Origin of the sequence: Streptomyces sp. NPDC056169 (assembly GCF_042268445.1) — a bacterium.
Taxonomy (GTDB): domain Bacteria; phylum Actinomycetota; class Actinomycetes; order Streptomycetales; family Streptomycetaceae; genus Streptomyces.
Map to the genome: position 1 here is coordinate 54,494 of NZ_JBHJUO010000025.1, position 54,073 is coordinate 108,566.

At 71.6% G+C, this 54,073-nt stretch carries 54 protein-coding genes, 2 tRNA genes and 3 pseudogenes (2 of these 59 cut by a window edge); 31 read left to right on the forward strand and 28 right to left on the reverse strand.

The window, feature by feature from the left end:
* On the forward strand, nt 1-514 hold the 3' end of the coding sequence (locus tag ACFC0G_RS33995) for a HelD family protein (protein WP_376411067.1). It extends 1,520 nt beyond the left edge of the window; only the last 514 of its 2,034 coding nucleotides appear in the window; its start codon lies beyond the left edge, outside the window; its stop codon occupies nt 512-514.
* A gap of 62 nt (nt 515-576) precedes the next feature.
* Here the strand turns inward: ACFC0G_RS33995 and ACFC0G_RS34000 are convergent.
* From ACFC0G_RS34000 to ACFC0G_RS34010, 3 genes and pseudogenes are all read right to left on the reverse strand, one after another.
* Nucleotides 577-687: pseudogene (locus tag ACFC0G_RS34000) on the reverse strand (WYL domain-containing protein); the annotation flags it as partial.
* Nucleotides 688-697: 10 nt separating this feature from the next.
* On the reverse strand, nt 698-2,158 hold the full coding sequence (locus ACFC0G_RS34005) for an MFS transporter (protein ID WP_376411070.1): 1,461 nt from the start codon (nt 2,156-2,158) through the stop codon (nt 698-700).
* Nucleotides 2,159-2,248: 90 nt separating this feature from the next.
* Entirely contained in the window at nt 2,249-2,734 is a 486-nt protein-coding gene (locus tag ACFC0G_RS34010; protein ID WP_376411073.1) for a MarR family winged helix-turn-helix transcriptional regulator, read from the reverse strand.
* Between the two features lie 119 nt (nt 2,735-2,853).
* On the opposite strand from ACFC0G_RS34010, the gene ACFC0G_RS34015 reads away from it, so the two are divergent.
* A complete protein-coding gene (locus ACFC0G_RS34015) occupies nt 2,854-3,336 on the forward strand; it encodes a hypothetical protein (RefSeq protein ID WP_376411076.1) in 483 nt (160 codons plus the stop codon).
* A gap of 27 nt (nt 3,337-3,363) precedes the next feature.
* Here the strand turns inward: ACFC0G_RS34015 and ACFC0G_RS34020 are convergent, their stop codons facing one another.
* From ACFC0G_RS34020 to ACFC0G_RS34030, 3 genes are all read right to left on the reverse strand, one after another.
* A complete protein-coding gene (locus ACFC0G_RS34020) occupies nt 3,364-3,951 on the reverse strand; it encodes a DinB family protein (protein WP_376411079.1) in 588 nt (195 codons plus the stop codon).
* Nucleotides 3,952-4,009: 58 nt separating this feature from the next.
* Nucleotides 4,010-4,426: a VOC family protein gene (locus ACFC0G_RS34025; RefSeq protein WP_376411082.1), complete on the reverse strand. Its 417-nt coding sequence runs from the start codon at nt 4,424-4,426 to the stop codon at nt 4,010-4,012.
* 78 nt (nt 4,427-4,504) lie between these two features.
* On the reverse strand, nt 4,505-4,900 hold the full coding sequence (locus ACFC0G_RS34030) for a helix-turn-helix domain-containing protein (RefSeq protein ID WP_376411084.1): 396 nt from the start codon (nt 4,898-4,900) through the stop codon (nt 4,505-4,507).
* Between the two features lie 81 nt (nt 4,901-4,981).
* Here ACFC0G_RS34030 and ACFC0G_RS34035 point away from each other — a divergent pair, with 81 nt between their 5' ends.
* The 3 genes from ACFC0G_RS34035 to ACFC0G_RS34045 all read left to right on the forward strand — a co-directional run bounded on the left by ACFC0G_RS34035 (nt 4,982) and on the right by ACFC0G_RS34045 (nt 6,553).
* Nucleotides 4,982-5,446 carry a helix-turn-helix domain-containing protein gene (locus ACFC0G_RS34035; RefSeq protein WP_376411087.1) on the forward strand — a complete coding sequence of 155 codons (465 nt, stop codon included), beginning with the start codon at nt 4,982-4,984 and terminating at the stop codon, nt 5,444-5,446.
* A gap of 28 nt (nt 5,447-5,474) precedes the next feature.
* Entirely contained in the window at nt 5,475-6,062 is a 588-nt protein-coding gene (locus ACFC0G_RS34040; RefSeq protein ID WP_376411090.1) for a hypothetical protein, read from the forward strand.
* Nucleotides 6,063-6,208: 146 nt separating this feature from the next.
* Nucleotides 6,209-6,553: a DUF2516 family protein gene (locus ACFC0G_RS34045; RefSeq protein WP_376411093.1), complete on the forward strand. Its 345-nt coding sequence runs from the start codon at nt 6,209-6,211 to the stop codon at nt 6,551-6,553.
* A 93-nt stretch (nt 6,554-6,646) separates the two neighbouring features.
* Here ACFC0G_RS34045 and ACFC0G_RS34050 read toward each other — a convergent pair whose 3' ends face one another.
* The 3 genes from ACFC0G_RS34050 to ACFC0G_RS34060 form a co-directional block, all read right to left on the reverse strand.
* Nucleotides 6,647-7,888 carry a PP2C family protein-serine/threonine phosphatase gene (locus ACFC0G_RS34050; protein WP_376411096.1) on the reverse strand — a complete coding sequence of 414 codons (1,242 nt, stop codon included), beginning with the start codon at nt 7,886-7,888 and terminating at the stop codon, nt 6,647-6,649.
* 494 nt (nt 7,889-8,382) lie between these two features.
* Nucleotides 8,383-9,432 carry an NlpC/P60 family protein gene (locus ACFC0G_RS34055; RefSeq protein WP_376411099.1) on the reverse strand — a complete coding sequence of 350 codons (1,050 nt, stop codon included), beginning with the start codon at nt 9,430-9,432 and terminating at the stop codon, nt 8,383-8,385.
* A 269-nt stretch (nt 9,433-9,701) separates the two neighbouring features.
* Complete coding sequence (locus ACFC0G_RS34060) at nt 9,702-10,496, reverse strand: class I SAM-dependent methyltransferase (RefSeq protein ID WP_376411102.1); 795 nt, start codon at nt 10,494-10,496, stop codon at nt 9,702-9,704.
* Between the two features lie 319 nt (nt 10,497-10,815).
* Between ACFC0G_RS34060 and mshA the strand changes: the two genes are divergently transcribed.
* From mshA to ACFC0G_RS34075, 3 genes are all read left to right on the forward strand, one after another.
* The gene (mshA, locus tag ACFC0G_RS34065) at nt 10,816-12,183 is read left to right on the forward strand and encodes a D-inositol-3-phosphate glycosyltransferase (RefSeq protein WP_376411105.1); all 1,368 of its coding nucleotides are present in this window, start codon (nt 10,816-10,818) and stop codon (nt 12,181-12,183) included.
* Nucleotides 12,176-12,709, forward strand: a complete 534-nt coding sequence (locus ACFC0G_RS34070) for a YbjN domain-containing protein (protein WP_376411107.1) — start codon at nt 12,176-12,178, stop codon at nt 12,707-12,709. Before mshA ends, ACFC0G_RS34070 begins: the two co-directional genes overlap by 8 nt.
* A gap of 85 nt (nt 12,710-12,794) precedes the next feature.
* On the forward strand, nt 12,795-14,510 hold the full coding sequence (locus ACFC0G_RS34075; protein WP_376411109.1) for a glycosyl hydrolase family 28-related protein: 1,716 nt from the start codon (nt 12,795-12,797) through the stop codon (nt 14,508-14,510).
* Here the strand turns inward: ACFC0G_RS34075 and ACFC0G_RS34080 are convergent.
* Complete coding sequence (locus tag ACFC0G_RS34080) at nt 14,497-15,516, reverse strand: AraC family transcriptional regulator (protein WP_376411111.1); 1,020 nt, start codon at nt 15,514-15,516, stop codon at nt 14,497-14,499. The genes ACFC0G_RS34075 and ACFC0G_RS34080 overlap by 14 nt on opposite strands.
* Nucleotides 15,517-15,631: 115 nt before the next feature.
* Between ACFC0G_RS34080 and ACFC0G_RS34085 the strand changes: the two genes are divergently transcribed.
* Nucleotides 15,632-16,546, forward strand: coding sequence for an MBL fold metallo-hydrolase (locus ACFC0G_RS34085; protein WP_376411114.1), 915 nt, complete (start codon nt 15,632-15,634; stop codon nt 16,544-16,546).
* Nucleotides 16,547-16,573: 27 nt separating this feature from the next.
* On the opposite strand, the gene ACFC0G_RS34090 is transcribed toward ACFC0G_RS34085, so the two are convergent.
* A complete protein-coding gene (locus ACFC0G_RS34090) occupies nt 16,574-17,836 on the reverse strand; it encodes an MDR family MFS transporter (protein ID WP_376411117.1) in 1,263 nt (420 codons plus the stop codon).
* Between the two features lie 210 nt (nt 17,837-18,046).
* On the opposite strand from ACFC0G_RS34090, the gene ACFC0G_RS34095 reads away from it, so the two are divergent.
* A complete protein-coding gene (locus tag ACFC0G_RS34095) occupies nt 18,047-18,805 on the forward strand; it encodes a phosphoglyceromutase (protein ID WP_376411120.1) in 759 nt (252 codons plus the stop codon).
* Nucleotides 18,806-18,900: 95 nt separating this feature from the next.
* Here ACFC0G_RS34095 and ACFC0G_RS34100 read toward each other — a convergent pair whose 3' ends face one another.
* Both ACFC0G_RS34100 and ACFC0G_RS34105 read right to left on the reverse strand, forming a co-directional pair.
* On the reverse strand, nt 18,901-19,569 hold the full coding sequence (locus ACFC0G_RS34100) for a response regulator (protein WP_376411123.1): 669 nt from the start codon (nt 19,567-19,569) through the stop codon (nt 18,901-18,903).
* A complete protein-coding gene (locus ACFC0G_RS34105; RefSeq protein ID WP_376411126.1) occupies nt 19,560-20,729 on the reverse strand; it encodes a sensor histidine kinase in 1,170 nt (389 codons plus the stop codon). Before ACFC0G_RS34105 ends, ACFC0G_RS34100 begins: the two co-directional genes overlap by 10 nt.
* Before the next feature lie 162 nt (nt 20,730-20,891).
* Here ACFC0G_RS34105 and ACFC0G_RS34110 point away from each other — a divergent pair, with 162 nt between their 5' ends.
* The 3 genes from ACFC0G_RS34110 (at nt 20,892) to ACFC0G_RS34120 (ending at nt 23,258) form a co-directional block, all read left to right on the forward strand.
* A complete protein-coding gene (locus ACFC0G_RS34110) occupies nt 20,892-22,163 on the forward strand; it encodes a serine hydrolase domain-containing protein (protein WP_376411129.1) in 1,272 nt (423 codons plus the stop codon).
* Nucleotides 22,164-22,291: 128 nt separating this feature from the next.
* Complete coding sequence (locus tag ACFC0G_RS34115) at nt 22,292-22,645, forward strand: hypothetical protein (RefSeq protein WP_376411132.1); 354 nt, start codon at nt 22,292-22,294, stop codon at nt 22,643-22,645.
* Nucleotides 22,646-22,775: 130 nt separating this feature from the next.
* The gene (locus ACFC0G_RS34120) at nt 22,776-23,258 is read left to right on the forward strand and encodes a GNAT family N-acetyltransferase (RefSeq protein WP_376411135.1); all 483 of its coding nucleotides are present in this window, start codon (nt 22,776-22,778) and stop codon (nt 23,256-23,258) included.
* A gap of 67 nt (nt 23,259-23,325) precedes the next feature.
* Here ACFC0G_RS34120 and ACFC0G_RS34125 read toward each other — a convergent pair whose 3' ends face one another.
* Together ACFC0G_RS34125 and phoU are read right to left on the reverse strand one after the other, a co-directional pair.
* Nucleotides 23,326-23,478 (reverse strand): hypothetical protein, encoded by a 153-nt coding sequence (locus tag ACFC0G_RS34125; RefSeq protein WP_185909602.1) that lies wholly within the window; start codon nt 23,476-23,478, stop codon nt 23,326-23,328.
* A 128-nt stretch (nt 23,479-23,606) separates the two neighbouring features.
* Nucleotides 23,607-24,287, reverse strand: coding sequence for a phosphate signaling complex protein PhoU (phoU, locus tag ACFC0G_RS34130; protein ID WP_024756335.1), 681 nt, complete (start codon nt 24,285-24,287; stop codon nt 23,607-23,609).
* 265 nt (nt 24,288-24,552) lie between these two features.
* On the opposite strand from phoU, the gene ACFC0G_RS34135 reads away from it, so the two are divergent.
* Nucleotides 24,553-25,782, forward strand: a complete 1,230-nt coding sequence (locus ACFC0G_RS34135) for a cell wall metabolism sensor histidine kinase WalK (protein ID WP_024756336.1) — start codon at nt 24,553-24,555, stop codon at nt 25,780-25,782.
* The gene (locus ACFC0G_RS34140) at nt 25,779-26,459 is read left to right on the forward strand and encodes a response regulator transcription factor (RefSeq protein WP_017242433.1); all 681 of its coding nucleotides are present in this window, start codon (nt 25,779-25,781) and stop codon (nt 26,457-26,459) included. The genes ACFC0G_RS34135 and ACFC0G_RS34140 overlap by 4 nt, the downstream gene beginning before the upstream one ends.
* Nucleotides 26,460-26,533: 74 nt before the next feature.
* On the opposite strand, the gene ACFC0G_RS34145 is transcribed toward ACFC0G_RS34140, so the two are convergent.
* Nucleotides 26,534-27,169 (reverse strand): DUF461 domain-containing protein, encoded by a 636-nt coding sequence (locus ACFC0G_RS34145; protein ID WP_376411140.1) that lies wholly within the window; start codon nt 27,167-27,169, stop codon nt 26,534-26,536.
* Between the two features lie 666 nt (nt 27,170-27,835).
* On the opposite strand from ACFC0G_RS34145, the gene ACFC0G_RS34150 reads away from it, so the two are divergent.
* The 6 genes from ACFC0G_RS34150 (at nt 27,836) to ACFC0G_RS34175 (ending at nt 34,375) form a co-directional block, all read left to right on the forward strand.
* Entirely contained in the window at nt 27,836-28,318 is a 483-nt protein-coding gene (locus ACFC0G_RS34150) for a CarD family transcriptional regulator (protein WP_003953493.1), read from the forward strand.
* A 427-nt stretch (nt 28,319-28,745) separates the two neighbouring features.
* Nucleotides 28,746-29,495, forward strand: a complete 750-nt coding sequence (gene ispD, locus ACFC0G_RS34155) for a 2-C-methyl-D-erythritol 4-phosphate cytidylyltransferase (protein ID WP_376411143.1) — start codon at nt 28,746-28,748, stop codon at nt 29,493-29,495.
* On the forward strand, nt 29,485-30,012 hold the full coding sequence (gene ispF, locus ACFC0G_RS34160) for a 2-C-methyl-D-erythritol 2,4-cyclodiphosphate synthase (RefSeq protein ID WP_376411145.1): 528 nt from the start codon (nt 29,485-29,487) through the stop codon (nt 30,010-30,012). Before ispD ends, ispF begins: the two co-directional genes overlap by 11 nt.
* Before the next feature lie 74 nt (nt 30,013-30,086).
* Complete coding sequence (cysS, locus tag ACFC0G_RS34165) at nt 30,087-31,487, forward strand: cysteine--tRNA ligase (protein WP_376411147.1); 1,401 nt, start codon at nt 30,087-30,089, stop codon at nt 31,485-31,487.
* Between the two features lie 80 nt (nt 31,488-31,567).
* Nucleotides 31,568-32,524, forward strand: coding sequence for a 23S rRNA (guanosine(2251)-2'-O)-methyltransferase RlmB (rlmB, locus tag ACFC0G_RS34170; RefSeq protein ID WP_376411150.1), 957 nt, complete (start codon nt 31,568-31,570; stop codon nt 32,522-32,524).
* Between the two features lie 117 nt (nt 32,525-32,641).
* Nucleotides 32,642-34,375 carry a DoxX family membrane protein gene (locus ACFC0G_RS34175; RefSeq protein ID WP_376411153.1) on the forward strand — a complete coding sequence of 578 codons (1,734 nt, stop codon included), beginning with the start codon at nt 32,642-32,644 and terminating at the stop codon, nt 34,373-34,375.
* Between the two features lie 121 nt (nt 34,376-34,496).
* Here ACFC0G_RS34175 and ACFC0G_RS34180 read toward each other — a convergent pair whose 3' ends face one another.
* From ACFC0G_RS34180 to ACFC0G_RS34190, 3 genes are all read right to left on the reverse strand, one after another.
* Nucleotides 34,497-35,213, reverse strand: a complete 717-nt coding sequence (locus ACFC0G_RS34180) for an NDP-sugar synthase (protein WP_376411156.1) — start codon at nt 35,211-35,213, stop codon at nt 34,497-34,499.
* Between the two features lie 178 nt (nt 35,214-35,391).
* Nucleotides 35,392-35,802: a hypothetical protein gene (locus tag ACFC0G_RS34185; RefSeq protein WP_376411159.1), complete on the reverse strand. Its 411-nt coding sequence runs from the start codon at nt 35,800-35,802 to the stop codon at nt 35,392-35,394.
* Between the two features lie 228 nt (nt 35,803-36,030).
* Nucleotides 36,031-37,128, reverse strand: a complete 1,098-nt coding sequence (locus ACFC0G_RS34190; protein WP_376411162.1) for an ABC transporter ATP-binding protein — start codon at nt 37,126-37,128, stop codon at nt 36,031-36,033.
* A gap of 182 nt (nt 37,129-37,310) precedes the next feature.
* Here ACFC0G_RS34190 and ACFC0G_RS34195 point away from each other — a divergent pair.
* Nucleotides 37,311-37,384, forward strand: a tRNA-Thr gene (locus tag ACFC0G_RS34195).
* A 311-nt stretch (nt 37,385-37,695) separates the two neighbouring features.
* Nucleotides 37,696-38,325: pseudogene (locus ACFC0G_RS34200) on the forward strand (YdcF family protein).
* Here ACFC0G_RS34200 and ACFC0G_RS34205 read toward each other — a convergent pair.
* Both ACFC0G_RS34205 and ACFC0G_RS34210 read right to left on the reverse strand, forming a co-directional pair.
* Nucleotides 38,298-38,825, reverse strand: coding sequence for a nuclease-related domain-containing protein (locus ACFC0G_RS34205; RefSeq protein ID WP_376411165.1), 528 nt, complete (start codon nt 38,823-38,825; stop codon nt 38,298-38,300). The pseudogene ACFC0G_RS34200 and the gene ACFC0G_RS34205 sit on opposite strands and share 28 nt — an antisense overlap.
* A 1,617-nt stretch (nt 38,826-40,442) precedes the next feature.
* Nucleotides 40,443-41,042: a hypothetical protein gene (locus ACFC0G_RS34210; protein WP_376411167.1), complete on the reverse strand. Its 600-nt coding sequence runs from the start codon at nt 41,040-41,042 to the stop codon at nt 40,443-40,445.
* Between the two features lie 322 nt (nt 41,043-41,364).
* On the opposite strand from ACFC0G_RS34210, the gene ACFC0G_RS34215 reads away from it, so the two are divergent.
* Nucleotides 41,365-41,456, forward strand: a tRNA-Thr gene (locus ACFC0G_RS34215).
* A gap of 76 nt (nt 41,457-41,532) precedes the next feature.
* On the opposite strand, the pseudogene ACFC0G_RS34220 reads toward ACFC0G_RS34215, so the two are convergent.
* Nucleotides 41,533-41,922, reverse strand: a pseudogene (locus ACFC0G_RS34220) (tyrosine-type recombinase/integrase); the annotation flags it as partial.
* Nucleotides 41,923-42,100: 178 nt separating this feature from the next.
* On the opposite strand from ACFC0G_RS34220, the gene ACFC0G_RS34225 reads away from it, so the two are divergent.
* From ACFC0G_RS34225 to ACFC0G_RS34235, 3 genes are all read left to right on the forward strand, one after another.
* Nucleotides 42,101-42,565 (forward strand): hypothetical protein, encoded by a 465-nt coding sequence (locus tag ACFC0G_RS34225; protein ID WP_376411170.1) that lies wholly within the window; start codon nt 42,101-42,103, stop codon nt 42,563-42,565.
* A gap of 319 nt (nt 42,566-42,884) precedes the next feature.
* The gene (locus ACFC0G_RS34230) at nt 42,885-43,436 is read left to right on the forward strand and encodes a GNAT family N-acetyltransferase (RefSeq protein WP_376411173.1); all 552 of its coding nucleotides are present in this window, start codon (nt 42,885-42,887) and stop codon (nt 43,434-43,436) included.
* A gap of 193 nt (nt 43,437-43,629) precedes the next feature.
* Complete coding sequence (locus ACFC0G_RS34235; protein WP_376411176.1) at nt 43,630-45,723, forward strand: restriction endonuclease; 2,094 nt, start codon at nt 43,630-43,632, stop codon at nt 45,721-45,723.
* 101 nt (nt 45,724-45,824) lie between these two features.
* Here ACFC0G_RS34235 and ACFC0G_RS34240 read toward each other — a convergent pair whose 3' ends face one another.
* Nucleotides 45,825-47,216, reverse strand: coding sequence for an NAD(P)/FAD-dependent oxidoreductase (locus ACFC0G_RS34240; RefSeq protein WP_376411179.1), 1,392 nt, complete (start codon nt 47,214-47,216; stop codon nt 45,825-45,827).
* Between the two features lie 173 nt (nt 47,217-47,389).
* On the opposite strand from ACFC0G_RS34240, the gene ACFC0G_RS34245 reads away from it, so the two are divergent.
* Genes ACFC0G_RS34245 through ACFC0G_RS34260 form a run of 4 tightly spaced genes read left to right on the forward strand, consistent with a single transcriptional unit; the run spans nt 47,390 to nt 49,580 of the window.
* Entirely contained in the window at nt 47,390-47,836 is a 447-nt protein-coding gene (locus ACFC0G_RS34245; RefSeq protein WP_376411182.1) for a thioredoxin domain-containing protein, read from the forward strand.
* A 9-nt stretch (nt 47,837-47,845) separates the two neighbouring features.
* Nucleotides 47,846-48,739 carry an aminoglycoside phosphotransferase family protein gene (locus ACFC0G_RS34250; RefSeq protein ID WP_376411185.1) on the forward strand — a complete coding sequence of 298 codons (894 nt, stop codon included), beginning with the start codon at nt 47,846-47,848 and terminating at the stop codon, nt 48,737-48,739.
* Between the two features lie 19 nt (nt 48,740-48,758).
* Nucleotides 48,759-49,241 carry a GNAT family N-acetyltransferase gene (locus ACFC0G_RS34255; protein WP_376411188.1) on the forward strand — a complete coding sequence of 161 codons (483 nt, stop codon included), beginning with the start codon at nt 48,759-48,761 and terminating at the stop codon, nt 49,239-49,241.
* Between the two features lie 9 nt (nt 49,242-49,250).
* On the forward strand, nt 49,251-49,580 hold the full coding sequence (locus tag ACFC0G_RS34260; RefSeq protein WP_376411191.1) for a hypothetical protein: 330 nt from the start codon (nt 49,251-49,253) through the stop codon (nt 49,578-49,580).
* Between the two features lie 64 nt (nt 49,581-49,644).
* On the opposite strand, the gene ACFC0G_RS34265 is transcribed toward ACFC0G_RS34260, so the two are convergent.
* From ACFC0G_RS34265 to ACFC0G_RS34285, 5 genes are all read right to left on the reverse strand, one after another.
* The gene (locus tag ACFC0G_RS34265) at nt 49,645-50,643 is read right to left on the reverse strand and encodes a zinc-binding dehydrogenase (RefSeq protein WP_376411193.1); all 999 of its coding nucleotides are present in this window, start codon (nt 50,641-50,643) and stop codon (nt 49,645-49,647) included.
* Between the two features lie 132 nt (nt 50,644-50,775).
* Nucleotides 50,776-51,939: an NAD(P)-binding protein gene (locus ACFC0G_RS34270; protein ID WP_376411196.1), complete on the reverse strand. Its 1,164-nt coding sequence runs from the start codon at nt 51,937-51,939 to the stop codon at nt 50,776-50,778.
* A 176-nt stretch (nt 51,940-52,115) separates the two neighbouring features.
* Nucleotides 52,116-52,616 (reverse strand): hypothetical protein, encoded by a 501-nt coding sequence (locus ACFC0G_RS34275; protein ID WP_376411199.1) that lies wholly within the window; start codon nt 52,614-52,616, stop codon nt 52,116-52,118.
* Nucleotides 52,617-52,629: 13 nt separating this feature from the next.
* On the reverse strand, nt 52,630-53,292 hold the full coding sequence (locus ACFC0G_RS34280; RefSeq protein ID WP_376411202.1) for a response regulator: 663 nt from the start codon (nt 53,290-53,292) through the stop codon (nt 52,630-52,632).
* Between the two features lie 50 nt (nt 53,293-53,342).
* On the reverse strand, nt 53,343-54,073 hold the 3' portion of the coding sequence (locus ACFC0G_RS34285; RefSeq protein ID WP_376411205.1) for a sensor histidine kinase. The gene runs 472 nt beyond the window's last position; the window shows 731 of its 1,203 coding nt (coding positions 473-1,203); the start codon falls outside the window, past its right edge — the gene reads right to left on this strand; its stop codon occupies nt 53,343-53,345.

Consider the following 54,073-nt stretch of genomic DNA (forward strand, 5'->3'; position numbering starts at 1 on the left):
CGAGGCGCCGGTGGTGCCGTTGACCCTCGGCTACCGCGTGCCGGCGGCGATCGTGGACCTCGCGAACCGGCTCCTGCCGCACCTGGGCACGGACGTGCCGGCGGGCCGGTCGGTCCGCACGGACGGCGAGGTGACGGTCCACCGGGCCATGGGGACCACGGGGACGACGGGGGCCATGGGGGTTGATCGGGCCGCTGACCTGCCGGTCGTGATCCGTGAGGCCGTGCGCGCCGGGCTCGCGGCGGAAGGCTCGGTGGGGGTGATCACCGCCGACGCCCTCGTCGGCCGGGTGGAGGAGGCGGTGCGCGGCTGCGGGGCGGGGGAGCGGGTGACCGTGCTGCCCGCGACGGCCGTCAAGGGCCTGGAGTTCGACCATGTCGTCGTGGTCGAACCGGCCGCGATCGTGGCGGCCGAGGCCCGCGGGGCGAACCGGCTGTACGTGGTGCTCACCCGTGCCGTGTCGCGGCTGGCACTGGTGCACGCGGAGGACCTTCCGGAGTGCCTGGCGCCGTAGCCGTAGCCGGTGCCCGCCTGGGAACGGAGCGGGACCCCGGCGCTCGCGAGCGCTTCGGGGTCCCGGCGGGCGGTCCGTTCGGACACGTCCGGTTCTGCGGCGAGTTCGGCGGCGGCGACGCGCGGCCTGGTCCGGAGGAAGAGCAGGGCGGCGACGAGGCGGTCGGCTCTCATGGCGCCGATGTCACCGTGCGGTGAGCACGGGCTCGGGCTTCTTCGGGGCTTCCGGCTGCTTCCGTGCGGGGCGCAGGACGGTGAAGGCGACGGCCAGGGCGGCGAGGACGAGCGCGGTGCCGACGGCGAAGGCCAGGTGGTAACCGCCGGTCAGGGCCTCGGTGGTGGGCCGGCCGGCCGCCGTGAGGGACTCGGTGCGGGAGGCGGCGAGGGTGGAGAGGACCGCGACGCCGAGGGCCATGCCGATCTGCTGGGTGGTGTTGAAGAGGCCGGAGGCCAGACCGGCGTCCTTCTCCTCGGCGCCCGACATGGCGAGCGAGGTGAGGGCGGGGAGCGCGAGGCCGAAGCCGGCGGCGAGCAGCATCACGGGCAGCAGGTCGGTGACGTAGTTCGCCTGGGCGGGGTCGCCGGGGAGGCGGGTCAGCAGGCCGAGGACGCCGACGAGCAGGAGGAGGCCGGTGAGCAGGATGGTCCGCTCGCCGAACCGGGCGATGAGGCGGGCCGAGACACCGAGGGAGACGGCGCCGATGACGGCGGCGGCGGGCAGCATCGCGAGGCCGGTCTCGGCGGCTCCGTAACCGAGGACCTTCTGCAGGTAGAGGGCGACGAGGATCTGGAAGGAGAAGAGCGCGGCGACCATCAGCATCTGGACCAGGTTGGCGCCGGAGACGCTGCGCGAGCGGAGGATCCGCAGGGGCATGAGCGGGTTGGCGGCCTTCGCCTGGCGGACGAGGAAGCCGGCCAGGAGGACGACGGCGAGGGCGCCGAAGCCGAGGGTGTGCGCCGAACCGGCGCCGTACTCCTCGATGGTGACGACGGCGTAGATCCCGGTCATCAGGCCGGAGGTGACGAGCAGCGCGCCGAGGACGTCCGCGCCGGCCTTCAGGCCGAGGCCCCGGTCGGCGGGGAGGGCCGGGAGGGCGAGGAGGAGGGCGGCGATGCCGATGGGGAGGTTGATGAAGAAGATCCAGTTCCAGGCGAGGGCGTCGGTGAGGACTCCGCCCAGGACCTGGCCGAGGGAGGCGCCGGCGGCGCCGGTGAAGCTGAACACGGCGATGGCCTTGGCGCGTTCGCGGGGTTCGGAGAAGAGGGTGACGAGGATGCCGAGGCTCACGGCGGCGGACATCGCGCTGCCGACGCCCTGGAGGAAGCGGGCGGCGATCAGGACCTCGGGGGAGGAGGCGGCGCCGGCGAGGAGGGAGGCGGCGGTGAAGAGGCCCGTACCGAGGAGGAACATCCGCTTGCGACCGATGAGGTCGCCGAGGCGGCCGGCGAGGAGGAGGAGCGAGCCGAACGCGATGAGGTAGGCGTTGACGACCCAGCTGAGGCCGACGGGGGTGAAGCCGAGGTCGCTCTGGATGGCGGGCATCGCGACGGTGACGATGCTGCCGTCGAGGACGGTCATCAGCATGCTCGTGGCGAGGACGCCGAGCGCGAGCTGGGGCGAGGGGGTGCGGGCGGGCGTGGGCATGGGGGTCACTCCTGTTCGGTGGAGGCAACAGGAGAGACATTAGCAGAAGGTTTTGTTGCAGACTATTTTTTACGGAACGACCTTTGGTTCTTATCCGCGCTGCCGTGCCCGACGGGCGGCCCTCGGGCCCTCGACGGGCGTCTCCAGGTGGCCGGTGACCAGGCGGTTCAGGGCGCGCAGCAGGATGGTGCGCTCGTCCTCGGGGAGGGAGGCGAGGGCCTTCTCGTGGACCCCGTCGACGATCTTCTGGCTCTCCTGGGCGACCTTCGCCCCCTCCTCGGTGACGGCGATGATCCGCGCGCGCCGGTCGGTGCTCGACGGCTGCCGCACGGCGAGGCTGGCCTTCTCCAGGGCGTCGACGGTCACCACCATCGTGGTCTTGTCCATGTCCCCGATCTCCGCGAGCTGCGCCTGTGTGCGCTCCTCCTCCAGGGCGTGGACGAGGACGCAGTGCATGCGAGGGGTGAGCCCGATCTCGCCGAGCTCGGCGCTCATGCGGGTGCGCAGGACGTGACTGGTGTGGTCGAGGAGGTAGGAGAGGTCGGGCTCGGTGCGGGTGGGCGCCATGGCTGTCATGCCTGCCAGGGTAACGAAAGTCGATCCGTCGCGGATTGTCTGGAAGTGGACGGGTTCTTGGCGGGGGGAGTGGTGCGGGGGCGATGCGGGGGTGGTGAGGCCCCGGGCACGATGGGGGCATGGCAGACATGAAGCCACCCCTGCTCTTCCTGGACGTGGACGGGCCGCTGATCCCGTTCGGCGCGCGGGACGGGGTGTACCCGACGTATCCGCCCGTCCCGCCCCCGTCCGTGAGCCCGCTCCTCGCACGGCTCGACCCGGCGCACGGGGCGCGGCTCGCGGCGCTCCCGTACGAGCTGGTGTGGGCGACGACCTGGGAGGAGGACGCCAACACCTGGGTCGCCCCGCGTCTCGGGCTGCCCGAGCTGCCCCTCGTACCGTGGCTCGACGGCCCCGAGCCGCCGGGTGTCCACTGGAAGCTGCCGGCGCTGGTGGCGTGGGCGGCGGGGCGGGCGTTCGCCTGGGTGGACGACGAGATCGGGGCCGGCGATCGGGCGTGGGCCGCCGCCCGGTGTCCCGGGCGGGCGCTTCTTCACCGGGTGGATCCCCGGCGCGGGCTCGGCGGCGCCGACTACGCGGCGCTCGCCGCCTGGGCGGGGTGAGGGGCGTTCGCCCTCACCCCGGGGGGCTCACACGCCGGTGGTGCCGTCGATGCGTTCGCGGAGGAGGTCGGCGTGGCCGTTGTGGCGGGCGTACTCCTCGATCATGTGGATGAGGACCCAGCGCAGGGAGACGGTTCCGCGCCAGGCGTCGTGGGCCGAGACGTCGAGGTCGGGGGCCTCCGCCGTGAACCGTTCGGCGAAGTCCACCGCCGCGCGCCAGGCGTCCCAGGCCGCCGCGACGGCCGCCGCGTCGGGGGTCGCGCCGTCGAAGTCCCCGTCCGGGTCGGCGGGGGAGGAGAAGAGCGGGGCCGCGTCGGCCTGGCCGGCGAGGAGCTCGCGGAACCAGTGCCGCTCGACGTCGGCGAGGTGCCGGACGAGGCCGAGGAGGGAGAGCGTGGACGGTTCGACGGCGCGGCGGGCCAGGTCGTCCGTGATGCCCGCGCACTTCAGCACCAGGGTCGCGCGCTGGTCCGCCAGGAACCCGACGAGCATCTGCCGCTCGTCCCCCGTCGCCGGCCGCGTGAAGCGGCGCGGCCCCGGGTGCGCCGCCTCTTCGAGGACGTCCGCGCGTCGCCTGGGGCCCGCCGCTTCCGGAGTGCGTATCTCAACTGTCATGTCGACCTTCCCCGTTGATCTCCCGGCATGCTGCCATGCGGGAGTCGGGAAGGGGTAGTCAGTTGGTGCGGGGCTGGGAGAAGCGGAGCATGTTGCCCGCCGGGTCACGGAAGGCGCAGTCGCGGACGCCGTACGGCTGGTCGACCGGCTCCTGCAGCACCTCGCCGCCCGCCGCCCGGACGTGCTCGAAGGTGGCGTCGACGTCGTCGGTGGAGAAGATCACGCCGCGCAGCATGCCCTTGGCCAGCAGTTCCGCCATGGCCTGGCGGTCGGCGGCGGAGGCGTTGGGGTCGGCGAGCGGCGGTTCGAGGACGATCTCCACGTCCGGCTGCGCGGGCGAACCGACGGTCACCCAGCGCATCCCCTCGAAGCCGACGTCGTTGCGGACCTCCAGGCCGAGGGCGTCGCGGTAGAAGGTGAGCGCCTTGTCGTGGTCGTCGACGGCGATGAAGCACTGAGAGAGTTTGACGTTCATGGCTCCGACGCTACGACGGGGCCCTGGAATCCGCTTCTCCGATCGTGACCGCTTCGGTCGGCCCGGTGCCCCTCTCCGTCAGCCGTTCCTGGACGGGCGCGTGAGGACCTTCGCCACGCACGCGGGGATCACGGCACCCGCCTCGTGCCGCCGGGCCCGGTACGCGCTCGGCGACTCGCCCACCAGCTCCGTGAAGCGCGAGCTGAACGACCCGAGCGAGGTACAGCCGACCGCGAAGCAGACCTCGGTCACGCTCAGGTCGCCCCGCCGCAGCAGCGCCTTCGCCCGCTCGACGCGCCGGGTCATCAGATAGCTGTACGGCGTCTCGCCGTAGGCGGCGCGGAAGCTGCGGGAGAAGTGCCCGGCCGACATCAGCGCGACCTTGGCCAGCGCCGGTACGTCGAGCGGCTGCGCGTAGTCGCGGTCCATCACGTCCCGCGCGCGCCGCAGCCGCACCAGGTCCTCCAGATTCACGCTTCCCAGCATCGCACGGCCCTCCGACACTCCTGCAAGCACCTGCTTGCAATAGTTAGCAAAGGCTGGCATGGTCGGGGCATGGCATCGCTCAACGTCGGCAATCTCGGTGAGTACCTCCGCGAGCAGCGGCGGACCGCGCAGTTGTCCCTGCGCCAGCTCGCCGACGCGGCCGGCGTGTCGAATCCGTATCTGAGCCAGATCGAGCGGGGGCTGCGGAAGCCCAGCGCGGAGGTGCTCCAGCAGGTCGCCAAGGCGCTGCGGATCTCCGCCGAGACGCTCTACGTGCGGGCCGGGATCCTCGACGAGAAGGAGCGGGAGGAGCTGGAGACGCGCGCTGTCGTCCTGGCCGATCCCTCGATCAACGAGCGGCAGAAGCAGGTGCTGCTCCAGATCTACGACTCGTTCCGCAAGGAGAACGCCGCCGAGAACGCCGCCAAGGCCGCCGCCGAGGCTGCCGAGGCCGCCGAGGCCGCTGACGAGGCCGCTGCGGCAACCGAAGCCGCCGCGCCCGCCGCATCCGATGCCGAATCGCCTTCGAGCTAGTACACGTCACACCGGGAGGACCACCAGCATGCCCATCATCGACGAACTGCGTACCCCTCTCTTCTTCGCCGCCGGCACCGCCGACCTCGTCGCGCAGCAGGCCAAGAAGGTCCCCGGCCTGATCGAGCAGCTCGCCGCCGAGGCGCCCGCCCGGATCGAGGCCGTGCGGAAGACCGACCCGAAGGCCGTCCAGGAGAAGGTGACCGCGCAGGCCAAGGAGGCCCAGGTCACCGTGCAGTCGAAGTTCGCCGAGGTCGTCGGCGTGCTCGACACGGACCTGAAGAAGCTCGGTGAGACCGCCCAGGACTTCGCCCTGCGCGGTGTCGGCGTCGCCGCCGAGTACGCCGTGAAGGCGCGCGAGAAGTACGAGGAGGTCGCCGCCCACGGCGAGGAGGCCGTCAAGGCCTGGCGTGGCGAGGCCGCCGACGAGATCGTCGAGATCGCCGTCGTGGTCGAGCCGGAGTCGGCGTCGGACGTGGCGCCGGAGGCTTCGGAGGAGCCGGTCGCCGCATCCGGGCCCGTCGCCGAAGCCCCGGCCGAGAAGGCGTTCGCCAAGAAGCCCACTGCCCGAAAGGCGCCCGCCAAGAAGGCGACCGTTGCCGCCGAGCAGGAGTAGAAGCGCGGGAGCAGAGGAAGTAGGAGTAGAAGAGCCGGAGCTGGAGCAGGCGCCGGGTCGGGCACCAATACGGGTACTCGGTGCGTTGTAACGGGTACCTTGACCGCGAGGCGCTTTCTCCACATCACCACTAGGCGGTGCTCAGCATGTTGCGCGCGGGATTCGACTCCCTTCTTTCCCTGGTGCTCTTCCTGGTCTTCACCGGCTTCGCCGTCGCCGCGCTCGTCTTCGCCGCCATGGCGCGCGAGGACGCCTACCGCGCCGCCGAGAAGCAGACGAAGAAGTTCTGGCTGATCATCCTGGGCATCAACCTCGCCCTGAACCTGCTGCTGCCGATGCTGTTCCTGCAGATCGCCGGGCTGATCGCCGCCATCGTCTTCATGGTGGACGTGCGCCCCGCGCTCGCGCAGGTCTCCGGCGGAGGCCGGGGCCGCCGTGGCGGTGGCTCCAGCAGCGACGGACCGTACGGCCCCTACAACGGCGGCCGCTAGCGGGACGAGTACGGCAGCGGGAACAAGAGCAGCGAGAACAAGAGCAGCGAGAACAAGAACGAGTACGGCAACGACACGGCCAGGGCCTGGGGGCTAACCCCGGGCCCTGTCCCGTTCCAGCGCCAGGACGGCGACGTCGTCCGTCAGCTCGCCGCCGTTCAGCGCCCGCACCTCCGTCACCGCCGCCTCCAGGAGCTCCTCGCCCCGCAGGCCCTCGGCCAGCTGCCGGTTGATCATCTGGACCATCCCGTCCTGGCCGAGCCGCGGCGAGCCGGGGCCGGCCGAGCGGCCCTCGATCAGGCCGTCCGTGTACATGAGCAGGCTCCACGCCCCGCCCAGTTCCACCTGGCGGCGCGGCCAGCGGGCGCGCGGCAGCAGCCCCAGGGCCGGGCCGCCGTCCTCGTACGGAAGGAGCCGGGCCGCCCGCCCCTGCCGGGCGATCAGCGGTGACGGGTGGCCGGCGAGGCAGAGGCCCGCCCGGCGTCCGTCGGGCGCGATGTCGACGGTGCAGAGGGTCGCGAAGATCTCGTCGCTCTCCCGCTCGTGCTCCAGGACCTGCTGCATCGTCGAGAGCAGCTCGTCCCCGCACAGCCCCGCGAAGGTCAGCGCCCGCCAGGCGATCCGCAGCTCGACCCCGAGGGCCGCCTCGTCGGGGCCGTGCCCGCAGACGTCGCCGATCATGGCGTGGACCGTGCCGTCGGGCGTGCGCACGACGTCGTAGAAGTCGCCGCCGAGCAGCGCGCGGGAGCGGCCTGGCCGGTAGTGGGCCGCGAACCGCAGGTCGGAGCCCTCCAGGAGGGGGGTCGGGAGCAGCCCGCGCTCCAGGCGGGCGTTCTCCTGGGCCCGCAGCCGGGACTCGGCCAGCTTCACCTGGACGGCGTCGGCGCGCTTGCGTTCGACCGCGTACCGGATGGCGCGGCTGAGCAGCCGCCCGTCGAGCTCCTCGCGGAAGAGGTGGTCCTGGGCCCCGACCCGTACCGCCTCGGCCGCGAGCTCCGCGTCCGCCGAGGCCGCGAGCGCGAGGACGGCGTGGCGCGGGGCGAGGCGCAGGATGTGGCGGAGCGGGGCGAGGGGGTCGTCCCCGGCGGCCGCGCGGGGGCCGGGCAGGGAGAGGTCGACGAGGACGCAGTGGACGTCGTCGGTGAGGAGCCGCTCGGCCTCGGTGAGGTTGCGGGCGGTCCGGATGCGTACGCGGGTGCCGGCGGCGTCCGCCGCGTCGAGCAGTTCGGGCACGGCGAGGGCACCCGCCGGGTCGTCCTCGACGACCAGGAGGGTGAGATCGGTGCGATCGCGGTCGGTTCCTGTGCCTGTGCCAGTCATAACGGTGGCGTCCATAGCGGTGGCGTCGCCGGTTCCCGCGGCAGCAGAGTCGTTTCTCTGGCGGGGTACGGATACGGGCATCGGTCCGGAGCTTCCTTCCCTCCCCCCGAGGGTGCGCAGGGCGCCGGGTGGCGCCCCGCCCGTCCCGGACCCTAGCGGTAGGTCGGTGCGCAGCGGAATGGTGATCAGTCCGCGAGTGGTCGCGGGGGGCTTGGCATATGCCGCGGAAGGGGAGGTAGTTGTCGCGGGAAGGGCCGCGGGCGGTCGGGGGAGAGGCCCGGAGGCAATGAGAAAGGTCACGCCGGGCGGGGGATCTCCGTCAGGTCGGGCGGATGATTCCGGTCACAGGGAGGCGCGGAATCCCGCCACGCCGGAGGAGATGGCCGCCCCCGGCGGGCTGCTGCCTCGACCGCTCTTCCGCGCCGGCGCCCCGATGCCCGTGCTGCCCGATGCCCGTGCTGCCCGGTACCCCGTGCGCCCCGATGCCGCCCGGCGCCCCGCGCCGCCCGTCACCCCGGTCGCACGACTCCCAGGATCTCCATCGAGCCCGCTCCCGCGATCGTCACGTTCCGGCCGGGGCGCGGCGCGTGGACGATCGCGCCCTTGCCGATGTACATCCCGATGTGGCTCGCGTCCTTGAAGTAGACGATCAGGTCGCCGGGCCGCATGTCCTTGATGTCCACGCGCGGCAGCAGCCGCCACTGCTCCTGCGAGGTGCGCGGGATCGGGAGGCCGGCCTTGCCCCAGGCGAGCTGCGTGAGGCCGGAGCAGTCGAACGAGGACGGCCCTTCCGCTCCCCACTCGTACGGCTTGCCGACCTGCGCCGTCGCGAACTCGACCGCCTTCTTGCCCTGCGAGGTCGCCCCGGTCGTGAGGTCGCCGAGGATGCCGGTGTCGAGCCAGGTCGTCTGGGCCCGGTACTGCGCCTGCTCCTCAAGGCGGCGCAGCCGCTCCCGCTCCTCCGCGGCGAGTGCGGACTCCAGCTTCTTGGCCGCGGCGATCTTGTCGTTGATCTCCTTCTTCGCCTGGGCCTGCTTGACCCGGTGGGCCTCCAGCTTGGTCCAGTTGTCGCCGGCGTCCTTCGCGTAGACGCCCAACTCGGCCTGGGCACGGGTCATCTCGCCGAGGAGGTCCGTGGTGGCCTTCGCCCCGGCCTTGAGCCGGCCCGCGGTGTCGAGGAAGAGCTGCGGGTCGTCGGTGAGGACGAGCTGCGCGCCCTCCGGGAGTCCGCCGTTGCGGTACTGGGCGCGGGCTGCGGCGCCCGCCTTGGCCTTGAGGTCCTCGACCTTCTCGCGGCCCTCGACGATCATCCGGGCGAGCCGGACGATCTCGACGGACTGCTCCTTGGTCTTCTCCTCGGCGAGGTTGTACGCGTCGGTGGCGGCGGCGGCCTGCCGGTACAGGCCGTCTATCTCCTTGCGTACCTCCTCCAGGCTCTTCTTCGGCGGGGGAGGGGGTAGCGGCGCGGCGGAGGCCTGGAGGGTCAAAGCGGGTGAGGCCAGCACCGCCAGGGCGCAGATCACGGTGATCGCGGCGGTGGTGTGGCGACGTCGGTTCACAAGCTCCCCCTCGTAAACGGCCCGCGTCTCTATCTGATTTACCGTCAGTAACTTAGCGGCGGCCTTGGCGATAGTGCCATGCGAAACCGGAAAGCAACAGGGGAAACCAGGGCCTGTCGGGCCGTTTCCCCTCAGGGGGACGAGCGATACGCGAGTGGCGTTCCCGACGTACGCGAAATTCAGCGGGAGTTGGGGAAAGGGAGGGGAAGGGGAGGGGAGGGGAGGGGAGGGGAGGAGAGGGAGAGGACGGGGAGGATCCGGGCCGCGCCTCAGAGTCGCGGCGCCAGCGCCTCCCACCGCACCGTCACCTCGCCCTGCCGCCACCGCCGCGGACCGTCCGTCAGCGGCCAGTCCGCCGACAGTTCGCGTACGGAGCGGATCCAGCGCTGTCGCGCGCCCAGCGAGGCGTACGGGGCGGCCGCCGCCCACGCCCGGTCGAAGTCCCGCAGGAAGGCGTGCACCGGCTCGCCCGGTACGTTGCGGTGGATGAGCGCCTTCGGGAGCCGCTCCGCCAGGTCCGACGGCCGCTCCAGCGAGCCGAGCCGGGTCGCGAAGGTCACCGTGCGCGGCCCGGTCCGGTCGAGGGCCACCCACACGTGCCGCCGCCCGATCTCGTCGCAGGTGCCCTCGACGAGCAGTCCGCCGGGTGCGAGCCGCCCGCACAGTCGCGCCCAGACGGCCGCGACCTGTTCCTCGTCGTACTGGCGCAGCACGTTCGCCGCCCGGATCAGGGCGACCGTGCCGGGCACCGGCACCTCGAAGCCGCCGTGGACGAAGGAGAGGCCCTCGTGCTCGTACGGCTTCGCGGCCTCGACCCTGGCGGGCTCGATCTCGATGCCGTAGAGCCGGGTGCGGGGTTCGGCGGTGCGCAGCCGGGCGAGCAGTTCGACGGCGGTCCAGGGGGCGGCCCCGTATCCGAGGTCGACGGCGAGCGGCGGCTCGGGGGAGCGGCGCAGGGCGGGGCCGTGGACGGCGGCGATCCAGCGGTCCATGCGGCGCAGACGGTTGGGGTTGGTGGTCCCGCGGGTCGGTGTGCCGACGGGGCGGGTGGTGCGCGGGGCCATGACACGAGCGTACGGGGTGAGGCGCGGGGGACTGGCTGTGACCAGGTACGACCGGTCCTGGTCGTTCTCGACCGGTAATGAATTGGCAAAGCGCCCGCGCGGTCGGAAATGAAAGGGACCATTCCGCTGTTGTCGGGGCTGAAGGGCGTCACCCGCCCTTCAGCTGTCATGCCCGACGCAGCTCGCTCTACCGCGTTCAGCTTGACCGAACGCAGCTCGGCTCCACCGCGTTCAGCTTCACCGAACGCAGCTCCACCCCGTTCAACAGAGCTCCACCCCGTTCAGCCCAGCTCAGTCCCCGAGCGGAAGGACCGCCGACGTGAGCCAGTACGTGTCCCGGTTCGCCGGTACCCGGCACCGGCACCAGGCGCCGACCCGGCTCCGGCTCCCCGGCCGGAACCGCACCCCGCGCCGGGTGGCCATGCTCAGCGTCCACACCTCCCCGCTGCACCAGCCGGGCACGGGCGACGCGGGCGGCATGAACGTCTACATCGTCGAGCTGGCCAAGCGCCTCGCCGCCATCGACATCGAGGTGGAGATCTTCACCCGGGCCACCACCGGCGGCCTCCCGCCGGTCGTCGAGCTCACCCCCGGCGTCCTCGTCCGGCACGTCGACGCGGGCCCCTACGAGGGTCTGGCCAAGGAGGAGCTGCCGGCCCAGCTCTGCGCCTTCACGCACGGCGTGATGCAGGCGTGGGCGGGCCACCGCCCCGGCCACTACGACCTCGTCCACTCCCACTACTGGCTCTCCGGCCACGTCGGCTGGCTGGCCGCCGAGCGCTGGGGCGTCCCGCTCGTCCACGCGATGCACACCATGGCGAAGGTCAAGAACGCGGCGCTCGCCGAGGGCGACACGCCCGAGCCCGCGGCCCGCGTCATCGGCGAGACCCAGATCGTCTCCGCCGCCGACCGGCTGATCGCCAACACGGCCGAGGAGGCCGACGAGCTCGCCCGTTTCTACGAGGCGGACCCCGGCAAGATCGCGGTCGTCCACCCGGGCGTCAACCTCGACCACTTCCGCCCCGCCGACGGCCGCGCCGCCGCCCGCGCCCGCCTCGGGCTGCCGCAGGACGCCTTCATCCCGGTGTTCGCCGGCCGCATCCAGCCCCTCAAGGCCCCGGACATCCTGCTGCACGCCGCCGCACGGCTCCTGGACCAGGACCCGTCGCTGCGCTCGCGCATGGTCGTCCCGGTCGTCGGCGGCCCGAGCGGCAGCGGCCTGGCCAAGCCGGAGGGCCTCCAGAAGCTCGCCGCCCGGCTCGGGATCGCGGACATCGTGCGCTTCCACCCGCCGGTCGGGCAGGACCGGCTCGCGGACTGGTTCCGCGCGGCCAGCGTCCTCGTCATGCCCTCGTACAGCGAGTCCTTCGGTCTCGTCGCCATCGAGGCGCAGGCGGCCGGCACCCCGGTCGTCGCGGCGGCGGTGGGCGGTCTGCCCGTCGCCGTACGGGACGACGTGACCGGCTTCCTCGTCCAGGGGCACGACCCGGTGGACTACGCCCGCGCGCTCGGCCGCTTCGTCGCCGATCCGGCGCTGACGGACCGGATGGGCGCGGCGGCGGCCCTGCACGCCGGGTCGTTCGGCTGGGACACGGCGGCCTCCGGCACGGCCGACGTGTACACGGCCGCCATGCACGACCATCGGGTCCGCGAGAACCGCCGTCGCGTACGCTCCCACCATGGCTGAGGACGTGACCAAGGACGGCGTGACCGGGGACGTGCGGGGGATCATCGAATCCACGCTCCAGGACGCCGAACTGGAGTGGGAGTCCCCCGAGCCCGGTGCGTACGTCGTCAAACTCCCGGGCACGCGCAAGCTCTTCACGACGCTCTCGCTGCGCGCCGGCCGCCACTCGCTCTCCCTGAACGCCTTCGTCATCCGGCACCCCGACGAGAACGAGCCGGGCGTCCACCGCTGGCTGCTCGAACGCAACCTCAAGCTGTACGGGGTGAGTTACGCGGTCGACGGCCTCGGCGACATCTACCTCGCCGGGAAGCTCCCGCTCGCCGCCGTCACGCCCGACGAGCTGGACCGGCTGCTCGGCTCGGTCCTGGAAGCGGCGGACGGCGACTTCAACACGCTCCTGGAGCTGGGGTTCGCGTCGGCGATCCGGCGCGAGTACGAGTGGCGGGTCTCGCGCGGCGAGTCGACCCGCAACCTCGACGCGTTCAAGAACCTGACCCAGAAGCCCACGAAGAAACCCACTCACTGACCTCTTCCGGCAAGGGCCTTCCCCTGCCATGCTCGCGCCCGGCGCACATCTGAACACCGTTCATATACGTGAAAGGTTCAGGGGCATGGCAGCACTCAGCAGAAGGCAGTTCGTCGGCAGTGCGGTGGCGGTCGTGGGGGCCGTGGGAGCCATGGGAGGTACGACGGGCTTCACACCGCCCACCCGCCTCCCCGCCCTCCCCACCTTCCCCGCCCTCCCCGCGGAACTCTGGCGGGAGTTCGAGGCCGCCCCCACCACCCACCCGCAGATCCCCTACGTGGGCCGGGCCGGCGCCCACGGCGGCGCCCGGCGCGCGCCCCGCCCGCCCGTCGTGGCGAACGCCGTCACCTACGGGGCCACCCCCGACGCCCGTCGCGGAGCGACCGATGTGTACGGCACCGACTCCGCCCCCGCGATCAACCGCGCCCTCGTCGAGGCGGGGGAGCGGGGCGGCGGCACGGTGCTGCTGCCACCCGGCACGTACCGGATCGACGACTACCTCCGGATCGGCCACAGCGGGGTCGTCCTGCGCGGCGCGGGCTCCGGCCGTACGACCCTGCTCGCGACCCGGAACCTCACCGAGCTGATCGGCCCGTACGGCTCCCGCTACGGCGGCGACAAGTCCTCCTGGTCCTGGGCCGGCGGCCTCGTCTGGCTCTCCCCGCACGCCCGGCACGCCTCCCTCGTCGCCGCGATACGGGACCGGGCCTGGCCGTTCGAGGGCTGGACCGGCAACAGGCGCGACGCATGGACCACGCTCACCACCCTCCGCCCGGCCCGCCGCGGCGACCGCTCGGTCACGGTCGAGGACCCGTCGGGCCTGGCCCCCGGGCAGCTGGTCGTCCTCCGCCTCGCCGACGACGCCGGCCACACGCTCCTGGAGCACATGGCGGGCGGCGGCCCCGGCGCGGAGGCGTACACCTGGGACGACAAGACCAAGCTCACCTCCTACGTCCCCTACGAGTGGCCCGTACGGATCACCGGGATCGCGGGCCGCCGCGTCACCCTCGAACGGCCCCTGCCGCTCGACCTCCGCCCCGAGTGGGACCCCCGACTCGTCTCCGGGGCCGAACCGCTCACCGACTCGGGGGTGGTGGGCCTGACCCTGGAGGCGGTGGAGACGCCCCAGTCCCCCCACCTCCTCGACAAGGGCTACAACGGCGTCACCTTCCAGTGCGCGTACGACTGCTGGGCGGAGGACGTGGTCGTCCGGCACGTCGACAACGGCTTCGGGCTCGTCGCCGCCTCCGCCTGCACCCTGCGCCGCACGCGCGTCGAGGGGCGCGGCTCCCACCACCCGTACTTCTGCCGGGAGGGCGCGCACGACAACCTGGTCGAGGACTTCCGCATCGCGGCCCGTACCGTCCCCGCCCCGGCGGGCACCCAGCTCCACGGCATCAACGTCGAGGGCCTGTCCAGCCACAACGTCTGGTCGCGCGGGGTCATGGAGATGGGCACCTTCGACACCCACCGGGGCATGCCCTTCGCGAACGTACGGACCGAGATCACCGTCGAGAACAACGGCCGGCACGGCGGCGACGCCTCCGCGGGACCGCTCTACGGGGCCCGGTTCGCCCACTGGAACGTCACGGTGACGAACGGCCGCGCGGGCCTCGTGAAGCTAGACACCGTCGCCCCGTACAGCGCCACGGTCGGCATCAGCGAGGTGCGGGAGTTCGACCAGACCGACGTCCCGGACTTCGCGGGCGAGCTCCATGCGCGCGTGGAGGCGTACGGGAGCCCGGGGTCGGTGCGCCCCCGGAACCTGTACGAGGCCCAGCGGGCGCTCAGCGGGCGGTAGCGACGCCCTGGCCGCTCCGGTACTGGCCCGGTGTCGTGCCGAACTCGCGGCGGAAGGCGTGCGAGAAGGCGTACGGCGTGCTGTAGCCGACGCGGCGGGCGACCGTGGCCAGCGGGTCCGGGGTGTCCCGGAGCAGGGTGGCGGCGTGCGTCAGCCGCCACCACGTCAGGTACGCCATCGGGGGCCGGCCGACGAGCGAGGCGAAGCGGCGGGCCAGGGTGGGCCGGGAGACACCGGCCTCGGCGGCCAGCAGCTCGTTGGTCCAGGGGGCGGCCGGGTCGGAGTGCAGGGCACGCAGGGCGGCGGCGGTCACGGGGTCGCCGAGGACGGCGGGCCAGGCGCCGTCGGTGCTCTCGGCCAGCCAGGAACGGATCATGTAGACGAGCAGCAGGTCGAGCAGGCTCGGCAGGGCGATGCAGGCGCCGGGCCGCCGCTCGTCGAGCTCGCCGCCGAGGAGGTCGATGGCGGCGCGGAGTTCGGGGTGGCGGCCGACGCGGTTCGGCAGATGGACGAGCGGGGGGAGCTCGGCCAGGAGCGGATGGGTGTGGCCGCGGTCGAGCCGGTACTTGCCGCAGAGCATCTCGACCTCGCGCTCGGGCGCACGCTCGGCCGCGTGCTCGGGTGCACGCTCGACCTCGCGCCCGGCTTCGCGCTCGGGCGCGCGGAAGGCGGGCAGCCGCGGTTGGGGCGGTTGGGGCGGTCGGGGCGGCTTCCGGTCGGCCCACCGGGTGAACGACACCGCCCGCGCGACCGTCGCCGCGTCGGCGGGCGAGTCGGCGATGACGTGCCCCGTACCGTGCGGGAGCAGCACGGCGTCCCCCGCGCCGAGCGCGATCGGATCTCCGCCGCCGTCGGGCAGCAGCCAGCAACTGCCCTTCAGGACGACGTGGAAGCCCGCCCCGTCGTACGGGTCCAGCCGGGCGCACCAGTCGCCGCCGACCCGCACGCGGTCGGAGGAGGGCCGCCCGACGCGTACGGCCGAGATCGCGTCGCTCACCACGTCCATGCCGGGAGCCTACGACAGCCCGGGGCTCGCAAGCCTCACCCCTGAGACGTACGCGTATCCAGAGGAGCAGAAGGAGCATTGAGAGGCTCACCTGCCCCTCCCTAGGCTCGATCGCATGAACACGGAGAGCGCACAGCGCATCGTGCTGGGAGACGTCGAGATCATCCGGGTCGTCGAGTGGCAGGGCCCGTTCGGCCCGGCCCGGGGCCTCGTCCCCGGGGCCGGGGCCGAGGTGTGGAAGGACAACGAGGAGTGGCTGGCGCCGGACCACTGGGCGCCGGAGAGCGACAGCGCGGTCATGGCACTGCAGAGCTGGGTGCTGCGGAGCGGGGGCCGGACGGTCCTGGTCGACACGGGGGTCGGCAACGGGCGCGAGCGGCCGCACTCGCCGCACTTCCACCGGCAGCAGGGCGATTTCCTGGAGCGGCTGGAGGGGGCGGGCATCCGGCCCGAGGACGTCGACGTCGTCGTCAACACCCACCTCCACGCCGACCACGTCGGCTGGAACACGCGGGACGCCCAGGGGGAATGGGTGCCGACCTTCCCGAACGCCGAGTACCTCGTCCCGGCGGCCGACGACGCCCACTACGGCCCGGCGAACGGATACGGCAACGGCCGCCAGGAGGAGGACCGGCTCGTCTACGAGGACAGCGTCGCACCCGTCCACCGCGCCGGGCAGGTCCGGCTGTGGGACGGGGCCCATCGCATCGACGGGAACCTGACGCTGGAGTCGGCGCCGGGCCACACGCCCGGTTCGGGGGTGCTGCGGCTCGCGTCCGGGGGCGACAGGGCGGTCTTCGTCGGGGACCTGCTGCACAGCCCCGTACAGCTCCTCGAACCGTCCTGCGCCAGCTGCTTCTGCCTGGACCCGGCCGGGGCGGCGGTGAGCCGCCGGCGGATCCTCGAACGGGCCGCCGACGAACGGGAGCTGGTCGTGCCCGCGCACTTCGGCGGGGCCGGTGCCGCCGAAGTGCGCAGGGAGGGGGAGGGGTTCGGGCTCGTGCGGTGGGCGGCGTACGCGGCGGGGTGAGGGTCCGCCGCGCCGGCCCGGGGGAGGTCAGGCGTTGACGGGGGCCTGCCCGGCGGCGTCCGGGACGTCGACGCGGGAGACGTCGGCGTCCGGGACGTCGGCGTCGGATCCGGCGTCGTCGCTCTTCACCGGGCGCCGGATCTCGGTCTCCGCGGTGCCCTCCTCCGCGAGGGCCTTCCTCAGCCGGATGTAGTACCCGACGGCGGCGAGGACGCCGAGGGCGGCGGTCGCCGTCCAGAGGACGTCGGGGCCGGGTCCGTCGACGATCGCGCCGGCCGCGATGGGGGCGATGAACCCGGCGACGGCCCAGGACATGCCCATGACGCCCTGGTAGCGGCCGCGGGCGTGCTCCGGGGCGAGGCGGGCGGTGGCGGCGGCGTTCGTCGGGACGTGGATCATCTCGCCGACGGTCCAGACGACCACGGTCGCGGCGAAGGCCACGGAGGAGCCGGCGAGGGCGGTGGCGCCGGTGCCGAAGGCGAAGAGGAGCGCGGAGAGGGTCAGCAGGAGGGCGGGGGAGCGCTTGTCGGTCAGCTTGTTGACGAGGAGCTGGAAGCCGACGATCACGATGCCGTTGACGGCGATGACCATGCCGAAGGAAGACGGGGGCAGGCCCTGGTCGGCCATGGTCAGCGGGAGACCGATCCAGGGGGCCGTGAAGACGATGCAGACGAGGAGGTTGAGGAGGACGAGCGTGCGGAAGGGGGCGTCGCGGAGGACGGTCAGCATGCTGACCTTCTCCTCGGCGACGGGCTCGCCCCGCTTGTCGACGGCGGCCTCGGGGCGGGTCTCGGGGAGCCGCAGGAAGACGATGACGGCGCACAGGACGGTGGCGACGGCGTCGACGACGAAGAGGGTGCGGTAGCCGAGGAAGGCCGCGGCGCCGCCGCCGATGGAGGCGATGGCGAAGCCGAGGTTGAGGGCCCAGTAGTTGAGGGCGTACGCCCGGCGCACGTCGTGGGCGGGGACCATGTCGGCGATCGTGGCGTTGATGGACGGCCGGACGGCCTGCATGGCGACGCCCATGAGGAGGACGACGGTGGCGATGGCCCAGGCGCTGGTGACGACGGCGAGGGCGGCGGCGCAGGCGGCGGCGGCCAGGTGCATCGTGACCATGGTGGGGCGGCGGCCCCAGCGGTCGGTGAGCATGCCGCCGAGGGGCGAGCCGGCGACGCCGCCGAGACCGTGGAGGGCGACGACGAGCCCGGCGAACCAGGCGGAGTGCCCGAGCTCCTGCGTCAGATAGAGGGAGAGGAAAGTCAGGACGAAGGCCCCGGTCCGATTGACCAAGGTCGACAGCCAGAGCCACCAGAAGCCCCGGGGGAACCCCGAAACCGTCGCGCGTGCTGATCGTCTGAGCGAGTCGATGGACATGTGTGGCCGGCCCCTTGCTGTATGTAAGCCCCTATCGCGGCCCTCGTAACTTACGTATCTCAGGTGCCGGACGCCAGCGAATTGACGACGCGCGTCAATCGTCGGCGGTCGATTAGGCTCGTACGCATGGCCGACGCACCGTACAAGCTGATCCTCCTCCGCCACGGCGAGAGCGAGTGGAACGAGAAGAATCTGTTCACCGGATGGGTGGACGTGAACCTCACCGCGAAGGGCGAGAAGGAGGCGACGCGCGGCGGCGAGCTGCTCAAGGACGCCGGCCTGCTGCCCGACGTGCTGCACACCTCCCTCCAGAAGCGCGCCATCCGCACGGCGCAGCTCGCGCTGGAGTCCGCGGACCGCCACTGGATCCCGGTCCACCGCTCCTGGCGCCTGAACGAGCGCCACTACGGCGCCCTCCAGGGCAAGGACAAGGCCCAGACGCTCGCCGAGTTCGGCGAGGAGCAGTTCATGCTGTGGCGCCGCTCGTACGACACCCCGCCGCCGGCGCTCTCCGACGACAGCGAGTACTCGCAGGCCAACGACGCGCGCTACGCGACGATCCCGCCGGAGCTGCGCCCGCGGACGGAGTGCCTCAAGGACGTCGTCGACCGGATGCTCCCGTACTGGTACGACAGCATCGTCCCGGACCTCCTCACCGGCCGCACGGTCCTGGTCGCGGCCCACGGCAACAGCCTCCGCGCCCTGGTGAAGCACCTGGACGGCATCTCGGACGCGGACATCGCGGGCCTCAACATCCCGACGGGCATCCCCCTGTCCTACGAGCTCGACGAGAACTTCAAGCCCCTCAACCCGGGCGGCACCTACCTCGACCCGGACGCGGCGGCGGCGGCCATCGAGGCCGTGAAGAACCAGGGCAAGAAGTAGCCCACGGAGTAGTCCTCAGTCACGAAAGAGGCCCTCTACCTGCTGGTTTCAGCGGGTGGAGGGCCTCTTCCTGTGCAGGAGTCAGGAGTCAGGAGTCAGGAGCCGGGGCCGGGGCCGGTGCCGCCGTGGCGGCGGAGGTAGGCCAGGACGGCGCGGACCCGGCGGTGGCCGCTGTCGCCGGCCGACAGGCCGAGCTTGAGGAAGACGTTGCCGATGTGCTTGTGGACGGCGTTGTCGGTGACGAACAGCCGCTGGGCGATCGTGGTGTTGTCGTGGCCCTCGGCCATCAGCGCCAGGACCTCGCGTTCGCGGGGGGTGAGGGCGTCGACGGGATCGCCGTGGACGGCGAGGAGCTGGGCGATGACCTCGGGGTCCATGGCGGTGCCGCCGGCGGCCACGCGGCGCAGCGCGTCGGTGAACTCCGCGATCCGGCTCACCCGGTCCTTGAGCAGATAGCCGATGCCGCCGCGCGTGTCGGAGAGGAGGCGGCCGGCGTACTCCTGCTCGACGTACTGGGACAGGACCAGAACGGGAAGTCCGGGGTGGTCGCGGCGGGCCCGGAGGGCGGCGCGGATGCCCTCGTCGCGGAAGGTCGGGGGCAGCCGCACGTCGACGATGGTGACGTCCGGGCGGTGGGTCTCGACGGCGGTGAGGAAGGCGGGCGCGTCCTCCGTGATCGCGGCGACCTCGAAGCCCTGGGAGCCCAGCAGGAGTTCGAGTCCGGAGGACAGCAGGACGTTGTCCTCGGCGATGACTACGCGCACGGCAGCTCCACGGTGACGGTGGTCGGCCCGCCCGGCGGGCTGCTGATCCCCATGGTGCCGTCCAGGGCGGCGGCGCGGCGGCGGATTCCGTCCAGGCCGCTGCCTCGGGACGCGTCCGCTCCGCCGGTCCCGTCGTCGGTGATCTCCACGGACAGCAGCGCGCCGTCCCGGGCGACGCGGACGGCGGCCTCGGTGGCCCGGCTGTGCCGGGCGATGTTCGCCAGCGCCTCGGTGACGGCGAAGTAGGCGACCGCTTCGACCGCGGCGGGGACCTCACCGAGCTCGCCGACGCCGATACGGGTCGGCACCCCGGCCCTCGTGGCCAGGGTGCGGAGCGCACCGGCGAGGCCCTGGTCGGCCAGGACCGGAGGGTAGATGGTGCGGATGACGGAGCGCAGCTCGGTCATGGCCTCCTCGGCCTCGGCTCGGGTCTGCCGTACGAGCGCGGCGGCCGCGTCGGGGTCCTGGGGGAGGATCTCCCCGGCCACGGCGAGCCGCATGGCGATGGCCACCAGCCGGGCCTGGGTGCCGTCGTGCAGGTCGCGTTCGATCCGGCGGAGCTCCGCGCCGTGCGCCTGGAGGACGTCGGTGCGCGTCCGCGTGAGTTCGCCGACGCGTGCGGCCAGCCGTTCCGCGTGAGTCGGTGTCAGTACGGCCAGGCAGCACCGCGCGTGCACCCGGGCGAGCGGTGGCAGGGCGACGGTCGCCAGCGCCGCCAGGAGCAGGAACTGCGCCGGACCGATCGTCAGCGCGAGGGCCCAGCTGTCGATATGGACACCGAGCAGCGGGAGCCGTGGCGGATCCGACGCGGGAAAGGCCCGCCAGCCCACGGTGATGCCGAGGACGAGGAGCAGGTTGCCCAGGCACAGCAGGGCGAAGAGGCCCGCCGGCATGCCGGTGGCCACCTGGGTCACGAGCCACCCGAGGTCGCGGCGCACGGAGCGCGGGCGCGGCTCCACCGGCCGGCCCAGCAGGGCCCCGGCGCGGCGGCGGTGGCGCTCGGCCCAGGGAGCCGCCAGCGACGGTACCCACAGCAGGGGTGCCGCCACGAGCGTCACCGTCGCGGTCATCAGCGTGCCGAGCAGATAGGTGCTACTGCGCCCTGCCTGGACCAAGGCCGGGACCGATCGTGTGCGGGCCTTGCCGTTTGCGCCGTGCACGGGCGGCTCGCCCTCCTCCGTCGTACTACGGGGCCGGGAGCGGCCCTCGGACGCGCCACGGTACGGGCCGGGCACCCCCTGCGGCGCTACAGCCAGCTGTAGGTTTCGAACGGCCGCCTGCGGTAGCGACCCGCAAGGGGGTCGCTTCCTAGCGTGACGTCCATGAGATCCACACCCCCGGCCTCCGCGCCGAAGCACCGCCCGTCCCAGCAGCAGCGTCACCGTCGGACCGTCCGCGGGTGGCTCGCCGTCACGGCGGCCTTACTCGCCACGGCCGGAGTGGCCGAAGCCGGCGTAGGCCACTCCGCCGCATCCCCGCCCTCGACCAGCGCCTCCGCACCCTCCGCGCCCGGCTACCGCCAGGACGACCTGCGCCGGGACACTTCCGCCCTCCGGGCGCTGGGGATCACCGGCGTCCAGGCACGCGTGACCACCGCCTCCGGCCGGGATCTGGTCTCCGCCACGGGCGTCGCCGTGGTGGGTACGAACCGTCCGGTGCCCCGCGACGGCTACTTCCGGATGGCCAGCACCGGCAAGGCGCTCATGGCCGCGGCGGTCCTCCAACTGGTCGACGAGGGCCGGCTGGCACTCGACGACACGGTGGACCACCGGCTGCCCGGAGTGATCGACGGCAACGGCAACGACGGCCGGAAGATCACCGTGCGCCAGCTCCTGCGGAACACCAGCGGTCTCCACGACGACCTTCCCGGCTTCGACACCCCGCGGGACTACTACCGGCACCGCTACGACACCTACACCCCCGAACAGATCGTCGCCCGGGCGATGAAGCACCGCCCGGACTTCCCGCCCGGCACCGGCTGGGGCTACTCCAACACCGGCTACGTCGTCCTCGGCATGATCGTCGAGAAGGTCACCGGTCGCCCGTGGCGGGAGGAGGTCGAGAGCCGGATCCTGAAGCCGCTCGGCATGCACCACACCTACCTGTCGGGCGCCACGTCCACCCTCCGCCGTCCGCACGCGAACGGCTACCAGGTCTTCGCCCCCGGCGAACGGATCGACGTCACCGAGCAGATCGTTCCCGACCTCGGCGGCTACGTCTCCACCACGGCGGACGTCAACCGCTTCTTCCGGGGACTGCTGGGCGGCGAGCTGCTGTCCGGGGCGCGCCTGGCCGAGATGCGGGACACCGTCCCGGTCGACAAGCGGATCGAGGCGATCTGGCCCGGCGGACGTTACGGCCTCGGCCTGGTCAGCCGCCCCCTGACCTGCGGCGGCACCTACTGGAGCCACGAAGGGGGCGAAGCCGGCTACATCACCCTGAACGGCGCCACCGGCGACGGCAGCCGCACCGTCACCGTCTCCATGACCACCAGCTTCCACGACTTCGACACCACGCTCCGGCAGCACAAGGCCGCCAGCCGCCTCGTCGACCGCGCGCTGTGCGACACCTCCGGCGACGGCCGGGAAAGGTGACGGACGCGGCGGCGCTGAGCCGGACGGGTGAGGGCGAAACCTTACGGCGCGGGGGTCGGGAATGGGGGGCGGGTGGCGCGGTAGGTCTGCCCGTGACACCCCTTCCGTCTCACGAAACGAGAGTCCTCGTGCGTCTCCGGCACTCCGTCGCCGCCGCTTGCGGCGCCCTTGCCCTCACCGCCACCCTGGCCACGCCCGCCCACGCCGCCACCGGCGACTTCCACTACCGGTTCGTCGGGCTGAGCGGGGAGGTGCAGACGGCCACGCTCCACGACCCGGAGAGCAGCGTGTGCGTCACGATCCCGGAGGCCGCCGACCCGGACGCCTCCGCGCCCGCCTTCGCACCGCACAACGACACGGACGAGTACGCGATCGTCTTCACCGAGCCCGACTGCAGCGGCGACTCCTGGACCCTCCGCCCGCACGGCCGCCCGGCCACGGACCGCCTCACGCTCCGCTCGGTCGTGTTCCTCTCCCGCTAGCGGGAGATCGCGCCCGACGGCCCCCTGACCGCTGCTCACCGACCGGCGGCCAGGGGGCCGTCGGGCCGCGGCCCGCAAGCCGCGATATTCGCGGGCGGGCGGCGCGCCGCATCCCTTAACGTTCCAGGTCATGAGCACGCCACAGCCCCCTGCGTCACTCCGCCTGGAGCGCGTCACCCCCGAGAACGTCGACGCCGCCCTGGAGCTGCGCGTCCACCCCCATCAGGAGCGCAACGTCGCTCCCGTCGTGAAGTCCCTCGCCGAGGCGTACGCCTTCGGGGAGACCGCCTGGCCCCGGCTGATCTTCGACGGGGACGAGCTCGTCGGCTTCCTGATGGCCTTCCTCGACATCCCGTGGAACGCGGAGAAGGACCCCGAGGACCGCCGCAGCGGGCTCTGGCGGCTCAACATCACCGCCACCGGGCAGGGCAAGGGGTACGGGCGCTTCGCCGTCGAGGCGCTGCGCGACGAGCTCCGGCGGCGCGGAGCACGACAGCTGTACGTGACCTGGCATCCCGGCGAGGACGGCCCCGGCGAGTTCTACCGCCGGCTCGGCTTCCGTACGACCGGCGAGGTCAGCGGCGGCCAGACCGTCGGCGTACTCGACATCTGAGGCACCTGAGGCCGAAGCGAGAAGGAGAGGGGGCGGGGTCATCGACCCCGCCCCCTCCCTCAGTCGGTCAGCCCGAGCAGCCCCCGCACTGGCACGGCCCGCCCGACTGGCAGCCGCAGCCGCAGCCCGAGCCGCAGCCGCAGGCGCCGAGGACGGGCAGGAACTCCGTCCCGCGCGGAGCCTCCTGCTGGGGATCGGTCGTCATAGGGGATTCGGCCATGGGGGTCCCTCCCTTTCGAGGCGTGCGTCGCCTCCCCCCATTGCATGCCCACTCGGACCGGCGCATCAACGGCGCATCGGCGCCCCGCGCTCCTGCACGCTCCTACGCGCCCCTCAGCCGGACGGGCCCTACGCGCCCTCGACCGGAGCGTCCGCCGCCTGGAGCTCGTCCGCGTGCTCACCCGTCACCAGGTACACGACGCGCTTCGCCACCGACACCGCGTGGTCCGCGAACCGCTCGTAGTACCGGCCGAGCAGCGTCACGTCCACCGCCGTCTCGATGCCGTGCCGCCAGCGGTCGTCCATCAGGTGCTGGAACAGCGTCCGGTGCAGCAGGTCCATCTCGTCGTCGTCCTGCTCCAGCTGGAGCGCCAGGTCGACGTCCTTCGTGATGATGACCTCCGCCGCCTTCGCCATCAGGCGCTGGGCAAGCTGCCCCATCTCCAGGATGGTCGCGTGCAGGTCCCGCGGCACCGCCGTGTCCGGGAACCGCAGCCGCGCCAGCTTCGCCACGTGCTGCGCCAGGTCGCCCGAGCGCTCCAGGTCCGCGCTCATCCGCAGCGAGGTCACCACGATCCGCAGGTCCGTCGCCACCGGCTGCTGCCGGGCGAGCAGCGCTATCGCCCGGGCCTCCAGATCGTGCTGGAGGTCGTCGACCTTCTGGTCCGCCGCGATCACGCTCTCCGCGAGCTTCAGGTCCGCGTCGAGCATCGCCGTCGTGGCCCGCCCGATCGCCGAACCGACGAGTCGGGCCATCTCGACCAGACTCTCGCCGATCGAGTCCAGTTCCTCGTGGTACGCGTCCCGCATGGATGTCCCTCTCTACGCAAAGCTCCGGGGTCCGGGTGGGGCTTCGGACCCCCACGCTCCCACGTTCGGCCCCCTACGCGTCCGGTTCCACCCCCTCATGTGAATCGCCACTTTCCTCTAGGTGAACTCTGGGCGACACGCGCCACTGCCGCCGTCGCAGCAAATGAATCACCACCGTCTCCAGGGTGAACTCTGGGCGACGACTGTTCGAGGAGCCACTCGGACGGCTGGGAGAGTGTCCTCCGTGCCGCATAACCTTGAGGGCATGGACGTGAACGCGGCGGTCGCCGCATTGGCAGCGATCGCCGGCGTGTGCACCGGCGTGATCGCCATGTTGGCGTTCCGCTGGAGCGAGCGCGACCAGGCGCGGCCCACCCGAACCTCCCTGCACACCGACGCCGTGCTCCCGCCCGGCGTCGACACCGTGCTGTCCGTACTGCGCTCCTCCGCGGTCGTCCTCGACGAGAGCGACTCCGTGGTCAAGGCCAGTTCGGCGGCGTACGCCCTCGGCCTGGTCCGGGGCGGGAAGCTGGCCGTGGAGCCCATGCTCAACATGGCCCGCGACACCCGCCGCGACGGGGAGATACGACAGGTCGAACTGGACCTGGCCCGGCGCGGCACCGGGCGCGGCGAGGCCCTCGCCGTCTCCGCCCGGGTCGCCCCGCTGGGCTCGCGGCTGGTCCTGCTCCTGGTCGAGGACCTCACAGAGGCCCGCCGGATCGAAGCGGTACGGCGGGATTTCGTCGCCAACGTGAGCCATGAGCTCAAGACGCCCACGGGCGCGCTCTCCCTGCTCTCCGAGGCGGTCATGGACGCCTCGGACGACCCCGAGGCGGTCACCCGCTTCGCCGGCCGCATGCAGATCGAGGCGACCCGCCTCACCAACCTCGTACAGGAGCTCATCGACCTCTCCCGCGTGCAGAACGACGACCCGCTGGAAGACTCCGAGCCGGTGTCCGTGGACGAGCTCGTCGTCGAGGCGATCGACCGCTCCCGGCACACCGCCTCCACCAAGCAGATCACCATGGTCTCCGGCGGCGCCGCCGACCTGCGCGTCTGGGGGAGCCGCGGCCAGCTCGCCGCCGCCCTCGGCAACCTCGTCGAGAACGCGGTCAACTACTCACCGGCCCACACCCGCGTCGGCATCGCGGCACGCAAGATCGCCGCGCCCGGCGGCGACCTCATCGAGATAGCCGTCACCGACCAGGGCATCGGCATCCCCGACAAGGACAAGGAGCGCGTCTTCGAGCGCTTCTACCGCGTCGACCCGGCCCGCTCCCGTGCCACCGGCGGTACGGGGCTCGGCCTCGCCATCGTCAAGCACGTGGCCGCCTCGCACGGCGGCGAGGTCACCGTATGGAGCACCGAGGGCCAGGGCTCCACCTTCACCCTGCGGCTGCCCGAGGCGGGCTCCGCACGGGACCGCCGGCCCGTCTCGTCTCCCACCCCAGATCTCATGACCGAACCGCTTCCCGCCCCGGAGGTCCTTCCGTGACCCGAGTGCTCGTCGTCGAGGATGAGGAATCCTTCAGCGACGCCCTGTCGTACATGCTCCGCAAGGAAGGCTTCGAGGTCGCCGTGGCGGCGACCGGGCCCGACGGCCTCGACGAGTTCGAGCGCAACGGAGCCGACCTCGTCCTCCTCGACCTGATGCTGCCGGGCCTGCCCGGTACCGAGGTGTGCCGCCAGCTGCGCGGCCGCTCGAACGTCCCGGTGATCATGGTGACCGCCAAGGACAGTGAGATCGACAAGGTCGTCGGCCTGGAAATAGGAGCCGACGACTACGTGACCAAGCCCTTCTCCTCGCGGGAGCTGGTCGCCCGCATCCGCGCGGTGCTCCGCCGCCGCGGTGAGCCGGAGGAGGTCACGCCGGCGGCCCTGGAGGCCGGCCCGGTCCGCATGGACGTCGACCGCCACGTGGTGACGGTCTCGGGCGGCAAGGTCGACCTGCCGCTGAAGGAGTTCGACCTCCTGGAGATGCTGCTGCGCAACGCGGGCCGCGTGCTGACCCGTATGCAGCTCATCGACCGGGTCTGGGGCGCCGACTACGTCGGCGACACCAAGACCCTCGACGTCCACGTGAAGCGCCTCCGCGCCAAGATCGAACCGGACCCGGGTGCCCCGCGCTACCTGGTGACGGTCCGCGGCCTGGGCTACAAGTTCGAGCCGTAAAAAGACCTGAGGTACGCGTGAAGGGGCGCCCCCCACCGGGGGGGCGCCCCTTCACGCATGTCCTGCTGCCGCGGTCAGTGACCGGCGGTCGTCGCCTCGCCCGAGGGCTCGGCGCCGTGCTCGCCCTCGCCCTCGCCGTGCTCGCCCTCGGCCGAGGCCGTGGCGGTCGGCGTGGCGCCCGGGGGAGCGGGGACGATCGACGGGCCGAACTCCTCGAAGTAGCTCGTCGCCGGGACGACGAAGGCGCCCAGGCCCACGTCGCCGGTCTTGCTCAGCTTGAAGACGACCTCCTGGACGTCGCCCTTCCTGGCGGCCTCGGTGCCGTTCTCGATGACGGCGGTGGCGTTGCCCGCGCCGCCGATCACGACGGAGCCGAGCGGCGGGACGGTGATCGGGCCGGCGGCGCCCGCGGCGGCCGTCAGCTTCACCGTCGCGCTCGTGCCCGGGAGGGTGATCGCGTCGAGGGTCTGCGGCGTGCTGCCGTTGTTGAAGACGGTGGCCGAGACGACGGCGGGACCCTTCACGCCCTCGTGGGGCTGGGTGATGACCAGCGCGTTCTGGATCTTGACGTCGTCCACGGTGACGGCCGCGTTGTCCGGCTTGACGCCGAGCGTCTGCGCGTCGTTGCCCGCAGCACAGGCGGACAGCGCGGTGATGGAGAACACGATGGCAGTAGCGGCGAGGGCGCCGCGTCGAAGGCTGCGGCTCACGGCGGCGGCATCTCCTAGGACGAACGGACAGGCTTGAGGACTCAGGCTTGAGGACTAAGGACGAGCTAAAGGTGTGTCAGCGCGCTTAGGTTACCGAGCCGCACTCTCCGTCCCGCACCCGACCCGCCCCTAACCGGCCGCGGCAGTTGCCGGGGTGGCGCCGGGGACGGTGCGCGAGGTCCTTCCCGGGCCCGCCCGGAGGGGCGTCCGCCCCGCGCCGCGAGTGACCCGCTGTGGCCGGATCGCGACCCATTGACCTGTTGTTCACATAACTGCCTTGATCAATTCGGTGGTCGCCCCGCATTCCCCGCAGCCCCGCTCCGGGAAATCGCGGACCGTCGTCGACCTGATCAATTCGGGAATCACCCCGACGTACATCCGTACGGGTGGGCGATCCTCGAACGGAGTACGCGAAGAACGGCGCCCCGAACCCGACAAACCGGGACATCGCTCCTCTCTCGACGGCCTCCAGGTACGTGTAACGTGCGCGTTTCTCTCCGTCCGCACAGCCGCTCCGACCTGCGAATACCGCCTTCCGGAAGCCCTCCGCAGCACGTCCGTGATGCTGTTGTCAAGCCCCGAGATATGCTCTGACCTGCGAAAACGCCATTCAGAAGAAGCAGTATCCGTGTTACCCTGGATAGCCACGGAAGGGGTACCTGTCACATGACGTTCAAGGTTGGCGACACCGTGGTCTATCCCCATCACGGGGCCGCGCTGATCGAGGCCATCGAAACTCGCCAGATCAAAGGCGTGGACAAGACCTACTTGGTGCTCAAGGTCGCGCAGGGCGACCTGACGGTTCGCGTACCGGCAGACAATGCGGAGTTCGTCGGAGTTCGCGACGTGGTCGGTCAGGACGGGCTGGACCGGGTCTTCGAGGTGCTGCGCGCGCCGTACGCCGAAGAGCCGACGAACTGGTCCCGTCGCTACAAGGCAAATCTCGAGAAGCTCGCCTCCGGCGATGTCATCAAGGTCGCCGAAGTAGTGCGCGACCTGTGGCGCCGGGAACGCGAGCGTGGTCTGTCCGCCGGTGAGAAGCGGATGCTGGCCAAGGCTCGGCAGATCCTGGTGAGCGAGCTGGCTCTCGCGGAGAACACGAACGAGGACAAGGCCGAGGCTCTCCTCGACGAGGTCCTCGCGTCCTGAGTGAGCGCGCTCTGAATCGCTCCGGATCCCTCCGGGCAACCGGATCTCTCCGGGCGATTCGCTATGAGCGTGCTTCCAAGTGAAGCGATGCCGCGGTGCCCGCTGGCGCGCTGTGAACCACACAGCGCTGTCGCCGGGCGCTGCGGCATGTTCGCGTACGTATGCGGAGCGTACGCGGGACCGTACGGACACGGAGTACGCGGAGGAACCGCCGCCGGAGGGAACGCCACCAGGCGAACCGCCGGATGGGCCACCGCCCCGTGCGTACCGCTGAGAAACCCGCACCCCCTGTTACGTCCGAACCCCTGTGCTCATGCGGCAACGCCTCGACCGTCGTCACGGAAAGGGCCCGGTCAAGGCGTCGCGTCCGGCACGGTGAGGCCATACCCATGTCGGCCGCGGAAACAAACCTGCCGGAGTGCAACCGATGTCAGACGAAGTGCGTCCTCCTCGTACCGCCGTGGTGATCCCGGCGGCCGGCCGGGGCGTACGCCTCGGCCCGGGCGCGCCCAAGGCGCTCCGCGCGCTGAACGGCACGCCCATGCTCATCCACGCCGTCCGCGCGATGGCCGCCTCCCGCGCGGTCTCGCTCGTCGTCGTGGTCGCACCCCCCGACGGCGCCGCCGAGGTCAAGCACCTCCTCGACGCCCACGCCCTCCCCGAGCGGACGGACTACGTCGTCGTCCCCGGCGGCGACACCCGCCAGGAGTCCGTCCACCTCGGCCTCCAGGCACTGCCCGAGGGCATCACCACCGTCCTCGTCCACGACGCGGCCCGCCCCCTGGTCCCCGTCGACACCGTGGACGCCGTCATCGAGGCCGTACGGGACGGGGCCGTCGCCGTCGTCCCCGCGCTGCCCGTCGCGGACACCGTCAAGGAGGTCGAGCCGGCCGAGAAGCCCGGCGACCCCGAGCAGGTCGTCGCCACGCCGGTCCGCGCCCGCCTCCGCGCCGTCCAGACCCCGCAGGGCTTCGACCACGACACGCTGGTCAACGCCCACGCCACCATCGCCCTCACCGGTGAGGGCGCCACCGACGACGCCGGCATGGTCGAGAGGCTCGGCGCGCCCGTCGTCGTCGTGCCCGGCCACGAGGAGGCGTTCAAGGTGACCCGTCCGCTCGACCTCGTCCTCGCCGAGGCCGTACTCGCCCGCAGGAGGGCCAACGATGGCTTCTGATCTCCCCGTGCTGCCGCGCACCGGCATCGGCACCGACGTCCACGCCTTCGAGAAGGGCCGCGAACTCTGGTGCGCGGGCCTCCTCTGGGACGCCGAAGAGAACGACGGGTACGGCCTCGCCGGCCACTCCGACGGCGACGTCGCCGCCCACGCCGCCTGCGACGCCCTCTTCTCCGCCGCCGGCGTCGGCGACCTCGGCGCCCACTTCGGCACCTCGCGCCCCGAGTGGTCCGGCGCCTCCGGCGTCACCCTCCTCGCCGAGGCCGCCCGGATCGTCCGCGCCGAGGGATACGAGATCGGCAACATCGCCGTCCAGGTCATCGGCGTCCGCCCCAAGGTCGGCAAGCGGCGCGACGAGGCCCAGAAGGCGCTGAGCGCGGCGGCCGGCGCGCCCGTCTCCGTCTCCGGCACGACCACCGACGGGCTCGGTCTGACCGGCCGCGCCGAGGGCCTCGCCGCCCTGGCGACCGCCCTCGTGTACCCCGTAACGGCTCAGGCATCGCCCCAGGGCCGGTGAAAGCCGGGGAAAATCGTGTCCCGCGACCGGGAATAGGTCGCGGGGCACTACCACACGCCCACTACCCTGGAGTGGTGACTATTCGCCTGTACGACACCAGCGCCCGGCAGATCCGTGACTTCACCCCGCTCACACCGGGCTGCGTCTCGATCTACCTCTGTGGCGCCACCGTGCAGGCCGCCCCGCACATCGGCCACATCCGGTCGGGGCTGAACTTCGACATCATGCGCCGCTGGTTCGCCTACCGCGGCTACGACGTCACGTTCATCCGCAACGTCACCGACATCGACGACAAGATCATCGCCAAGGGTGCCGACCAGGGCCGCGCCTGGTGGTCGATCGGCTACGAGAACGAGCGCGCGTTCAACGCGGGCTACGACGCCCTCGGTTGCCTGCCGCCCACCTACGAGCCCCGCGCCACCGGGCACGTACCCGAGATGATCGAGATGATGCGCGGCCTCATCGAGCGCGGTCACGCGTACGAGGCCGACGGCAGCGTCTACTTCGACGTGCGCTCCTTCCCGGGGTACCTGGAGCTGTCCAACCAGGACATCGACGACCTGCGGCAGCCCGCCGAGGACGGCATCACCGGCAAGCGCGACCCGCGCGACTTCGCGATGTGGAAGGCGACCAAGCCGGGCGAGCCCGACTGGGACACCCCGTGGGGCCGCGGCCGCCCCGGCTGGCACCTGGAGTGCTCGGCCATGGCCCACAAGTACCTGGGCTCCGCCTTCGACATCCACGGCGGCGGCCTCGACCTGATCTTCCCGCACCACGAGAACGAGATCGCCCAGGCCAAGGCCTTCGGCGACGAGTTCGCGCACTACTGGGTGCACAACGCCTGGGTCACCATGAGCGGCGAGAAGATGTCGAAGTCGCTCGGCAACAGCGTGCTGGTGTCGGAGATGGTCAAGAACTGGCGCCCCATCGTCCTCCGCTACTACCTGGGCACCCCGCACTACCGCTCGATGATCGAGTACAGCGAGGAGTCCCTGCGCGAGGCCGAGTCGGCGTTCGCCCGTATCGAGGGCTTCGTCCAGCGCGCCACCGAGAAGGCCGGGACGACCGTCGCCCCCGCCGCCGAGGTGCCGCCGGCCTTCGCCGAGGCCATGGACGACGACCTGGGCGTGCCGCACGCGCTCGCGATCATCCACACCACCGTCCGCCAGGGCAACAGCGCCCTCGCCGCGGACGACAAGGACGAGGCCATCGCCCGCCTCGCCGAGGTCCGCGCCATGCTCGGCGTCCTCGGCCTGGACCCCCTCGACCCGCACTGGGCCGAGGAGTCCGGTGGCGGCGAAGAGCTCCACGGCGTCGTCGACACCCTCGTACGGCTCGTGCTCCAGCAGCGCGAGTCGGCCCGCGAGCGGAAGGACTGGGCGACCGCGGACGCGATCCGCGATCAGCTCGGCCAGTCCGGTCTCGCCATCGAGGACAGCCCCGACGGCCCCCGCTGGACGCTGGGCACCCGTTAGAAGACGTGCCGCTCGGGGCTCCGGGCGGCACACTTCAGTTAAAGACTTGTGTACGCAGGCATTAGAGGAAATAGGTAGTCATGGCCGGGAACAGCCAGCGCAGGAACCGTCGCACGTCGAACAAGAAGGGTGCGACGGTCGGCAGCGGTGGCCAGCGGCGCAAGGGCCTCGAAGGCAAGGGCCCGACGCCCAAGGCCACCGACCGCAAGGGCCACAAGGCGTTCCGCGTCTCCAACGCGATGGCCCGGAACGTGGCCAAGCGCAAGCCCGTCGCCCGCCGCGGCGGCAAGGGGACGTCCGAGATGGTCGTCGGCCGCAACCCGGTCTTCGAGGCGCTCCGCGACGGCGTGCCCGCCACGACCCTGTACGTGCAGCAGTTCATCGACAACGACGAGCGCGTGCGCGAGGCCCTGAACCTCGCCACCGGCCGCGGCAACATCCACATCATGGAGGCGCCGCGCCCCGAGCTCGACCGGATGACGAACAACCTGAACCACCAGGGTCTCGTCCTCCAGGTCCCGCCGTACGAGTACGCGCACCCCGAGGACCTCGCCGCGGCCGCGTTCGACGACAACGAGGACCCGCTGATCGTCGCCCTCGACGGCATCACCGACCCGCGGAACCTCGGTGCCGTCGTCCGCTCCGTCGCGGCCTTCGGCGGCCACGGCGTGGTCGTCCCCGAGCGCCGTGCCGCCGGCATGACCGCCGGTGCGTGGAAGACCTCGGCCGGCACCGCCGCCCGTACCCCGGTCGCCCGCGCCACCAACCTGACCCGCTGCCTGGAGCAGTACCAGAAGGCCGGTCTCACGGTCGTCGGCCTCGCCGCCGACGGCGACCACGAGGTCCACGAGCTGGAGGCGCTGTCCGGCCCGGTCGTCATCGTCGTCGGCTCCGAGGGCAAGGGCCTGTCCCGCCTCGTCGGCGAGACCTGCGACTACCGCGTCCGCATCCCCATGCCGGGCGGCGCGGAGTCGCTCAACGCCGGTGTCGCCGCCGGTGTCGTGCTGTACGAGGCGGCCCGCCGCCGTATGGCGTAACGCTTCCGCGCAACACTTCTTCGTACGACCCGGCCCCGGCCGCGGCGTTGATCTTGACGGGTCTCGGACATTTGCGAGCTGTCAAGGCAGTGTCCTAAACCCAGATCACTCGGTTAGATGAGTGTGGACACCAGAACGCCCCGGCCGGGGTTCGACGATCAGCCCGCGCTGAGCATGGTCAAAGTGGACTCCGATCCCGCCCAGGTGATCGTGAACCACGCCAGCTTCCGTGTGCGGCTCGCGCCGGCTCAGGCGCCGACGTTCGCCGCGAACCCGCGCGTCGCCGCGCTCTCCGGAGCCGGCGGCGGGACGGGCGGGGGAGCACCGCGCCGCCGGCCCGTCGTGTGGACCGGGAAGTCCGCGCCGGGTGCGACCGGACTCCTCCAGGCCGTCCGCGAGTCCTCCGTCTCCACGCTGGACCCGGCCGTCGGCCGCGGCGGCCGCGACGGTCACCTCGGGCACGGCGGCCTCGACGGCCGCGACGGTCGCCTCGGGCACGGCGGCCTCGACGCGGGCGCCACCCAGGCCATCCCGCGCATCGACGACACCATGCCCACCCCGGTGGTGCCCGCCGACGCCGCCGCGCCGCTGCTGCCGCCGATGCGGCGCGCCGAGGGCGCCTACGACGACGTGTACGAGCTCCGGCCCGAGACCCCGGGGCCGTACGAGGACGACTCGGCGTACGGCAGGTCGGCGTACGGCGCGGCCGACGGCACGGCGGACGGCCGGGAGGGCCGCGACGGCCGGCGCCAGGCGCACGACCCCGTCCGGCACGCGTACTACCCGGGCCGCCGGATGAACCTCGGCGTCGTCCTCCTCCCGCTCCGCGTCTTCCTCGGCTTCATCTCCATCTACGCGGGCATGGGCAAGCTCTGCGACCCCGTCTACTTCGACGGCGGCGAGCGCGGCTCCATGGTGAAGTGGCTCAACTCGCTCCACCCGTGGGCCCTCGCCGAACCGCTCCGCGACTTCGCCCTCCAGCACCCCGTGGGCGCCGGACTCACCGTCGCGTTCCTCCAGGTCGTCGTCGGCGTCCTCACCGTCCTCGGCCTCTGGCAGCGGGCGGCGGCCGTGGTCGGCGCCCTGCTCTCCGCCGCGCTGATCCTGACCGTCAGCTGGAAGACCGTCCCGGTCTACGACTCCGCCGACATCATCTACCTGGCCGCCTGGTCCCCGCTGATCATCGCCGGCGCCCCCGTCTACTCGCTCGACGGCCGCCTCGCGGGCGAGGCCTGGCGCACCCTCGGCCCCCGCGCCGAACTCTGGGCCCTGCGCCGCCGCGTCACGCGCCGCAGCACGCTCCTCGCCTCGGTCGTCGTCGGCCTCACCCTCCTCATCGGATCCGTCCTCGGCGGCGCGGTCCGCTCGACCGAGATGGTCACCGTCCCGGGCCCCAACGACGACCCGATCAACCACCTCCCGGGCCGGCCGCTCCCCACCGAGCCGACGCGCCGCGCCCCCTCCGGCAGCACGTCCACCGCGCCCGAGCCCACCGCGACCTCCGAGACCACGGAGGCCACCGCAGGGCGCGAGGAGACCGAGGAGGAGACCCGGCCGACGGAGACGACCCGGGAGTCCACCCGTACGCAGGAGCAGCGCCCGACGGCCACGCAGGGCAGCACCAGCACGGGCTCCTCGTCCTCGTCGTCCTCCTCCACGACCACGCGTCCGCCCACGAAGTCGAACCCGGCGCCCCCGCCGACCACCAGCGACACCCCGACGAGCACGGGCGGCTCGTCGAGCGGCGGCTCCACCGGGTCCACGGGCTCGACGGGCGGCAGCAGCACCCCGACGGAGAGCGGCTCGACGACGGGCGGCGCGAGGAACCCGATCGGCGGCCTGCTGGGCTGAGCGCGCGAGCGGAAGAGAGAAGGGCGGCACCGCGGGATGCGGTAGCCGCCCTTCTCGTACGCGTACTGAGGTGCACTGAGGTGCACTGAGGCGTACTTGGGCTGGGGTACGTCTCGGTGGCTCAGGCCCGCTGGGCGGCGAGCTCCTTGGCGGCCTCGGTGAGGTCCTTGGCGGTGTCGATGGCCCGCCAGTACGCCCCCTGGGGCAGCGGGAAGCCCGCCAGGCGGCGCTCGCGGGCGAGGCGGGGGAAGGTGGTCCGCTCGTGGTCGCCGAGGTCCGGGAGGAGCTCGGTGAAGGCAGCGGAGAAGACGTACACGCCGGCGTTGATGAGGTAGGGCGACGGCGGCGACTCGATGAAGTCGGTGATGTGCCCGAAGGTGTCGGTCTCGACGGCGCCCCAGGGGATGCGGGGGCGGGCCAGTGCCAGCGTCGCGAGGGCGTCCCGCTCGGCGTGGAACGCGGCCATCTCGCGGAGCGAGAAGCGGGTCCAGATGTCGCCGTTGGTCGCGTACCAGGGCTGGTCCGGCGCGGGGAGGTGCGCGGCGGCGTACTTGAGGCCGCCACCGCGGCCCAGGGGCTCGGATTCGACGACCGTGGTCACCTTGAGGGGGAGGTCGGCGGTTTCCAGCCACTCCTGGAGGACCTCGGCGAGGTGGCCGCAGGAGACGACGGCGTCGGTCACGCCCTCGGCGGCGAGCCAGGACAGCTGATGGCCGATGATCGGGGTCCCGGTGCCCGGGATCTCGACCATCGGCTTGGGGCGGTCGTCGGTGTAGGGGCGCAGCCGCGAGCCCTGGCCGCCCGCCAGGACCACGGCCTGCGTCGGATTGGTGTGCATACGGGGAACGATAGGCGCCCGCACGCCGGACGGCCGGATACGCGAGGGAGCGCGGTGCGCGGATCGCGGCGGGGCTTGCGACGCGGGCCGCGGCGGGGGCCGTGGCTCAGCCCACGTCTCGGCTCACGCCGCAGCCCACGTCTCGGCTCACGTCTCAGGTCGGGGCTCAGGTCGGGGCTCAGCTCGCCCGCATGACGCCGGTCGCGTACGCGGTGTCGCAGACCGGGCGGGAGAAGGACTGGGCCCGGGAGGGGCCGTAGTGCTTGACGGCGGCGCGGCCGAGGGCGCGGGCGATGGACATGCAGTGCTCGGCGATCGACGGCCGGTTCTCGACCTCGCGCTGGAGGTGCGTGAGGGCCGTGCCGGGGTCCTTCTCCTGAAGCTCTGCGAGGAGCTGGTCGCGGAGAATATCCTGCGGGGCACGGGACTTGGCGCGGACGGAGACGTCCGTGGAGGAGGCCGTCAGCTGGGTGGCGGAGTCCTGGCCGGCCCACGGAACGGCGGATACCGCGAGCGTTCCCGAGAGCACCAGGACGACGGGCAGGACGAGGGCGAGAGAGCGGCCGATTCGGCGGGCAGAGTGCGTCACGCAGGCGAGCGTAGCGGCCGGTAGTGATATGGCGACATTTAGTCACTCTCGCGGGGGATGGTTCGAGGCGGCTTTTCGAATTCCGTGTTGACGCGGGGGGCGCGGGCGGGCCCTGAATGCCGGGGTTTTCCGGGGTAAACCCCGACTTCGACCTCCTAGGCGAACGGCCCCGCATCTGCAAGAGATGCGGGGCCGTTCAGCGAGGCTCTACGGGCCGGGCGACTGGGATCAGTCGCTGAGGCGGGCGCCCGTGGAGGTGGAGAAGACGTGCAGCTCGGCGCCGCGCGGGACGACGTGGAGCGTGGAGCCCTTGGCGGGGACGTCACGGCCGCCGACGCGGACGACCAGGTCCTTGTCCTCGCCGCCGACGCGGGTGGAGCCGTAGATGAAGCCGTCCGAACCGAGCTCCTCGACGACGTTGACCGTCACGGCCAGACCCTCGCCGCTCTCCGAGCTCTGCACGTCGAAGTGCTCGGGGCGGATGCCGACGGTCACCGTGGTGTCGCCGTTGGCGGACGCGGCGGCGATGGCGTCACGGGAGACGGGGACGACGCTGTTGCCGAACTTCACGCCGCCGTCGGTGATCGGGACCTCGATCAGGTTCATGGCGGGGGAGCCGATGAAGCCGGCGACGAAGAGGTTGGCGGGCCGGTCGTACATGTTGCGCGGGGAGTCGACCTGCTGGAGCAGACCGTCCTTCAGCACGGCGACGCGGTCGCCCATGGTGAGGGCCTCGGTCTGGTCGTGGGTGACGTAGACCGTGGTGATGCCCAGACGGCGCTGGAGGCCGGCGATCTGCGTACGGGTCGAGACACGGAGCTTCGCGTCGAGGTTCGACAGCGGCTCGTCCATGAGGAAGACCTGCGGCTCACGCACGATGGCGCGACCCATGGCGACACGCTGACGCTGACCGCCGGAGAGCGCCTTCGGCTTGCGGTCCAGGTACTCGGTGAGGTCGAGGATCTTCGCGGCCTCTTCGACCTTGGCGCGGATCTCGCTCTTGTTGACGCCGGCGATCTTGAGCGCGAAGCCCATGTTGTCGGCGACGGTCATGTGCGGGTACAGCGCGTAGTTCTGGAACACCATCGCGATGTCCCGGTCCTTCGGCGGCAGGTGCGTGACGTCGCGGTCACCGATGCGGATGGAGCCGCCGTTGACGTCCTCGAGCCCGGCGAGCATGCGGAGCGAGGTCGACTTGCCACAGCCGGAGGGCCCGACGAGGACGAGGAACTCGCCGTCGGCGATCTCGATGTCGAGCTGGTCGACGGAGGGCTTGGTGGCACCGGGGTACACCCGGGTCGCCTTGTCGAAAGTGACGGAAGCCATGGTGATGTGTCCCTTCACCGGCAGGAACGTGCCGGACGATCCGAGTAAAGGAAGGATTGAGGTCTAGTCCACCTAGGTGAACCGCAAGTGACGCTACCTGGCGATGCCCGATCTGTCAGCAGTCCAGAGGCCGCAAGATTTCCGGCCGCCGCCCGGCCGGGGTTGGTTACACTGCACTCGCTGCCTCCTTAGCTCAGCTGGCCAGAGCACCGCTCTTGTAAAGCGGGGGTCGTCGGTTCGAACCCGACAGGGGGCTCACGGCGAAGGGCCAGCGCAGGGGCATGTTTCCCCGGCGCTGGCCCTTTCGCATGATCACGGCCGTGCCACCTACGTGCCAGAAGGCCCTTCCTGGCGGGCTTGGCGGATCATCTCGCCGAGCTTCCCGGCCTTGGCGCGGGCAGCGGTCCAGTCGTCCCGGAAGTTGCTCCGTCGGAGAATGCCGCCGCGGGGCCCCCGGAAGAGGTGACCGTCCTGCCCGGGACCGGCGAAGTGCTCCAGGTGGTGAGCGAGGTCGGGATCTCCACCCAGGACTGGGCCGACACACAGCGCCTGTGGGGCTACCACCAGATGGGCCACGCCCCCGGCCCTGCTCAGTGGCGATCGGGCTTGGCAGCCACGACCTGGGGGTGGCCGACGCCGCAGTCGACCTGTACAAGCGCGGCATGGCCCCACTGCTCGTTCTTCACTGGGGCGACCAGCCCGACGACACGCGAACGCATGCCCCGCGGCGAGGCCGTGCACTACAAAGAGCGGGCGATCGAACTCGGCGTCCCTGACTCTGCGGTGATGGTGGAGCCACGGGCCCGTAACACCGGCGAGAACATCCGCTTCTCGCGGAACCTCCTCGCCGAGGCCGGCATCGAGGTGTCCTCAGTTCTGCCGATCAGCAAGCCCTACGAAGAGCGGAGGGCTTACGCCACCGCGAGGAAGCTGTGGCCCGAAGTCGAGATCGTCAGCGCTTCGAACCCTATGGCGCTCCAGGACTACGTCGATTCGATCGGCGACGTCCGCATGGTCATCGACATGCTCGTAGGCGCTCTCCAACGACTGCTGGTCTATCCGGACCAAGGCTTCATGATCAGCCAGCAGGTGCCTAGCGACGTGGTCGATGCGTATAAGCGCCTCTGCCAAGGGGGCTTCACGAGCCGCCTCCTCCGGGGCAAGGAAGGTCACATCCTCAGCCAGGCGCGCCGGTGACGGGCGACTGCGTACACGGATTCAACTTGTTCAGGCGTGAGCTTGCCAGTGAGAGGGCCGAGAGCCGCTACCTCACGCTCCTGATAGACGCGGACGCTGTACTGGGTTGCCGCGCGCTGTAAGCGCTCAACGCCGACGAACACCAGGACGGGCTCCACGGGCACGTCGAAATCGCAGTACCGCCCCAACACCCCTCGTACGTACTCGGCCTCAGCCTTGCTCGCGGCTGCATAGGGGTGCGGCTTGCCGCCGTTGACCTTGGCCATCGTGTCGCCGACCCAGACCGAAGCACCCCGGTGGGTCTTGGTGTTGATGCTGAACACGCCGCCCGGACCAATCAACAGGTGATCAATGTCGCCGCCACTGCTCTTCTGGATGCCGTGGAGGGTCCGCCAGCCAAGTGGGGCCAGACGCTTCAGCTCTCGGCCGACACGCCGCTCCCCCTCAAGCCCGGTGTACCAGCTGTCCCAATCGGATGACCGGCGCAGCAGCTTGGCCACCCAGCGTTCGGTGGTTGAAGGTCCTTGCTCAGCCATCCGGCGGAGGATCCCCGCACCAGGGCGGAGGCCTGCCAGGTCTTCAATGGGTGAGAGAGGTGGGAGGGATGCCGGCCGTGAAGGATGTCTCCGGGCTGATGGCGTTGGCTGTTGAGCGCGAGGCGCGGGAACCGATGCAGCAGCACCGGCGCGCGTGGGTCCGACGGTCACGCCTTCACCGAGGTGTCTGCTGAGGAGGACTATGGCCTCATCCCCATACTTCTGATTCTTGATCGTCACGACCTTGGTCGCCCGGTCTGCCCATGCGACAGCGTCCCCGTTCGGCAGGTTCACATAGAGCCGATCCTTGCCATGCCGCTTCCACGGACTCACCGTCAGATCGCTCATCAGTCCCCCCACGCAGCTGCCCCGAGTTACATGCCAGCAGTTGCCGACTACGTCGGCAAGACCGCCCTCACAGGGGGAGCTGTTACAGGTTTCTCTACCTCATCAAGGCACCCGCCGCGCACGGCGCGGCGCGCGCGGCCCGTCGCCCGGGCCTGCGCTCCTGTCTGACGCCCCGCTCCAGCCCGGGCGCCGTCCGCACGCCTGACAGCTTGGGTTGATGGGCAGCCACAGCAGGCCTTCAAGCACGGCAACCGTCACATGGCACGCGTAGCCACGAGCGCTGCCGACTGCGGCCAAGACGGGCGACCAGAAGACGGCCAGCGGCGAGGGAGGGGTGGCCTCTTGCGCACCGCGGCCGACTGACGGGCCTGAGAGGGCGGGGCGCCGTACCCCTGCCGTCACGGATGACGGGAGCGTAAGGCGACCGCACCACCGGGAATGGGCGGGCAGGGTGCAGCTGCTGCCGCGATGCGGCACAGGCCGGTGTGGTCGCTCCGCGTCGGTGCCGGTATGACCGTGGCTGATGAGCGTGTCGTCTGGGTGGGCGAAGTCGCTGACGCGTGCCGCCTCAAGGTCACATCACCGGGGGATCCCCTGCCCTGCCTCAGTGAGTACCAATGTCAGGCATCCCAACCACTCGCCAGACTGCGGGTACTCCCAGTTTTCGGCGTCTGCCAGAAGGGCTGGAAGGTCCTGCTTCGGGATGGGAGGTCCGGGTTGAAATCCTGCTCCCCCATCGGGTGCAGTCCAGGGAATCACCCGGCACACCTCGATCCATCCTCTGTCGACAAGTGGCATGAGGATCGAGGTGAGATCCGAGGCAGGCCCGGACCTCAGTGGTTCATCCAGGTCACCCCAGACGCCCGGCAGGATGTCGATCTCGGTCGCATTGATCATAAAGGCGCGTTCTGCGGAGGACAGCTCGTCTGTTGCGGGATGGCTCACCCAGGCAGTTTCGCAGGCAAGAGCACTCCCGGACCAGGCCAGGGAAGCGTGCCACTCCCGTGCCCGAACGAGCGGTAAGTCACGGGGGGCACCAGGCAATCGTGGGGCCGGAAACGTCGACGGCCCCTGACCATCGATCCTGGTCAGAGGCCGTTCAACTGCGGTGGGTGTGGGATTTGAACCCACAGTGACATCGCTGCCACGACGGTTTTCAAAATCACTTAAAGAGGGAGACTTGTCTATTGGAGCTTCATCGACCTACTCGCTCGGGAGGGCCGGGCCCGCGCCCTAATAGATGGATAGTGGCGGTACTTTCACTCTCAGCCCCGCATCACTCAATTCCTGCTGCCAGCGTGTTTCTATCTCTGAACGGCTGCGCCGGATCTCCCCCCACCCTTCGATTGAAGGCGGCAAGTCCTCCCCTCTTGCCCATGCCCCCATTAGCATCCGGGTCTCACTCCTGGCAAGGAATCCTACCTCTGCGACCGTGTATCCCCCCACGTCGCCCGCTGCCGCAAGATCCAGGAAATAGCATATCTCAGCGACGCGTTGACGCAGCTCGGCGTCGAGGATGAAGGACTGCTCGAAGCCCAGGATCGTGCATACCCTGGCAACACTCAACACGGCCTCCTCCCTGGGCTGATTCACAAGCCTGATGGGGTTCTCCAGATAGGCTGAGAGAATGTTTTCTGCGGCACTCCTCTCTCTGGCTTCCTTCTCCCTTCTGTTGTCATCTTCAATCGCCTGACTTCGAGCTATATTGGCGTCCTCCAGGGCCTCTTGCCGGGCTATTTGTGATTGACGGCGAGCCCCGATTCTCCCTATTGCTTCACCGCTCAAGCCGATGAGTCCGCCGATAAGGACGGTGGCAATCGTTCCCCATTCCATATTCTCTCCCCGCTTCAGAAACACATCTCGCAAGAATGATCGCCGATATCGACCTTCCCAGCTGCGGACCCGTGCAGCGCACGTACCTACGCAGGGCCGGTTCTCGACTGACCATCCCCATGTGTGAGAGTCGGCATGCATCATCGTCAGCGAGGGCCTCGGACCCACCCGGCTCTGAGCGGCAACCGCCGGAATGGCCGTTGCTGACTGATCCGGCGAGAGCTACGGATCAGGTGTTGCCCACCCCGTGCCACATCCGTGCCAGAACGTGCGGGGACCCACGGGGAACGAGGGGCGACTACAGGGCCTGAATATCGGATCAGCCAGCACCACAACCACGCAGGTCAGACGCGTGCACGCCCTCCCGCTCTTGTAAAGCGGGGGTCGTCGGTTCGAACCCGACAGGGGGCTCCAGGTAGGACATGCGAAGACCCCCGACCGATCTTGGTTGGGGGTCTTTGGCGCCTACGGGTGACATCAACGGGGGCGGTCAGCCTCGGTCGGGCCTCGGGCGTTTCTTCAGGAGTCGGTCCATGTGGCTGATGGCCTCGCGCTGGGTGTCCTGGACGACGTGGGTGTAGACGTCCATGGTGATGCTGATCTGGCTGTGGCCGAGTATCTCCATGACGACGCGGGGCGCGATGCCCGCGGCGGTGAGGAGCGTCGCGCAGCCGTGCCGGGTGTCGTGGAGGCGGATGAGCCTGAGGTCGGCCGTCTCGCTGACGCGGACGAAGGAGCGGTGGACGTTGCGGGGCTCGACGGGTCGGCCGGTGCGGGTGGCGAAGACGTAGCCGGTGGCTGTCCACTCCGTACCGGCCGCTTCGTACGTCGCCTTCTGCCCCATCCGGTGCCGGCGCAGGGGAGCGAGGCACATGGCGGGGGCTTCGTGAGCGGGTGCCGGCCGTGAAGGGGCTGAGGCGGGGAAGGGTGGTTGGTGGGCAGAGGCTTGTTGGCCCACAAGCTCTGTCTTACGCAGAGGACTTGCTCCATCAGCATGCGCTACAGCAGCTCCTGCAAAAACGATCACAGAGCCTCTACAGCCGTGGTCTTCTACAGGGGTGGAAGCCATAATCGCCAGCGCCATCGCCGTCTTGGGCACCCTGCTTGGTTCGGGGATCACCCTGGGAGTCCAGCGGCGCATCACTGAGAGAGGCCACCAGTTCACACGGGACGAGAAGCTGCGTCAGGAACGGCTGGACGCGTACACGGCCTATGCGGCGGCTTTGATCGACTACCGGCGGTGTCTCGTGCACCTTTGGTTTTGTACGCATGAGCAGCCCCCTCCGGAAGCCGCTGAGGCTGTGCGGATCCGGGCATACGACCTCAGGTCCAAGGCTCAGGAGGCTCTGTTCCGGATGCAGATGCTCACCGACAATGAAGAGCTGAGCCGCAAGGGTGAGACCTTGCTTGCCGAGATCATGACCGTACACAAAACAGACAACCGGTCAGAGCTGGATCAGCGAAGGACGCACACGCGGGATGGTATTGCTCATCTAGTGAGGGCAGCGAAGCAACACCTCTGAGGCTAGCTGTCCGGTAGTCGGGCCGCCTCTCAAGACCGGCACTGACATGAGCGGTGAGTGTCTGACTGCGTGACAACGCCGACGAACAGCGGCGGACGACCGCGAACTTCTGCGGACCATCAGCGCAGGTGAGAGGCGTAGCAGCACAAGGGGGCGCCCTCACTCAAGTTGCTTCGGGACGAACAGATCGTCGGTACAGCAGCGCGGAAGCGACAACCCCAGCAAGGGAACTTGCTACGCAGGAATCCGTCCACCTCCCCGGGTGTGTGTGGTGGTCGCGTGCTCCGGTGGGTTTGTGGGTGTGTGAGTACCATCTCGCATGGCCTATGTGATCACCGCCGCCCATCCTGACGACGCCGCGGCATTGGGGCCCTTGCACCTGCGGAACTGGCTGCAGAACTACGCCGACGCAGACGCGGGGATCGACGAGTCCTGGATCCGTGAGCACCGCGGTTCGTCCGCCACGGCGGAAGGGATCGCGCAGTGGCGTGACTTCATCGAGGCTGCCGACCAGGACCCGGCCCCGCACTTCTGTCGTGTCGTCCGGTCCGAGACGGAGATCGTCGGTTATCTCTGCGGGCACTGGGAGGAGGGTGAGTCGGTCACCCTCGGGCCCATGTATTTGCTGAATGACGCTCAGGGGCACGGACTCGGTGGCCGCATGATGACCGAGTTCCTCGCCTGGGCAGGGCCTGCCCGCATTCGGCTGGGGGTCGTCGACTGCAACGAACGTGCGATCCGGTTCTATCGACGCCACGGCTTCGAGATCTCCGGCGAGCGTTACCTCTGGCGAGGCAGGCTGCCGACCCTGCCGATGACCCGCGAAGCCTCGTCGGCCGTCGACGTCGACGTCGAAGTCGGCTTCAGCTGAGTGTGCCGCCGGCGGGGTGCTGCGTCGTCGAGTGCTCATGTGCCGAGTCCATGTCCCTCCGCGAGGCCGATCCCGCTCCTGCCGCACAGTCGGGGCGTCGAGGCTTTGGTGTTCCTGTTTTCCCGGGTGGTCCTGTCCGGGACACTTGTGCCGTACGGGGGCGTACAGGTGGCGTTCGGGGAGGGGTGCGTGGATGGGGCGGCGTTCCGGTGGGCTGATCGGGGTCTGGGCCGAGCAGCAGCGGGTTGCGCAGAGGGAGCGGGAGGGGCAGCAGCAGGCGGTGCTGCGTCAGCGCAGGGAGGCGGAGAGCGCGCAGCGGGCGTACGAGCGGGACGTCGCCCGGATGCAGAAGGAGCAGAAGGCCGCCTATCGGCGGCATCGCGAGGATGACGCTCTGCGGCGGACCCACGAGCTGGACGCGCGGGTCGCGCAGCTTCAGGGGCTGCTCGTCTCCGGGTGCCGGGCTCCCTCCTTCGGCGTCGAGGGGTTGCGGCGGAGCGAGGACGTCGAGCCGTTCGCACCCGGGGCGTTGGGCGTGCCCGTCGCCATGCCGGACCAGCAGTACTACCAGGAGCACGGCGGGCGGGCGCGGTTCGAGCGGGACTGGTACGCGGCGCAGGCCGCCGAGGCGCGGCGCGTCGAGCAACTGGCCGCCTACCGGCGGGAGTACGACTCCTGGGCGGCGGCGCGGATCGAGGAGGTCCGGCGGCACAACGACGGCATCGCCGGGACCGCCGACGCGTTGAGCGCCGGTGAGCCGGAGACGGTCGTCGAGTTCTTCTCGGCGGTGCTTTTCGCCTCGACCTCTTGGCCCGAGGGGTTTCCTCGCGAGGTGGCCGCCGCCTACGACCGCGCCGGGCGGACCTTCGTCCTGGACTGGGACCTTCCCGAGTACGACATCGTGCCGGTCGCCAAGGGGGTCAAGTACCTGCCGGGCACGGACCAGGACAAGGAAGTGCCTCGGCCCGTTACCCAGCGGCGCGTTCTCTATCGGGACGTGCTCGCGCAGAGCGTCCTGCTTGCCGTGCGGGAGTTGTTCTCCGCCGATGTGGGCGGGGTGTTGGAGAGCGTTGCCCTCAATGGGTACGTGGGGGGTGTCGATCCTGCCACCGGGCTTGCCGGGCGGGTGTGCGTGGCCTCCGTCGTCGTGGGGCGGCGGGACTTCGACCGGTTGAACCTGGAGCTCGTCGGGGCCGTGGAGTGCCTGACCGGGGCCCTCGCCGGGCGGCTGTCCGCCAGGCCCGAGGAGCGGGTCGCCGTGGTGCCGCTGCGCGGGCCCGAGCAGGTGGGCTCGGACGTCGTCGTGCAGGGGGACGGCGAGGAGCCCGATCTGCTCGCCATGGATCCGATCGCCTTCGAGGGGCTCGTCGCCGAGCTGTTCCGGGCCCGCGGACTCCAGGCCGTCACCACGCGCCGGTCCAACGACGGCGGCGTGGACGTCGAGGCGCTGGATTCCGATCCGATCAGCGGCGGCTCGATCGTCGTGCAGGTGAAGCGGTACCGGAACACCGTCCCGCCGACCGCCGTACGCGATCTGTACGGGACCGTGCAGGACGCCGGGGCCAACAAGGGCGTCCTCGTCACGACCTCGAAGTTCGGGCCGGGCTCCTACGCCTTCGCCAACGGGAAGCCGCTGACGCTGATCTCCGGGGTCGAGCTCGTCGATCTGCTCCACCAGCACGGGCTGCGGGGGCGGTTGGGGTCGGGGGAGGTGTCGGAGCCCGCTCCTGAAGCGGGCGTGGCGGGCGTGGCGGGTGCGGGGGGTACAGGGGTTGCGGGGGGTGCCACCGCCGAGGCCGACGACGACTTCAATCTGCTCGGCATGGTGTGGTCGGGGTCCGTCGCCCTTGATGTGTGCGCCCTGGTCTGCGCCGGCAACCGGGTCCTCGGCGACGAGTGGTTCGTCTTCTTCAACAACCCTGCCACGCCTGACGGTTCCGTGGCGATGGTGGCGGCCGCCCCCGGCGACCGGGCCGCCGTACGGGTCGGCTTCGACGCGCTGCCCGCCCGCGCCGACCGGCTCGTGCTGGTGGCCGCGGTGGATCCGGAGGTGAACCCCGACGCCGACCTCGGCGGGTTCGCCGACGCGGGCATCCGGCTGCGGGACGACTCCGGCGTCGAGCTCGACCGCCTTGAGGTGTCCGACGGGCGGCCCGGGGAGACCGCGCTCGTCCTCGGGTCCTTCCGGCGGCGCCCCGGCGGCAACTGGGACTTCGTCCTCGGCGGCAAGGGGTACCGGGGCGGGCTTGAGGAGTTGGTGGGGGACTTCGGGATCGAAGTGGAGTGAGCCCACGGGGGTTGGTGGGTGGGGGTGTGGGGTGGGGGGTGTTCGGTCGTGGGTGGTCGGTCGTGGGCCCGGTGGCTGTGTCCGACGGGCCCCCTTCTCCCTCAGTGGCGGCCCGCCACCTTGTCCGCCAGCACCGCCACCCGGTCCGTCTCCGCGCTGTGGCCCGTGAGCTCGCGGCGGTCCGCGCCTCGGAAGGCCGCGTACATCGTCTGGACCGCGAGCCAGCGCAGCGGCTCCGGTTCCCACTTGCGGACCCTGTGGTTGACCCAGGGGAGGGCCGTGAGGTCGGTCGGGCCCGCCTGGCCCGAGTCCTGCTGGATCAGGTCGCGGAGGGTGCGGGCCGCAAGGTTGGCCGTGGCGACGCCCGAGCCGACGTAGCCGCCCGCCCAGCCCAGGCCCGTCGAGCGGTCGAGGGTGACGGTGGCGCACCAGTCGCGGGGGACGCCGAGGACGCCGGACCAGGCGTGGTCGATGCCGATGCCGGCGAGCTGCGGGAAGAAGCGGACCAGGATCTCGCGGAGGGCCTCGATCGTCTGGGGCTGGGTGCGGCCGTCGTTGTCGGTCTTCGAGCCGTAGCGGTACGGGACTCCCCGGCCGCCCAGCGCGATGCGGCCGTCCGCCGTGCGCTGCGCGTACATGTAGGCGTGCGCCATGTCGCCGAGGGTCTCGCGGCCCTCCCAGCCGATGGAGTCCCACTGGGCGTCCGTGAGGGGCTCGGTCGCGATCATCGAGGAGTTCATCGGCAGCCAGGTTCGGCGCTGGCCCGCGAGGGAGGCCGTGAAGCCCTCGGTGCAGCGCAGGACGTACGGGGCACGGACCGTGCCGTACGGGGTGATCGCGTGCTTCGGCTTGATCTCCGTCACGGGGGTCGATTCGTGGATCGTGACGCCGAGCGCCTCGACGGCCGCCGCCAGGCCCTTGACCAGCTTCACCGGGTGCAGGCGGGCGCCGTGCGGCGTCCATGACGAGCCGACGGCGCCGGTGACGCGGATGCGGGCGGCCGTCTCCCGGGCGCCGTACAGCTCGCGGTCCGCTTCGCCGTAGCCGAGTTCGGTGGCGTGGAACTCCTTCAGGCGGGACAGCTGGGCCGGGGTGAGCGCCACTTCGAGGACGCCTCCGCGGTGCTGGTCCGCCTCGATCTTCTCCGTCTCGCAGACGTCGAGGACCTCGTCGACGGTGGCGTTCATGGCCTGCTGGAGGCGGACGGCGGCCTCGTGGCCGTGGAGCTTGGCGTAGCGGGCGCGGCCCGCGATGCCATTGTAGAGCCAGCCGCCGTTGCGCCCGGAGGCGCCGTAGCCGCAGAACTTGGCTTCGAGGACGGTGATGTTGAGGAACGGGACGGCCTTCTTGAGGTAGTAGGCGGTCCACAGGCCGGTGTAGCCGCCGCCGACGATGCAGACGTCGGCGGCGGTGTCGCCGGGGAGCGGCTCGCGGGGCTCGGGGGCGCCCTCCTGCCCGTACCAGAACGAGATGCCGCCGTTGACCGTACTCATGTGTCGTTCCTCAGTCCGTCTGCCGGGTGCGTGGGCGGGACGTTACCGGGGGCCTTGGGCCTGTGGATACGGGTCTTTCGGCGGCGGTTTCCGGGTGGGGCCCGGCCTAGGTTCGGGGGAGTGGATCCGGTGCGGACTCCGTGCGGATTTCGTTGCTCCGGAAGGGCTCTCCCATGGTCGTCCGCAGGACCCGCCGTGTCGTCGCCGGCGCTGTCGTCGTCGGTCTCATGGGGCTTGCGGGAGTGGGGTGTTCGGCGGGCGGTGCGCCCGTCGCGGCGACGGTGGCCGTGGCTCCCGGCGAGAACGCCGAGGTGCTCGCCGGGCTTCCCGCCGTCGTGGACGGTGCGAAGATCGTCGTGGGGAAGTCGACGGCTCCCCACACCGTCACCGTGCTCGTCGATCCCCGGTGCAGCTACTGCGCGAAGTTCGAGGCGAGCGCCGGGACGGTCCTCGCCGACGAGGCCGCTGCGGGGAACGTGCGCGTCGAGTACGTCGTCGCCTCCTTCCTGGACGCACGGACCGGCGGTACGGCCTCGGCGCGCGCCGCGAACGCGCTGCGGGCGGCCGTGGACGCCGAGGCCGGGGAATTCTCGAAGGCGCTGCGCGACGCCGGTGTCTAGCCTGGCCGTGTGATTCACGTACCCGAAGAACTCGCGCGGTCGCAGGCCAAGTACAACGGGGAAGCGGGCCGGGCGTTCGTCGCCGGGCTGCCGGGGCGGGCCGAGGAGTTCCTCGGCCGGTGGGGGCTGCGGGTCACCGGCCCCTCGATGCACGGCGTGGCCTCGCTGGTGCTGCCCGTGGAGCGGGTCGCGGACGGTACCCGCGCCGCGCTGAAGATGCAGCTCCTCGACGACGAGTCCGAGGGGGAGCCCGTCGGGCTGCGGGTGTGGGACGGGGCCGGCGCGGTGCGCCTCGTCGAGCACGACGCCGCGACCGGGACGATGCTGCTGGAGTGGCTCGACGCCGCCCGGCCGCTCTCCTCGGTCGCCGACACCCGGGAGGCCCTGCGGATCGTGGCGGGGCTGCTCGCCCGGCTCGTGGCGGTCCCCGCGCCCCCGGGGCTGCGGACCCTCGGCGACATCGCCGCCGGGATGCTGGCGGACGTACCGGAAGCGGCCGCACGGCTCGGCGCGGCGGACGCGGCCGTCCTGCGGGACTGCGCGGCCGCCGTACGGGACGTGGTGGGCGAGCCAGGGGACCGGCTGCTCCACTGGGACCTGCACCTGGACAACGTGCTCGCGTCGGAGCGCGAGCCCTGGCTGGCCATCGACCCCAAGCCGCTCGCCGGGGACCCGGGGTTCGATCTGCTGCCCGTGCTCATGGACCGCTTCGATCCCCATCCCGACGAGGCCCTGTGGCGGTTCGACCTGCTGGCCGAGGTCGTCGGCGACCGGCGGCGGGCGGTGGCGTGGACGCTCGGCCGGGTCCTGCAGAACGGGCTCTGGGACGTCGAGGACGGCGAGCCGGAGCTGGCTGCCGAGCAGGTGGCGCTCGCGCGAATCCTGCTGGCCAGAAGGGCGTGACTCGGGGCAGGCTGGTCCCATGATCCGTACCGCCACGCCTGCCGATGTCCCCGTCGTCTTCGCCATGATCCGCGACCTCGCGGAGTACGAGAAGTCCCTCCACGAGGTCCGTACGACCCCGGACCAGCTCCACGAGGCCCTCTTCGGCGACCGCCCCGCCGCCTTCGCCCACATCGCGGAGACGGAGTCCGGCGAGGTCGCCGGCTTCGCGCTCTGGTTCCTCAACTTCTCGACCTGGCGCGGTGTCCACGGCATCTACCTGGAGGACCTGTACGTCCGTCCGGAGATGCGGGGCGGCGGCCACGGCAAGGCCCTGCTGGCCGAGCTCGCCCGGATCTGCGTGGACCGCGGCTACGAGCGCCTGGAGTGGTCCGTCCTGAACTGGAACAAGCCGTCGATCGACTTCTACGAGTCCCTGGGCGCCCGCCCGCAGGACGAGTGGACGGTGTACCGCCTCACGGACGGGGCGCTGGCGGAGCTCGGTGGAGCGGGAGTGTTGTAGGAAGGGGGCATGGATATCGAGCAGCGGTTTCAGCGGATCACCGACTTCATCGAGGCGCGCCTGACGCCCCTCTTCGACCCTTCGAACGGGAAGGACCACGGCTTCGGGATGGACGACACGTCCCGGGCCCTGCGCGCCCTGCGCTACACGGTGCAGGCCGCGTCGGCGGTCAAGGGGCTCGTGGAGAAGCGGGAGTCGGAGCCGGAACTGCGGCCCGTGGTCGACCAGGCCCTTGAGCACAACTGGGACGTGCTGCGATCCGCCGCCCGCATGTGGGAGGACCACGCCGACTTCCAGAAGGAGTTCAAGGCGCATTCCTGGGACGTCATCGGCGTCTGAGCCCGGCTGAGCCCCCTGGTCCGTCGGCGTGTGGTCTGTCGGCGTGCCGCCGCCTGCTGATCTTCTACGGGATCAGGACCACCTTGCCCGTCGTGCCCCGGTTCTCCAGGGCGCGGTGGGCCTCCGCCGCGTCCGCCAGGGGGAAGCGGCGGACCGCCGGGCGGAGGCTGCCGTCGGTCGCGGCGGCGAGGGCGGCGAGTTCGAGGTTCCGGACGTTGCCGCCCGCCTTCTGGATCATGACGGGGCCGAGGACGGACTCCGAGGTGATGCCCCGTTCCGCGAGCTCCTCCGGCGTGAACGTCAGCGCCTCGCCGTCGTGCAGGCCCGTGCCGGACCAGCCGAACACGAGGTGCTGCCCGCCCTCCCCGAGGAGGTCCACGGCGGCGCGGCCGGTGTCGCCGCCGACCGAGTCGAAGACGACGGTCGCGGAGCGCCCGCCGAGGTGGGCGCGGACCTTCTCCGGCCAGTCCGGCTCCTTGTAGTCCACGGCGAAGTCTGCGCCGTTCGCCTCGACGAGCGCGACCTTCGCGGGGCCGCCGGCGAGGCCGACGACGGTCGCGCCCGCGTTCTTCGCGTACTGGACGAGCAGGGTGCCGATGCCGCCCGCGGCCGCCGGGACGATCGCGACCGAGTCGGGGCCGAGCTCGGTGAAGCGGAGGATGCCCAGGGTCGTGCGGCCCGTGCCGATCATCGCGACGGCCTCGGCCTCCCCGAGGTGCTCGGGCAGGGCGTGCAGGCGGGCGGCGTCCGTGACGGCGAGTTCCGCGTACCCGCCGGGGACCATGCCGAGGTGGGCGACGACCCGCTTGCCGAGCCAGGACGGGTCGGTGCCCTCGCCGAGCGCGTCCACGGTGCCGGCGACCTCGCGGCCGGGGATCGTCGGGAGCGTGGCGGGGGCGGGGAACGGGCCGGTGTGGCCGAGGCGCAGCGCGGTGTCGAGGAGGTGCACGCCGGCGGCGGCGACGCGGATGCGGACCTGGCCGGGCGCCGGTACGGGGTCGGCGGTCTCCTCGTAGGTGAGGTTCTCGGCGGGGCCGAAGGCGTGGAGGCGGATGGCGTGCATGACGGTTCCCCTGTCGTCGTGTGGCGTCGGTACGGCGTCGTGGTGGCGTCGGACGTGGTCGTACGTCGCCGTGCGTCGTCGTACGGGAGCTTTCCCGCGGTGCTTTCTTCGTGACAGGAAGAGCCTCCGACCTCAAGCGCGCTTGAGGTCAAGCAGTTCCGTGCGGACGGCCAGCGACACCGCCTCGATCGCGCTCGTGAACGACACCTCCGACAGCACTCCGGGCGCCGCCACCTGGTCGCCCACCAGGTACACGCCGTCGCCCCGGTCGATCGCCGGCCGGTCGCGCCAGGTCGTGCCGGGCCGGTCCACCGCTCCCGTACGGCCCTGGGACACGGCCTCCCGCCGCCACACCGTCCGCTCGCGCCAGCCGGGGAAGCCGCGGTCGAGCAGCCGCTCGGCGTGGGCGACGCCGTCCGCCTTGGACTCGTCGGGGCCGATGGGCAGCTGGGCCTGGACCAGCTGCTGTCCGGCGGGGGCGAGGCCGGGGTCCTGCGCCGTGAACCGCTCGACCCAGCCGGGCGCGTCCAGGTCCGAGACCGCGAACGGGTCGCCCTTCCGGGTCCGCAGCGCCAGGTCCAGCAGGACCGTACGCCCGCTGTCCCAGGTCAGCGACGGGTCGCCGAGGAGCCGGGCGGCGGCGGGCAGCGCGGTGGCGACGACCACCGGTCCCTCGTCGAGCGGCAGGCTGTCGACGCGGGACGAGGTCTCGATCCGTACGCCCGTCTCCCAGGCGCGCGCGACCATCCGCTCGATCAGCTGCCCCCAGCCGCCCCGGACGTAGTGCGCCTCGGGCGGCAGGGAGCCGGCCCGGTGCAGGCGCTCCTGGACGAAGCGGGCCGAGAGCGAGCCCGGGTCGTGGTGGAAGAGCGCGACCGCGCTGTAGGCGGCGGCCTCGCGGGCGGTCCGCTCGCCCGCGAGGCCGGTGGCCCAGGTGCGGAAGTCCAGGTCGACGGGGGCCTGCGCGGCGCCGCGCAGGGCCTGGCGCAGCAGGCCGAGCGGCGGGGTGCGGCGCAGGGCGCCGTCACGGTGGAAGCGGAGGCGGAGGGCCTCGGCGGGCGGCAGCGGGGCGAGCGGGCCGAGGAGGCCGCGCTGCTTGAGCCAGGTCCAGTGAGGGCCGCCGGCGTAGAGGGCGTGCGGGCCTTCGTTGGTGCGGTACGTGCCTTCGGCGGTACGGGCCCGGCCGCCGGGCGTCCGGTGGGCCTCGTACACGGTCACCTTGGCGCCGGCCTCGGCGGCGGTGATCGCCGCGGTGAGTCCCGCGAAGCCGCCGCCGATGATCGTGAGCTTGCGCATGTCCGTCTCCCCTGTGTCCCGGTCCGGCCCGGTCCGTTCCCGGTCTCGTGTGGAGGACGGATGACGGGGGCGCGTTTGTGACATCGGGGCGCCGAGAGGGGCCGAGGGGGCTCTGCGGGAGTTCCTGCGGGAGTCTGCGGGAGTCTGCGGGAGTCCTGCGGGAGTCCCGCGGGGCTCTACGGGAGGCGGGGGAAGCGGGCCTGGAGGGACCAGACGGCCGGGTTGTCGCCGAGGCCCTCGTGCATGTCGGTGAGGTCGGCGATCAGGTCGTGCAGGAAGTCGCGGGCCTCGCGGCGCAGTTCGGCGTGGTTGAAGGTGACCGGCGGCTCGTCGCCCGGCATCCAGTCGGCCTCGACGTCGACCCAGCCGAAGCGGCGCTCGAAGAGCATCCGGTCCGAGGACTCGGTGAAGTCGAGCTCCGCGTACTGCGGCTGCGCGGCGCGGCTGCCGCGCGGGTCCTGGTCGAGCTGCTCGACGATGTCGCACAGGGCCCAGGCGAAGTCGAGGACCGGGACCCATCCCCAGGCTGTGGACACCTCGCGGTCGGCCTCGGTGTCGGCGAGGTAGACGTCCCCGCAGAAGAGGTCGTGCCGCAGGGCGTGGACGTCCGCGCGGCGGTAGTCGGTCTGCGGCGGGTCGGGGAAGCGACGGGAGAGGGAGTAGCCGATGTCGAGCACGGGACCGATGGTGTCACGGCACCAGGCCCGTCTCGTACGCGAGGACGACGAGCTGCACCCGGTCGCGGGCGTCCAGCTTGCTGAGGAGGCGCGCGACGTGCGCCTTGGCGGTGGCCGCGCTGATGTGGAGCCGTACCGCGATCTCGCCGTTGGACAGGCCGCGGCCGACGAGGGTGAGCACCTCCCGCTCCCGCGCCGTCACGCCGGTGAGGGGCCGGGACCGGGCGGGCGCCGGGCCCGGTTCGGGGCGGGCCGCGAACTCCTCGATCAGTCGGCGGGTGACGGCCGGGGCGATCAGGGCGTCCCCGGCGGCGACCACGCGGAGCGCCGCGAGGATGTCGTCCAGGGCCATGTCCTTGACCAGGAAGCCGCTCGCCCCGGAGCGGAGCGCGCCGTACACGTACTCGTCGTCGTCGAAGGTCGTGAGGACGAGGACCCGGGGCGCGTCGGGGCCCGCGGTGACGAGCCGGGTGGCCTCGATGCCGTCCATGCCGGGCATCCGGACGTCCATCACGACCACGTCGGGCCGGAGGTCGCGGGCGAGCCGGACGGCTTCGGTGCCGGTGCCGGCCTCGCCGACGACCGCGAGGTCGGGGCTGTCGGCCATCAGGACGCGCAGGCCCGCCCGGACCAGCGGCTGGTCGTCGACGAGGAGGACGCGGATGGGTGGGTCCACGGGGTTCACGGGGTTCGCAGGGTTCACGGGGTTCGCGGGGTTCACGGGGTTCACGGGACGCGGGGGCCTTCCTGGGGAAGCGGCAGGGGCAGCGCCGCGGTCACGTGGAAACCGCCGCCCGGGCGGGGTCCCGCGGAGAAACGGCCGCCGAGGAGCGCTGCCCGCTCCCGCATGCCGACGATGCCGTACCCGGCCCCGGTGGCCGCGGTGGGGGGTTTCGCCGGGCCGTCGTCGGCGATCTCGACGAGCAGCGTGTCCTCGCTCCGGTCCACGGTCACCCGGCAGGCGGGCGTGGACGCGTGGCGGACGACGTTCGTCAGCGACTCCTGCACGATCCGGTACGCCGCCAGGTCGACCTCGGGCGGCAACGACCGCCCGGGTCCGCCGAGGTGCCGCACCTCGACCCGTACGCCCGCGTCGGCCGTGGACGCGACGAGCCGGTCCAGATCGGCGAGGCCCGGAGCGGGGTCCCGCGGGGCGGGGGTGTCCATCGCAGAGGCCCGCAGCGCGCCCAGGGTGCGGCGCAGTCCGGCGAGGGTCTCCCGGCTGGTGGTCTCGATGGTGGCGAGGGCGTTGCGGGCCTCGGCGGGCTGGGTGTCGATGACCCGGCGGCCGACACCCGCCTGGATGGCGATGACGCCGATGCTGTGCGCGATGACGTCGTGCAGCTCGCGCGCGATCCGCAGCCGCTCGGCCGTGACGGCCTCCGCCGCCGTCCGGGCGCGCAGCTCCGACGCGTGCGTGCGCCGCTCGCGTACCGAACGGCCGAGCAGCCCGGCGG

What these genes read in the sequence shown, in the direction of transcription:
- ACFC0G_RS34265 (WP_376411193.1), bottom strand. Translation starts at nt 50,643, where the DNA reads ATGCACGCCATCCGCCTCCACGCCTTCGGCCCCGCCGAGAACCTCACC.
- ACFC0G_RS34070 (WP_376411107.1), top strand. Translation starts at nt 12,176, where the DNA reads ATGGCTGAGGACGTGACCAAGGACGGCGTGACCGGGGACGTGCGGGGG.
- ACFC0G_RS34125 (WP_185909602.1), bottom strand. Translation starts at nt 23,478, where the DNA reads ATGGCCGAATCCCCTATGACGACCGATCCCCAGCAGGAGGCTCCGCGC.
- ACFC0G_RS34015 (WP_376411076.1), top strand. Translation starts at nt 2,854, where the DNA reads ATGGCAGACATGAAGCCACCCCTGCTCTTCCTGGACGTGGACGGGCCG.
- ACFC0G_RS34180 (WP_376411156.1), bottom strand. Translation starts at nt 35,213, where the DNA reads ATGCACACCAATCCGACGCAGGCCGTGGTCCTGGCGGGCGGCCAGGGC.
- ACFC0G_RS34035 (WP_376411087.1), top strand. Translation starts at nt 4,982, where the DNA reads ATGGCATCGCTCAACGTCGGCAATCTCGGTGAGTACCTCCGCGAGCAG.
- rlmB (WP_376411150.1), top strand. Translation starts at nt 31,568, where the DNA reads ATGGCCGGGAACAGCCAGCGCAGGAACCGTCGCACGTCGAACAAGAAG.
- ACFC0G_RS34135 (WP_024756336.1), top strand. Translation starts at nt 24,553, where the DNA reads ATGGACGTGAACGCGGCGGTCGCCGCATTGGCAGCGATCGCCGGCGTG.
- ACFC0G_RS34040 (WP_376411090.1), top strand. Translation starts at nt 5,475, where the DNA reads ATGCCCATCATCGACGAACTGCGTACCCCTCTCTTCTTCGCCGCCGGC.
- ispF (WP_376411145.1), top strand. Translation starts at nt 29,485, where the DNA reads ATGGCTTCTGATCTCCCCGTGCTGCCGCGCACCGGCATCGGCACCGAC.
- ACFC0G_RS34110 (WP_376411129.1), top strand. Translation starts at nt 20,892, where the DNA reads ATGAGATCCACACCCCCGGCCTCCGCGCCGAAGCACCGCCCGTCCCAG.
- ACFC0G_RS34210 (WP_376411167.1), bottom strand. Translation starts at nt 41,042, where the DNA reads ATGGAATGGGGAACGATTGCCACCGTCCTTATCGGCGGACTCATCGGC.
- ACFC0G_RS34010 (WP_376411073.1), bottom strand. Translation starts at nt 2,734, where the DNA reads ATGACAGCCATGGCGCCCACCCGCACCGAGCCCGACCTCTCCTACCTC.
- ispD (WP_376411143.1), top strand. Translation starts at nt 28,746, where the DNA reads ATGTCAGACGAAGTGCGTCCTCCTCGTACCGCCGTGGTGATCCCGGCG.
- phoU (WP_024756335.1), bottom strand. Translation starts at nt 24,287, where the DNA reads ATGCGGGACGCGTACCACGAGGAACTGGACTCGATCGGCGAGAGTCTG.
- ACFC0G_RS34005 (WP_376411070.1), bottom strand. Translation starts at nt 2,158, where the DNA reads ATGCCCACGCCCGCCCGCACCCCCTCGCCCCAGCTCGCGCTCGGCGTC.
- ACFC0G_RS34120 (WP_376411135.1), top strand. Translation starts at nt 22,776, where the DNA reads ATGAGCACGCCACAGCCCCCTGCGTCACTCCGCCTGGAGCGCGTCACC.
- ACFC0G_RS34075 (WP_376411109.1), top strand. Translation starts at nt 12,795, where the DNA reads ATGGCAGCACTCAGCAGAAGGCAGTTCGTCGGCAGTGCGGTGGCGGTC.
- ACFC0G_RS34230 (WP_376411173.1), top strand. Translation starts at nt 42,885, where the DNA reads ATGGCCTATGTGATCACCGCCGCCCATCCTGACGACGCCGCGGCATTG.
- ACFC0G_RS34235 (WP_376411176.1), top strand. Translation starts at nt 43,630, where the DNA reads ATGGGGCGGCGTTCCGGTGGGCTGATCGGGGTCTGGGCCGAGCAGCAG.
- ACFC0G_RS34060 (WP_376411102.1), bottom strand. Translation starts at nt 10,496, where the DNA reads ATGGCCCCGCGCACCACCCGCCCCGTCGGCACACCGACCCGCGGGACC.
- ACFC0G_RS34080 (WP_376411111.1), bottom strand. Translation starts at nt 15,516, where the DNA reads ATGGACGTGGTGAGCGACGCGATCTCGGCCGTACGCGTCGGGCGGCCC.
- ACFC0G_RS34085 (WP_376411114.1), top strand. Translation starts at nt 15,632, where the DNA reads ATGAACACGGAGAGCGCACAGCGCATCGTGCTGGGAGACGTCGAGATC.
- ACFC0G_RS34095 (WP_376411120.1), top strand. Translation starts at nt 18,047, where the DNA reads ATGGCCGACGCACCGTACAAGCTGATCCTCCTCCGCCACGGCGAGAGC.
- ACFC0G_RS34270 (WP_376411196.1), bottom strand. Translation starts at nt 51,939, where the DNA reads ATGCGCAAGCTCACGATCATCGGCGGCGGCTTCGCGGGACTCACCGCG.
- ACFC0G_RS34045 (WP_376411093.1), top strand. Translation starts at nt 6,209, where the DNA reads ATGTTGCGCGCGGGATTCGACTCCCTTCTTTCCCTGGTGCTCTTCCTG.
- ACFC0G_RS34260 (WP_376411191.1), top strand. Translation starts at nt 49,251, where the DNA reads ATGGATATCGAGCAGCGGTTTCAGCGGATCACCGACTTCATCGAGGCG.
- ACFC0G_RS34050 (WP_376411096.1), bottom strand. Translation starts at nt 7,888, where the DNA reads ATGGACGCCACCGTTATGACTGGCACAGGCACAGGAACCGACCGCGAT.
- ACFC0G_RS34150 (WP_003953493.1), top strand. Translation starts at nt 27,836, where the DNA reads ATGACGTTCAAGGTTGGCGACACCGTGGTCTATCCCCATCACGGGGCC.
- ACFC0G_RS34020 (WP_376411079.1), bottom strand. Translation starts at nt 3,951, where the DNA reads ATGACAGTTGAGATACGCACTCCGGAAGCGGCGGGCCCCAGGCGACGC.
- ACFC0G_RS34245 (WP_376411182.1), top strand. Translation starts at nt 47,390, where the DNA reads ATGGTCGTCCGCAGGACCCGCCGTGTCGTCGCCGGCGCTGTCGTCGTC.
- ACFC0G_RS34240 (WP_376411179.1), bottom strand. Translation starts at nt 47,216, where the DNA reads ATGAGTACGGTCAACGGCGGCATCTCGTTCTGGTACGGGCAGGAGGGC.
- ACFC0G_RS34255 (WP_376411188.1), top strand. Translation starts at nt 48,759, where the DNA reads ATGATCCGTACCGCCACGCCTGCCGATGTCCCCGTCGTCTTCGCCATG.
- ACFC0G_RS34190 (WP_376411162.1), bottom strand. Translation starts at nt 37,128, where the DNA reads ATGGCTTCCGTCACTTTCGACAAGGCGACCCGGGTGTACCCCGGTGCC.
- ACFC0G_RS34175 (WP_376411153.1), top strand. Translation starts at nt 32,642, where the DNA reads ATGAGTGTGGACACCAGAACGCCCCGGCCGGGGTTCGACGATCAGCCC.
- ACFC0G_RS34025 (WP_376411082.1), bottom strand. Translation starts at nt 4,426, where the DNA reads ATGAACGTCAAACTCTCTCAGTGCTTCATCGCCGTCGACGACCACGAC.